We start from the raw sequence: 57,671 nt of genomic DNA, 5'->3' as shown, positions 1-57,671 counted from the left end.
GGCTGATGCCTTCATTGCGCAGGTTGGCCATCGTCTCGTGGACGAAGTTGACGTTGTTGGTCAACGCGCTTTCGTTGATCTCCAGGGTCACGAATTGCGCTGGCACGCCTGCGGTCTGCAGCATCGCCATCACTTCGTTGAAGAAGCCCGGGCGCAGCAGCTGCAGTGTGGAAACGTTCACCGCGATGCTGAAATCGTCGAAACCCTGGTCGCGCCATAGCCGCGCCTGGCGTACCGCGTTCTGCAGTACCCACTCGCCGATCTGCACGATCACGCCCAGGCGTTCGGCGGTGCGCATGAAGCGCTCCGGTACCAGCATGCCCAGCGTCGGCGACTGCCAGCGCAGCAGCGCCTCCATGCCCACGATGCGCCCGTCGCGTGCGCTCACCAGGGGTTGATAGCGCAGGCGCAGCTCGCCATGCGGAATGGCATCGACGATCTGCCGCGCGATGATGCTTTCGCTATGCGCATTGGTCGCCGAATTGCGCGTGTACAACCGCACCGTATTGCCGCCTTCGCGCGCGGCCTGGTAGCTGGCTTCCTCGGCGTAATCGAGCAAGGTGGACAGCGAGGTGGCATGTTCCGGGCACAGGCTGATGCCCACCTTGCCGGTCATGAACAGCGTGTACGGCAAAACCGACAGCGGTAGCTCCAATTGCTGGCGGATCTCTTCGGCGAAATCTTCCGGCAATGGCGTGTCCTCGCGGCGCACCGCCACGATGACCATCTCGTCGCTGCCATGGCGCCACAGCTTGCCGCGCGTGCCCAAAAATTCTTGCAGCCGTCGCGCAACCAGGGTCAGCGCCTGGTCGCCGACCTCGCCACTCATGTTTTCGTTGATCGAGGCGAAGTGGTCGATATCGACATGGAAGACCATCAGGGGCGCGCCGCCGGAAGCGGCCGCGTCCACCAAGTGCAACAGGTCGGGGTTACCCGCACCCAGCCGCGTCGGCTTGACGATTTCCAGTCCGGGCGGGATCACAGGGTTCCACATGACTCAGCGTCCACCATCTTCGTGGACGGACTCGCCGGCCGGGTGATAGGGCAGGCGCAACGTCACGCGCGTGCCTGCACCGGGAGCCGATTCTATCGCGAGCGCACCGCCGACGGTTTGCGCGCGCTCACGCATCACGATCAATCCAAGCCCGCGTGGACCTTCCGGCTCGAACCCATCACCATCGTCGCTGACTTCCAGGCTGAAGCTTTCGCTGTCGATCGAGCGCAGCCGCACGCGTACTTCACCGGCACAGGCATGCCGCAGCGCATTGGTAAGGCTTTCCTGCGCGATGCGGAAGCAGGCTTGCTCGATCTCGTTGCCCGGACGCACATCCAGCGGCTGGATATCCAGCTCCAGCCGCACCTGCGAGGCACGGAACAGCATCGACGCCTGCCAGCGCAGTGCCGCTTCCAGGCCCAGTGCGTCCAGTTGCGGCGGGCGCAACAGCATCGACAGATTGCGTAGCTTGGTCACCGTGGTGTCGGCCAGCGACACCACTTCCAGCAGGTCTTCGCGCCGCGCCTCAGGATCGGGCTCGTCCAGTGCCGCGTGCGCGGAGAGCTTCATCGCCGTGATCGCCTGGCCGATATCATCGTGCAGGTCACGCGAGATGGCGCGGCGTTCGTCTTCCTGCAACGAAAACAGCCGCTTGGCCATTGCCTGCAGTTCGGCGTTGCTCTCGGCCAGCGCATCGCGCATGCGTTCGGGTTCGCTCAGGTCGCGTACCACCAGCAACTTGCAGCTGCGCCCGCCATAGCGAATGTCGCCGGCCGACAGGCCGGCATAGAACGTGCTGCCATCGCGGCGGCGCATCGCGCGCGCACTGGACACCGGCTCGTTGCGGTCGCTGCCGGCGCGCAGGTAGTCGCGTACCAGGGGCAGATCGGTGTCGTTGACCAGCGTCTGCAGAGGTTCGCCCAGGATGGTCTCGCCCTGGAAGCCGAACTGGACCGAGCCGGCCGCATTGGCATACATCACGTGCTCGTCGGCCAGGATCAGCACCCCGTCCGGCAACACCCGCACCAGCTCGCGAAACTGCTCTTCGCGCTCGCGCAGCAGGCGCCGCGACTGTTCGCGCTCGCTCACGTCCTGCAAGGTGCCGTGCACGTGCCGCGCGCCGCTGGCGGTGGTCACGCTCTCGGCGCGCAGATGCACGGTGCGGGGTTGCGAATCGCCACCGGTCAGCGGCAACAGCACGTCGATCTGCACCTCGCCACCGGTGCACATATCTTCGATCATGCGTTCGATCCGCGCCTGGGTGGCGGTGTCGGAGGCGGTCAGCAGTTCTTCCAGCCGATGCTCGCGCCGGTGCATCGGCACGCTGCGCCCCAGCACGCGATAGACCGCCGGCGAATAGCGCCCGAGGCCGGTTTGCCGATCCAGCTGCCACGAGCCCAGCCGCGCGATGGATTGCGCTTCTTCCAGGCGCTGCACGGCCTCATCGCGCAGTTGCTGCGCCTGCCGTTCCTCGCTGCGGTCCAGGGTCACCACCAGGCGGGCCGGGCCACTGGCCAGATGCAGCTGGTTGCTGCGCACCTCCACATGGCGCGGCCCGCTGCGCGTCATCAGGTCTTCGTGCAATACGCAGGTGGCATCGCCCTTGGCGCGGATCTGCGCGATCACCTCTTCCAGCCGCGCGCCGTCGGCGTTGGGCCAGATCGCCTGCAGGGTCTGTTGCAGGAACTCGTCACGCTCCCAGCCGAAGAATTCCAGCGCTGCCGGGTTGGCATCGAGGATGCGCATGCTCGCCAGATCGTAGACGAACGCCGGGCTGGGCAGTGCCAGGAATTTGGCCTTCAACAAGGCCTCGGACTGCGCCAGTTGCGCATGTTCGTCCACGATCAGGGCCACGAAACGCCGCAGGACCACATGGATCACCACACTCGACAGCAGCAGGAAGCTGGCATCGGACCAGCGTTCCGGGGTTGCCGCGCCGGCCAGGCTCAGCAGCCGGTTGCCCAGCAACAGCCAGATCACGCCCACCAGCAGGTACAGCCCGGTGAGGGTCCACACACCATGGGTCAGGCGCCGGGCCAGACGCAGGCAGGAAACGGGAGGGGACGAGAACGCGGGCGCGGCGTCGGGTTGTTGCATGGGTCCGCAGACGACCTATGGAGCGGGCGATGGAACCATCTTAGCCGTAACTCGGTCCGGTTCGGTCATGCCGAAAACCGGTGCCTCAACTAATTCATCAAACGGCCGTTATCCATTGCGACCCCGAGCCAGGGGGCGATTCTTCGGAGTGTTCCAGAGTGGACTCAGGCGTCATTGCAAGCATGCTGCAACACCCGCTGACCTCGGCGGTGGTGTTGTTGGATGCGCATGGCCAGCCGCTGGCGGCCAACCGCGTTGCGCAGTCGATCGGGCTGCCGGCAACCCTTGGTGCCTATGCCGAAGTGCTGGAAAGCAGCCGCGCCCAGGTGGCGGACGGCGGCGGCATGGCCGCCTGCGTGTTGCCGGGCACCGGCGGCAGGCGACTGGAAGGCTGGCTGCGCGCGGTGTGCGACGAGCATGGCCAGGTCATGGCGTTCACGTTGAGCATTCCCGAACCGGTAGGCGCCGACGGCACCAGTCGCTGGGAAATGGGTCTGGACAGCGCCGATCACGGCCTGTGGGACTGGGATATCCCGGCCGACGTGGTGTACCGCTCCGAACGCTGGACGCGCATGCTCGGCTACAGCGAGCAGCCGCCGCCGAACAATCTCACTGCCTTGTCCGGGCTGATCCATCCCGACGATCACGCGAAAGTCAGCGCCGCGGTGCAGGCCCACCTGGAGGGGCGTGCCGAGACCTATGTGGCCGAATTCCGCCTGCGCCAGCACGACGGCCAATGGCGCTGGATTCTGGACCGTGGCCGGGTGGTCTCGCGCACCGCCGATGGCCGGCCGCTACGCATGGTCGGCACGCATACCGATGTGCACCACCAGAAACTGCTCGAACAGCAGCTGCGTGAGCAGCAGGCCCAGCTGGAAGAGGCCCAGCGCATTGCCAGCATGGGAAGCTGGAGCTGGGATGCGTTGAACGACCAGTTGTGGATCTCGCCGGATTTCCTGCAGCAGCTCGGCATGGCCGAACTGCGTCTGCACGGCGTCCGCGACCTGTTGCGCCTGCTTGCGCGCACTTCGCTTGCGCAATTGCGCAGCGCCTGGCGCAAGATCAAGCACGAAGGCCTACCCGTGCATTTCGAGCTGGAAGTCAACGGCCTGCCGGGCGTCAACCCGCATCATCTGCGGGTGTGGGCGCAGCCGGTGTTCGATGGCAACGCCAGCATGGTGCGCGTTCTTGGCCAACTACAGAATGTGACCGAACAACGCCAGACCGATGCCTTGATCCGCTGGCGTACCGAATTGCTCAACCGCGTCTCAGCACTGGGCAAGATCGGCGGTTGCGAGATCGAGGTCGACACCCGCCGCATGCAGTGGACCGAGGAGTGCTATCGCATCCACGGCCTGCGCAAGGAAAACATCACCCTGGAGCAGGCGCTTGCGCTCTACACCCAGGACTCGCGTGATGCCTTCGAATCGGCGCTGCTGCGCATTTCCGACGGCGGCCTGCCCGAACAACTGGAGCTGTGCTTCTACCGCAATTCCGGCCAGCGCGTCTGGGTGCAGGTCCTGATTGAACTGGACCGACGCGAAGGCCTGCCGCCGCGCTTCGTGGCCCTGTTCCGCGATGTCACCCGCGAGCGCGAGGCCAATGAACGCATCGAGCTGTTGGCACATTACGACCGCCTGACTGGCCTGCCGAACCGCTTCCTGCTGCGCGAGCAGGCCGAAAACGCCATCCGCGAAGCGCATGAGCGCGGCCAGGTGATGGCCATGCTGTTGATCGATCTGGATGGCTTCAAGAGCATCAACGATTCCTTCGGTCATGCGACCGGCGACAACCTGCTCAAGCTCGCCTCCGCGCGCCTGCACCAGCACCTGCGCAACAGTGACCTGTTCGGCCGCTTCAGCGACGATGAATTCATCGTGCTGCTGCGCGATCTGTCCGAGCCGGAAGATGCTGGCCACGTCGCGCGCAAGCTCATCAGCGCGCTGGGCGAACCGCTGCGCAAGGACCAAGTGACCCTCAAGCTCGGCGCCAGCATCGGTATCGCGCTGCAAGGGGAGGGCCTGTCGGACTTCGACAGCCTGCTGCGCGCCGCCGACGCGGCGATGTATGCCGCCAAGGAATCGGGCCGCAACACGTTCCATTACTACAGCCAGGACGTGCTAATGCGTGCACAGCGTCGCCTGGAGCTGGAGCATGCGCTGCAAGGCGCGCTGGAACGCGAAGAATTCACCTTGGTCTACCAACCGCTGGTCAATACCGTCGGCGATACCTCGCCAGCGATCGAGGCGTTGATGCGCTGGAATCGGCCGGGTCACGGGCCGTGCAGCCCGGCCGAGTTCATTCCCATCGCCGAGGAGTGCGGCGAGATCGTGCGCCTTGGCGAATGGGTCATTGGCGAGGCCTGTCGCCAGGCGGTGGTCTGGGACCGTGCCGGACTCAACTTCAGCCGCATTGCGGTCAACGTTTCGGCAGTGCAGCTGCGCGAGCGCGGCTTTGCCGAGCGCGTGCTGGAGATCTGCCGCGACAACGGCTGGTCGCCGTCGCGATTGGAGCTGGAGTTGACCGAATCGGCCTTGATTCGCGATTCGGATTCGCTGCGCCGTTGCTTCGAGTTGTTCGAACAGAACGGCGTGCTGCTGGCGGTGGACGACTTCGGTACTGGATTCTCGAATCTGCACTACCTCAACCGCTTTCCGGTGCAGCGCCTGAAGATCGACCGCAGCTTCGTGCAGGGCATGCTCGACGACGCCAACACGGCCGAAGTGACCCAGGCCATCGTGCACCTGGGCCATGCGCTGGGCATGCAGGTGGTGGCCGAGGGCGTGGAGACGGTGCAGGAAGATGCCTTGCTGCGCCAGCAGGGCTGCGACGAAATCCAGGGGTATTTCTACTCGCGCCCGTTGTCGCCACGCGACATGGCGCAGTGGCTGCGCGAGGCCGAAGCCGGCATGCGGCTGGGCGCGCGGTTGGTGATCGCCAACTGAGATGTTGGCCCGGCTGGCGCCGCCAGCCCGGCGCGGTGCACAGTCCTGCAGTGATGCCACCGCATTGGTGCCGTGCCATGGCAGCGGACCTTCTCACGTCGATTTGAACAAAAGCTCGCGCCTTCAGGGTAGCGAGCTGCGCGCTGTATTGGTCAGGAAAGGACGTGCACGCGCGTGAAGTTCCAGGCCAACGCCTTGTCGTGTGTCGCACTGCTGCAGGCGAGGGCGCTGTCGCAAGCACTGCCGGGAGAGATCTTCGTCACGGTCGCCAGGGCGCTCAATCGGAACAGGAACGCGTGCTCACCCTGCCTGGCAATGCGCCAAGGGCCGAGATGCACGGTGACGGGGTGACCAAGACCGGCGACACCCGCCGGAGCGAGCGACGTCCGGTCGGGCAGGGCGGTCGCAAGGGCGGGCGTGCACGCCATCAGCGATGCCGGGGTACGGTGGAAACCGGCCGCTCAAACGCCTGAGATCGGGCAGTTCGACAATCCGGCGGGGCACCTGCCGAGACGCGCTCCGCCGGTGTTGCATCAGCGCCCGGAGGCGCCGACTGCGGCGCCATCCAGGCCCAGATCCCAGGCCACGGTGGCGAACAGCAGCTCGTCTTCGCTGCAATCGCGGCGCGGATTGACCAGCGCCTTGACCTCTGCGCGGGCGGCAAGTTCCAGCCGCTCCAGCGCGGCCGGCAGGCGCACGCGCCGCACCACCGGCTTGGCCGCGTCGCCTTGCGCGATGCGCTCGGCGTACGTGGCAGCCAATGCGGCGGACTGCAGCGCATCGCTGGGGTCCGCATCGATGGTGGGGGCAAGTAGCGTCATGACGAAACACCAGGTCGGTACGGAACGACAAATCCCCGGCAGGCCGGGGAATGTCGGGATCAGACGTTGCGGGTCGGCATCGGTCTCAGAACAGCTCGACCGTGCCGGCACCCATGCCTTGCTGCGCCACCGGCTTGTGCGGCGGGCGTTCCCACTCCACGCGCATGTCGCGCAAGCGGTTGGACACCTTCTGCAGCGCGGCGACCAGGTCGCTGTCGTACACGCCGCCATTGCGATGCAGTAGTTCCTGCAGCGCCACTGCCTCGCGGTTGATCGCGGTGAGGCGATCGAGGTGGGTGTGGATGCCGCTCAGGGTCTGCGTGGCGATGTCTTCGAACTGCAGCGCACGCACCGCTTCGGCCACGCTGCCGTCGATGGAGCGGGCGCATTCGGAGATTTCGCGCATGCCATCGCCCAACGAGGCGTTGATCTGGGCGACGTTCTCCAGCATGGCGGCCGATTCATGGCGCGCCTCGCGGGAGCGGTCCATGTGGCGCGAGGCCAGCTGCGAGACCGTTTCACGCACCTTGGCGATCGATTCCTTGGAGCTGTGCGCCAGCTTGCGGATCTGCTCGTTGAAGGTGGTGGAGCGTTCGGACAGGTTGCGCACCTCGTCGGCGACCACCGCGAAGCCACGACCGGCTTCACCGGCGCGCGCGGCTTCGATGGCCGCGTTCAAGGCCAGCAGGTTGGTCTGGTCGGCGATCGACTTGACGTCTTCCAGCAACGCGAAGATGCCATCCAGATGCTGGGCCATCTCGTCGATGTGATGCACCGTGTTGGTGCTCTGGCCGCTCACCTGTTCCAGCGCTTCCACCAACTGCTCCATGCGGGAGCTGGCGTGCTGGGCGAAGCGGGCGACGTCGACGCCGGCACTGCCGTCGTCACCGGCACGGTCCACGATGCGGGCCAACGCCTGGCTCTGCTGGCGCGACTTGCGGTTCATCGCTTCGAAGCTGCCGCCCAGGCCGGACACCGCCTGGCGGATCAGTTCGCGGGCACGCTCGACTTCAGAGCGCGACCCGTCGACTTCGTTGCTGACGAACGTCCGCAGTTCGTTGAGCAACTGGTCCTGCTCGCGCAGGATGCGGGCCTGGTCCGGGTTGGGCCGGAACTGGGAATACGTCACCCAGGCAGCAAAACCCAACCAACTGAGGGTCATGGTCGCCAGGATCGCCCAGCGCACCGAGGCGGGCCAGTCGAATCCGACAGCGAAGGGGAACAGCAAGGTCAGAGCCAGAGGGGCGGCTAGACGGATGAGTGGACGTGAATACATGGGCGTTCTCGGCGGAGTCACGGTTGCTGTATCGGCACTCCCCCCGTTGTCTTTAGCGACGATCGCCAGATTGCCTCGCGCATCGCGCCGCCACTGGCGGACGCCAGCGCCCGTTGTGGGCGCTTTCATCCGGCATTTCGGCGCTGCTCAACGCAGTGCGCGATCCACCGCCTCGCTCATCGCGCGCTTGGCGAACAGAAAATCCCACAGGCTGCCGCCCATCTGCCGCCACAGCACCGCCGAGCGCACCGCCGCCAGCAACAGCGCGCGGATTTCCGCCACCACGCCGGCCTGGCCCAGGTAGTGCGGGTTGCCCTGCACCATGACCTTGGGGCGCAGGTGGCTGATGGTCTGCGCATACAGCCCGCCCAGCGCGCTCAACACCTCCGGATGCGCGCTGTCGTCCAGGCGCTGCGCCTGCTGCGCCGCCGCCGCGATCCCGCTGGAAACCGTGGCCACGGTGGCGGTGTCGCGCACGAAGCGGCGCTCCAGCTGCAGCACCGCCAGCGCCAGCCGTGGCAGCACATCGTCCTGGCCCTGGTTGCGAAAGTAGTTGTGCAGCAGGCGCAGGCCGGGCGCCAGGGCCGCCGTCGAGCCGTACACCGCCTCCGGCGAGGCCGCATCCACCCGGAACACGCTGTCGATGGCGGTGCGCACCGTGGCCGCCTCCGAATGCCCGGTTTCGGCGATCCGCCGCACCTGCTGCAGGGCCTGGGCAACGCCGGCCAGCGCCAGCACACGGTGATCCATGGAAACACTCATCAAGCCACACCCTCGGGGGAAGAAGAAGATCCTGCCAATTGACGCTCCAGCGGTGCATCGGTGGCGGCAATGACCGCGCCGCCGAGGCATTGCTCGCCGTCGTACAGCACCAGCGACTGCCCGGGCGTCACCGCCCGCTGCGGTCGCTCGAAGCGCACCTGCATGCTGCCATCGTCCTGCACGGCCACCGTGCACGGCTCGTCCGGCTGCCGGTAGCGCGTCTGCGCGGTGCAATTGAAGCGGCGCGCCGGCGGCGCACCGGCGACCCAGTGGGCCAGCTCGGACTGCAGCCAGCGCGACTGCAGCAGCGGACTGTCGCGGTCCTGGTCCACGTACAGCACGTTGCTGGCCACGTCCTTGCCCACCACGTACCACGGCGCGGCCGCGCGGCCGCGCACCCCACCGATGTTCAGGCCTTCGCGCTGGCCCAGGGTGAAATAGAACACGCCGGGGTGCTCGGCAATGCGCTGCCCCTGCGGGTCGCGGATCTCGCCGGTGCGGGCGGGCAGGTAGCGGCCCAGGAACTCGCGGAAGTCGCGTTCGCCGATGAAGCAGATCCCGGTGGAATCCTTCTTGGCATGGGTCGGCAGGCCCGCATCCTGGGCGATGCGGCGCAGCGTGCTTTTCTCCAGCTCGCCGACCGGGAACAGGGTGGCGGCCAGCTGGGTCTGCCCCAGCTGATGCAGGAAATAGCTCTGGTCCTTGCCCCGGTCGGCGCCGCGCAGCAGCTGCCAGCGCCCGCCACTGTGGGCAACCCGGGCGTAATGCCCGGTGGCGATGCGCTCGGCGCCCAGTGCCTGTGCGGCGTCCAGGAAGTGCTTGAACTTGACCTCGCGGTTGCACAGCACGTCCGGGTTCGGGGTGCGCCCGGCTGCGTATTCGGCCAGGAAGTGCTCGAACACGCCGCTCCAGTATTCGCCGGAAAAATCGCGAAAGTGGAAGGGGATGCCCAGCATCCCGCAGACCGCCACCGCGTCGCGGCGGTCGTCTTCGGCGCGGCAATCGCCGCTGCCGTCGTCGGCCCAGTTCTGCATGAACAGCCCGGCGATCGCCTCGCCCTGCTGCGCCAGTTGCCAGGCCGCCACCGACGAATCCACCCCGCCGGACACGCCCACCACGATGCGCGGCGTCCTCATGCGACGTGCCGCACCAGTGCCAACGGATGCCGCTGTCCGGCCAGGTAGTCGGCCACCACCTCCCACACCAGGGGGCTGCGCCAACGCTCGCTGGCGTCACGCAATTGGTCCGGCGTCATCCACAGTGCCCGCACCACGCCGGTATCCAGGCTGCGCTCGGGGTGGTGTGTCAGCGCATCGGCCACGAAGGCAAAGCGCAGGTAGCACTGGCCGGTCGGGGCCAGCCACTGGTAGCTGCCGATGAAATGGGTCGGCCGCACGTCCCAGCCGGTCTCTTCCAGGGTTTCGCGCACGGCGGCGTCGAGCAGGCTTTCATCCGGCTCCAGATGCCCGGCCGGCTGGTTCAGCAGCAGGCGGTCGCCGATGCGCTCTTCCACCTGCAGCAAGCGTCCGTCGCGCACCACCACGGTGGCCACGGTGACATCGGGGTGCCAGCGCGGCTGCGGGGCGCTCATCGCCGCCGCTCCTGGCGGGCGGACGGGTTGCCAGGCAAGCCGCCGGAGCCCAGCGCGCAAGAGTGGTCAATACGCCCACTGCGGGGGCCAGCCATGGCAGCGTTGCCCGCGTCGGTCGAGGGCGGCGGCGCCGGCGCAGCTGCGGTCAGGGAGTCGGTCATGGGGGCCAAGGGGGAAATTGGAGACAAATTGTGCGGGCCGCGGCGCAAATCGTCCAATGCGCGTGGCGTTGAACCGTATAATGGCCGGATGCCTCGCAAGACCTCACACGAACACGATCACGGCCTGACCGTTGAAGCCAGCAAGCCGGAGGTGGCGCCGCCGCCGCGTTACCAGGTGTTGCTGCTGAACGACGACTACACCCCGATGGACTTCGTGGTGACCGTCCTGCAGCAGTTTTTCAACCTGGACCTGGAAAGCGCCACCCAGGTCATGTTGCACGTCCACACCCGTGGGCGCGGCGTCTGCGGGGTCTACAGCCGCGAAGTCGCCGAGTCCAAGGTGGCGCAGGTCAACGAGTTTTCGCGGATGAACCAGCACCCGTTGCTGTGCACGATGGAACAGCGCTGAGACCGTTGCTGGATCATTCCAGCAGCGCAACAGTGTGACTGCAATCGCGTGCTAACGCTGTCTGAACATGCCTATTGGATAGGGTTGTGGAAAATCCCGACAAAAGCCGCATATTGTTGGCAACAGCCGTTCGGAGTGACCAATGTTCAGCAAAGACCTAGAGCAAACCATCGGCCAGTGCTACAAGCGAGCACGCGAGGCGCGTCATGAGTTCATGACCGTCGAGCATCTGCTGCTCTCGCTGCTGGACAATCCCTCCGCACAGGCCGTGCTCAAGGCCTGTGGGGCAGACCAGCTGCGCCTGCACAACGATCTGGAGCAGGCGATCGAGGCGGCGGTCTCGCGCCTGGCCGAAGACGACGGCCGCGATACCCAGCCGACGCTGGGCTTCCAGCGCGTGCTGCAGCGCGCCGTCTACCACGTGCAATCGTCCGGCAAGAAGGAAGTCACCGGCGCCAACGTACTGGTGGCCATCTTCGGCGAGAAGGACTCGCACGCGGTGTATTTCCTGAACCAGCAGGACATCACCCGGCTGGACATCGTCAACTATCTGTCCCACGGCATCGCCAAGCTGGGCGAAGACAGCGAGCAGCCCTCCGCGTCCGAGGGCGAGCCCAAGAGCGAGGGCGGGGAAGGCGAGGGCAAGGGCGACGCGCTGGCCGAGTACGCCACCAATCTCAACGAGCAGGCGCGCAACGGCAAGATCGACCCGCTGGTGGGCCGTGCCGATGAAATCGAGCGCACCATCCAGGTGCTGTGCCGCCGCCGCAAGAACAACCCGCTGTACGTGGGCGAGGCGGGCGTGGGCAAGACCGCGATCGCCGAGGGACTGGCCAAGCGCATCGTCGATAACGACGTGCCGGACGTGCTGGCCGATGCGGTGATCTTCTCGCTGGACCTGGGCGCGCTGGTAGCGGGCACCAAGTATCGCGGCGACTTCGAAAAGCGCCTGAAGGGCGTGCTGACCGCGCTGAAGAAGGTGCCCAATGCGGTGCTGTTCATCGACGAGATCCACACCATCATCGGGGCCGGCTCGGCGTCGGGCGGCACCATGGATGCCTCCAACCTCATCAAGCCGGCGCTGGCCTCGGGCGAGCTGCGTTGCATCGGCTCCACCACTTTCCAGGAATACCGCGGCATCTTCGAAAAGGACCGTGCCCTGGCGCGTCGCTTCCAGAAGATCGACATCGTCGAGCCCACCGTGGGCGAGACCTTCGAGATCCTGCAGGGCCTCAAGCCCAAGTACGAGGCGCACCATGGGGTGACCTACGCCGACGATGCGCTGCAGGCGGCAGTTGACTTGTCGGTCAAGCACATCGGCGACCGGCTGCTGCCGGACAAGGCGATCGATGTGATCGATGAGGCCGGTGCGCGCCAGCGCCTGTTGCCGGCAGGCAAGCGCAAGGAACTGATCGACATCGAGGAAATCGAGACCATCGTCGCCAAGATGGCGCGGATTCCGGCCAAGCAGGTCAGCGCGACCGACAAGGACGTGCTGCAGCATCTGGAGCGCAACCTCAAGATGGTGATCTTCGGGCAGAATCCGGCGATCGAGACACTGGCCGGCTCCATCAAGCTGGCACGCTCCGGCCTGGCCAACCCGGAAAAGCCGATCGGCAACTTCCTGTTTGCCGGCCCCACCGGTGTGGGCAAGACCGAGGTCACCAAGCAGCTGGCGCTGCAGCTCGGCATCGAGCTGGTGCGCTTCGACATGTCCGAGTACATGGAAGCGCATTCGATCAGCCGCCTGATCGGCGCGCCTCCGGGTTACGTCGGTTTCGACCAGGGCGGCCTGCTGACCGAGAAGATCGTCAAGACACCGCACTGCGTGCTGTTGCTGGACGAGGTGGAGAAGGCGCACCCGGACATCTTCAACATCCTGTTGCAGGTCATGGACCGCGGCATCCTCACCGATACCAACGGGCGCGAGGCCAACTTCAAGAACGTGATCCTGGTGATGACCACCAATGCCGGTGCCACCCAGGCATCGCGGCGGTCGATCGGCTTTACCAAGCAGGATCATTCCACCGATGCGATGGAGTCGATCCGCCGCGGGTTCACGCCGGAGTTCCGCAACCGTCTGGATGCCATCGTGCAGTTTCAGCCACTGGGGTTCGACCACATCCTGCGCGTGGTGGACAAGTTCATCATCGAGCTGGAAATGCTGTTGCAGGAAAAGCATGTCTCGCTGTCGGCCACCCCAACCGCGCGCGACTGGCTTGCCCAGCATGGCTTCGACCCGCTGATGGGCGCACGCCCGATGTCGCGCGTGATCCAGGAGAAGATCAAGCGCCCGCTGGCCGACGAGCTGCTATTCGGCAAGCTGGTGGAAGGTGGTCGCGTCAACATCGACGTCAAGGAAGGCGAGCTGCTAGTGGAGGCGCATCCGGAACCGGAGCGCTTGCTGCCTGCCACGGTCGACTGATCGCAAGTTCTGGTCAACGAAAAGCCGCTCCTCTGAGCGGCTTTTTTGTGCCTGCCTGACGCAGAGGTCTGCGGCTAGGGTCTGGAGGCGGACCTATCGCATTGCGTCTGGCTGTTTGTGCGGCGTCATGGCTGTTGTGACGACAAATGCCACCGCAAGGCAGTACGCTGCAAATTCCAGGCACGACAAAAAGCGGCCATGGGCCGCCTCGCGTCTCAGCACCAAAGCCGCTTACTTCATGCGGTAGGTGATACGGCCCTTGGTGAGGTCGTATGGCGTCATCTCGACCTTGACCCGGTCACCGGTCAGGATGCGGATGTAGTTCTTGCGCATGCGGCCGGAGATGTGGGCGATGATCTCGTGCCCGTTTTCCAGCTTGACCCGGAAGGTGGTGTTGGGAAGCGTCTCGCTGACGCTGCCTTCGAATTCAATGGAGTCGTCTTTCGACATGTAATCCTGTGCAATCACGGCTGGCCCGGCAGGGCCGTAAGGGACGGCATTTTACGCCCCATCTCCCGGTGGTGCAAATTTATGTTAAGCGAGCTTCATGCAGCTCACGCGCCAGCCGCTCGCCATAGCGCGCGGACCAACTGCCTGCCGGCTCCGGTTGCGCCACCTGCCGCTGCACGGAATGCAAAAAGTCTGCACGCGGCAGGCGTTCGGCTCCCAGGCTCAGCAGGTGGGGGTTTTCCACCTGCGCATCGAGCAGCGGCCATCCACGGGCGTGCAGGTCCGCAGCCAGGGCGGCCAGGGCCACCTTGGAGCCGCCACTGCGCGCACTGAACATGCTTTCGCCGAAGAACATTCGGCCGATCGCCACCCCGTAGATGCCGCCCACCAGGTGTGTCCCGTCGAATACTTCCAGCGAATGCGCATGGCCGAGGTGGTGCAGCTCGATGTAGGCCTGCTGCATGGGGCGCGTGATCCAGGTGCCGTCCTGGCCTGCGCGCGGAATCGCCGCGCAGGCTGCAATGACCTGCTCGAACGCGGTATCGGCGCGCACGGTCCAGGTGCTGGTGCGCAGCTGGCGCCTGAAGCGAGAGGAGAGGCGTACGCTCTCGGTCCAGAACACCATGCGCGGATTTGGGCTCCACCACAACAGCGGCTGGCCATCGGAGAACCAGGGGAATACGCCATGCGCATAGGCATTGAGCAACCGCGGCACCGACAGGTCGCCACCGATCGCCAGCAGGCCATCTGGCTCGCGCAATGCCTGCTCGGCAGGCGGAAACGGCGCGGCGGGATCGGCGGAAAGCAGGAAGGGAAGAGCGCGCGACATCTGACGAGTTTAGAGCCTTGCCCGTCCCTCACACGGGTGCATCGGCGCATTGTGCGCTGGAGTCGGCGCACCGGTGCAGTCGCGGAACGGGCTGTGCTCGGCCAGTTCGAGGGCCTGTTGGGCAACCGCCACGCGCTCGTCCGCGCACCATTGCGCCAGCGGCGCACGAAAGCTGGGGTCGGCGATCCAGTGGCGGCTGCGTACCAGGGTGGGCAGGAAGCCGCGCGCGATCTTGTGCTGGCCCTGGGCACCGGGCTCGAAGCGGGCCAGGCCTTCGCGCAGGCAGTATTCCAGGCCCTGGTAGTAGCAGGTTTCGAAGTGCAGGCCGGGCAGGGTGTCGCCGCCCCAGTAACGGCCGTATAAGGTGTCGTGGCCACGCAGGCAGAGCGCGCCGGCGATCGGGCGGCCGTCGAGGTCGGCCAGGAACATCACCAGCTGGCGCGGCATGGCCGTTGCCAGATGCTGCAAGAACTGCGGCGTGAGTGCGGGCGAATTGCCGTACTCGTTGAAGGTCTTGAGATAGAAGCCATACATCGCCGCCAGGTCGTCCTGGCTGGCCTCGTCGCCATGCACCACGCGCATGCGGATACCGGCGCGCTGCACCTTGGCCCGTTCCTGGCGGATGTTCTTGCGCCGCTTGTGGTCCATGGCGCCAAGGAACGCCTCGAAGTTGGTCCAGCCGGCGCGGTTGTGCCAGTGGTATTGCAGGTCGTTGCGTTCCAGCCAGTCGGTATCGAAGGCGGTGTCTTCGTCCACCGGGTGGAAATTCACATGCGCCGACGACAGGCCGCTGCGCTCCACCAGCTCGCGCATGGCCGCCAGCAGGTGCGGCCGCCACGTTGGGGCGCCCAGCAGGCGTGGGCCGGTCACCGGCGAGTAGGGCACCCCGCACAGCCACTTGGGGAAATACTCCTGCCCGTAGCGCGCGTACGCATGCGCCCAGGCATGGTCGAACACGAATTCGCCGTGCGAGTTGTGTTTCAGATATCCCGGCGCGGCGGCGACCAGGCTGTCGCCTTCCCACAGGGTCAGATGCAGCGGGTTCCAGCCCCAGTCCGGACGCAGGCAGCCTTCCTGCTCCAGTCCCTGCAGAAACGCATAGCCGATGAAGGGATGCGTGCCATCGTGCAGCGCATCCCAGGCGCCAGCCGGCAATTCGTCCAGCCGACGGCACCAGCGCGCGGTAACGCTCATCCGCGCTGCCTGCTGGGCAGGCCGGTCGCAGGGCGCGACCGGCGGTTGGCAATCACCTCAGACGCCCTTGTCGAGATAACGCTCGGCATCCAGCGCCGCCATGCAGCCGAAGCCAGCCGAGGTGATCGCCTGGCGGTAGTGCTGGTCGGCCACGTCGCCGGCGGCGAATACGCCGGCCACCGAGGTTTCGGTCGCCGCGCCGTTCAGGCCGGAGCGAATCTCCAGGTAGCCGTTGTTCATCGCCAGCTGGCCGTCGAACAACTGGGTGTTGGGGTGGTGGCCAATGGCGACGAAGAAGCCGTGCGCAGCGATGTCGCGGGTGCTGCCGTCGAGGGTGGACTTGACCCGCACGCCGGTCACGCCGGCATCGTTGCCCAGCACTTCGTCCACTGCGTGGTGCCAGACGGTTTCGATCTTGCCGGCGGCCACCTTGGCGAACAGCTTGTCCTGCATGATCTTTTCCGCGCGCAAAGTGTCGCGGCGGTGCACCAGGTAGACCTTGCGGGCAATGTTGGACAGGTAGAGTGCTTCTTCGACCGCGGTGTTGCCGCCGCCGACCACCACCACGTCCTGGTCCTTGTAGAAGAACCCGTCGCAGGTGGCGCAGGCGGACACGCCGCGGCCCTTGAAGGCTTCCTCGGTGGGAATGCCCAGGTACTTGGCGGTGGCGCCGGTGGCGATGATGAGCGCGTCGCAGGTGTACTCGGCACTATCGCCGATCAGCCGGAACGGGCGCTGCGACAGGTCGGCGGTGTGGATGTGGTCGAAGATCACCTCGGTGTCGAAGCGCTCGGCGTGCGCCTGCATGCGGTTCATCAGGTCCGGGCCCATCAGGCCGTGGGGGTCGCCGGGCCAGTTGTCCACCTCGGTGGTGGTCATCAGCTGGCCGCCCTGCTGCAGCCCGGTGATGACCACCGGCTTGAGGTTGGCGCGGGCGGCGTAGACCGCGGCGGTCCAGCCGGCCGGGCCGGAGCCCAGGATCAGCAGGCGGGAATGCTTGGCGGGGCTGGCAGAAGAGGCGCTCATGTATACTCGCGATCTAGGAAATGGCAGGGCTGGCGCGCAGATTCGCGCTCCCGTGGCGGCATAGAGTGGCGGTCCACACCCGGTGAATCAAGGCGGCGCGATGGAACTGCTTGAACCGCAGATGGCATGGCCCACCCACGTTGCAGGTCCGACGCCGCCTTGTGCGGCGTTTTTCGTTGACGGCTGCATGCCGTGGCAGCCGGCGGTCGCCTGACTGCTGTCACTGCGGCCGCAGTCGTTTATTATCAACCACTAACAGCATTTTTCTAAGGTCTGGCTACAGGTGGCAAAGCAGGTTCCCGAACGCAGCAAGCCCGCAGAAGGCAAGACGTCGTCGCGCAAGACGGCGGCCGCCGACACTCCGCGCCGACAGAAGCTCTGGCGCGATCTGGCATTGATCGCGGTGGCGCCGCTGCTGCTGTACCTGCTGGCCAGCCTGTTCACCTATTCGGCCACCGATCCCGGCTGGTCGCGCACCGGCAACCTGGTCGCGCCGATTCACAACATGGGCGGCCGGTTTGGTGCCATGGCGGCGGACGTGTTGCTGTATTTGCTCGGTTACGTGGCCTTTCTGTTGCCAGTGATCTTGGGAGCGGTGGCCTGGATTGCCCTGATCGGCGAGCGCGAGGAGCAGAGTCAGAGCGACCTTGGACCCTCGCTGCGGTTGGTTGGGATGGTCGGCTTCCTGATCTCTTCGACCGGCTTCCTGCATCTGCGTCTTTATCATGGAGAAGTCGCCGAGGCTGGCGGTATTCTTGGGGAGCAAGTGAGCGGCTCGCTCAGCGCCGGCTTCGGCGCGCTGGGCGCCAACCTGTTCGTGGTGGTGCTGCTGCTGGTGTCGATCACCCTGGCCACTGGCTTGTCGTGGTTCGCGGTGATGGAGCGCATCGGCAAGTGGGTGCTGGCGCTGGGGCCGCTGATGCAGCGCAAGACCCACCAGGCCAGCGAGTGGCAGCAGACCCGGGTGATGCGCGAGGAGCGCGAGGAAGTGCGCAAGGTCGATGCGGTCAAGCAGGCCAAGCGCGAGCCGGTCAAGATCGAGCCGCCGCCGGCACCGGTGGTGGAAAAGAGCGAACGCGCCAAGCGCGATACGCAGATCCCGATGTTCCAGGGCGTGAGTACCGATGGCTCGGACCTGCCGCCGCTGGCGTTGCTGGACGACCCCAAGCCGCAGGCCAAGGGCTATTCGGAAGAAACGCTGGAAACACTGTCGCGGCAGATCGAGTTCAAGCTCAAGGATTTCCGCATCGAGGCGCAGGTGGTTGGCGCCTATCCGGGGCCGGTCATCACACGCTTCGAGATCGAGCCGGCGCCGGGCATCAAGGTCAGCCAGATCAGCTCGCTGGACAAGGACATCGCGCGCGGGCTGTCGGTGAAGTCGGTGCGCGTGGTGGACGTGATTCCGGGCAAGTCGGTGATCGGGCTGGAGATCCCCAATGTCACCCGCGAGATGATCTTCCTGTCCGAGCTGCTGCGCTCCAAGGAATACGACAAGTCGGCCAGCCCGTTGACGCTGGCGCTGGGCAAGGACATCGCCGGCCGCCCGACCGTGGCCGACCTGGCGCGCATGCCACATCTGCTGGTGGCCGGTACCACCGGCTCGGGCAAGTCGGTGGCGGTCAATGCGATGGTGCTGAGCCTGTTGTTCAAGGCCTCGCACAAGGAGCTGCGCATGCTGATGATCGACCCGAAGATGCTCGAACTGAGCGTCTACCAAGGCATCCCGCATCTGCTGGCACCGGTGGTCACCGACATGAAGGAGGCCGCCAACGGTCTGCGTTGGTGCGTGGCCGAAATGGAACGCCGCTACAAGCTGATGAGCGCGGTGGGCGTGCGCAACCTGGCCGGTTTCAACAAGAAGATCAAGGACGCCATCGACGCCGGCCAGCCGATGATGGACCCGTTGTTCAAGCCGAACCCGGAGCTGGGCGAAGCACCGCGGCCGCTGGAGACGCTGCCGTTCATCGTGATCTTCATCGACGAATTCGCCGACATGATGATGATCGTCGGCAAGAAGGTCGAAGAGCTCATCGCTCGTCTGGCGCAGAAGGCGCGTGCGGCCGGCATCCACCTGATCCTGGCCACGCAGCGGCCGTCGGTGGATGTCATCACCGGCCTCATCAAGGCCAATATTCCAACCCGCGTGGCGTTCCAGGTCAGTTCCAAGATCGACTCGCGCACCATCCTGGACCAGTCCGGCGCCGAGGCGTTGTTGGGTAACGGCGACATGCTGTATCTGCCGCCGGGCACCGCACTGCCGGACCGCGTGCACGGCGCCTTCGTCAGCGACGAGGAAGTGCATCGGGTGGTCGAGCACCTCAAGGCCAGCGGGCCGGTGTCCTATGTCGAAGGCGTGCTGGACGAAGTGCAGACCATGGGCGATGGCACCGTGGTCGGTGCCACCGGCCTGCCGGAAAGCAGTGGCGGTGGTGGCGACGAGTCGGACCCGTTGTATGACGAGGCGCTGCGCATCGTCACCGAGACCCGGCGCGCCTCCATCTCCGGCGTGCAGCGGCGCTTGAAGATCGGCTACAACCGCGCCGCGCGCCTGATCGAGGCGATGGAAGCGGCCGGCGTGGTCAGCCCGCCCGAGCACAACGGCGACCGCAGCGTGCTGGCACCGCCGCCCCCGAAGTAAGCGCGGCGGCCATCACCGCCGTGCAGGGCGCCGGGTGCGGGGATTTGCGGGTTTCTGGTGACCACGCGCCGCCCTTGGATTCGGTAGCGTTGAACGTACCGAAGCATCGCATCGCGTTGTCCGGCGACAGGCGACAGGCGCAGCCAGCGTCGGATCCAGCTCACCTTGCTGGAGTGTCGGCAGGAGGGCATGCGCAGTGATGCGGCAGAGTGGGAAGCCCATGTCTGTCATTGCCGGGCACAACGGCTACCCTGTGCGCCAAGCGCCACTTTGGCCTGTCGTGATCGAGACCCATGCTGCATCGTCCCTTGTTGTTGCTCGTGCTGTTGTTCTCCGCGCCGCTGCTGGCCCAGCCACAGCCCCGACAGCAGGCGGCGCCTGTCCCGGGGGCGGCACGCACCCAGGCCGACACCAACTTCAGCTTCGTGCGCTATCGCGCCGACTACGAAGTACGCGCCGATGCCAGTAGCGTGGAGACCGACGAATACGAGATTCTGCTCAAGACCAAGTCGGCGGTGGAGCAGTTCAGCCAGGTGCGCCTGAGTTACAGCGAGAAGATGGAAACGCTCGAGGTGCTTCAGGCCTATACCGTCACCGCCGAAGGCCTGCGCCAGGAGGTGGCCAGCGACAAGATCTACACCCAGGAAAGCTATTCCAGCGCCTCGGCGGCGATATATGCCGACCGCAAGGTCAAGGTGGTGGTGTTCCCGAACCTGGCGCCCGGCGCACGTATCGTCTACCGGGTGCGGCGGGCGCAGAATACCCCCTATTTCCCCGGCTATTTCAGCCTGTGGGAGACCTTCAGCGTGTTTGCGCAATACGACGATGCGGTGGTGACCCTGGTGGCGCCGAAATCGTTGCCGATGCATCTGTCGGTGCGTGGGCTACAGGGCGGGACCAAGCCGGTGGTGCGTGGCGATCAGGCGCGCTGGGAGTGGCGTTACCAGCGCACCGTGCCGATGAAGAACCAGAACTGGAGCGCGGCAACCTGGGAGTTCAGCCCCACCTTGATGGCCAGCACCTTCGACAGCTGGTCGCAGATGGGCCTGGCCTATCACGTCAAGGGCGCGCGCGCGGCGGCGGTGACGCCGGCAATCCAGGCGCTGGCCGACCAGGTCACCAAGGGCATCGACGCCCCGCGTGCGCAGGCCGCGGCCTTGTACGCATGGGTGGCGCGCAATATCCGCTACGTGGCGGTGTACCTGGGCAATGGCGGGCTGGAGCCCAACAGTGCCGACAGCATCCTGGCCAACCACTATGGCGACTGCAAGGACCACACGGTGATCCTGGAAGCGTTGCTGGCGGCCAAGGGCATCGCCAGTACGCCGGTCCTGATCGGTGCGGAGGGCGGGTCGACATTGCCGGCGATCCCGGTGCTGGGGCGTTTCAATCACGCCATCACCTATCTGCCGGCCTTCGATCTCTACGTCGATTCCACCAACCCGTATGCGCGCTTCGGCCAGCTGCCGGCCGGCGACCTGGGCGCACCGGTGGTGCATACGCGCGACGGCAAGCTCACCCACACGCCGCCGAACGACCGCAAGGTCAATCGCTATGTTGCGCGGACCGACTATCGCTTCACCCCGCAGGGTGGCCTGCAGGGGCTGACCACGCTGGATAGCGGGCAAACCGGTGAGGTGGGGTTGCGCGCGATGTTCGTGCAGCTCAATGCGCAGAACCGCAACCGCATCGAGGAATCGATCATTGCCCAGTCCGGCTTCGTCGGCATCGGCGATCTGCTGATCCAGGGCGATCCACTGGATCTGGAGACGCCGTTCAATTATCGCTACACCTTCCAGGCCAGCGACGCGGTGGATTTTTCCGTGGTCGGTGGCATGACCCTGCCGGAGATGCCTGGCGCCGAATCCACCCGTGACATCTACACGACCACCTCGGCCGAAGACAATCTGACGCCGTTCTATTGCAACGACAGCGTGCGCGAGGAAACCTACGTGGTGACCTTGCCCGACACCGTGCCCATCATTGCCATCCCGCGCAGCAGCCGGTTCCGCAACAAGGCAGGCGACTACGCGGTGGAATGGACGCGGCAGGGGCAGACCGTCACCGCCGTGCACCGGTTGCAACGCGCTGCCGTGCGTGGGCCGCAGGCCTTGTGCCAGCCACAGGATTACCGCGCGTTTCGCGAGCTCTACCAGCAGGTGCGCCGGGGCTTTCGCGGCCAGATCGTCTACGGCGATCTGAGCAAGGTGCAGACGGCGCAGTGAGCGCGCAGCGCGGGCACGCGCCTCACATGAACGCATCCGCGCGATAGCGCTCGCCCATTCATCTGTGAAGCTTCAGAATTGACGCAGTTCCTTCTGGAAGACCGCGATGCATCGCCAGCTCCGTTATGCCGTCCTTGCCACCGCCCTGTTCGCCGGTACCGCCTTTGCCGGTGCGCGACAGGAGCTGGAGACGTTCACGCGTGGCCTGAAGGGCTTGGACGGGCAGTTCAGCCAGCAGGTCAGCGATGCCAACGGTCGGGTCAAGGAACGCTCCAGCGGGCGGGTGGCGTTGTCGGCGCCACGCCAGTTTCGCTGGGAATATGCCAAGCCCTACAAGCAGTTGATCGTGGCCGATGGCAAGAAGGTCTGGGTGTTCGACCCCGACCTGGAGCAGGTGACCGTGCGTGCACAGGGCAGCGAAGAGCAGAACAGCCCGCTGGTCGCCCTGATCGACCCGGCGCGCCTGGACAAGCAGTACGACGTCAGCGAAGAAGCGGCGCCGCGCGACGGCCTGCAGTGGCTGTCGCTGACGCCCAAGGTCGACACCGAGGCGAGCTTCCAGATGGCCTCGCTGGGGTTCGGTAAGGACGGCCTGGCGAAGATGGAAGTGGTGGACGCGGTGGGGCAGCACACCGCCATCAGTTTCAGCGGCTGGAAGCGCAATCCTGCATTTGCTGCAGACACCTTCCGGTACACGCCGGCCAAGGGCGTGGACGTGGTGGGCGACGCGCATTAGATGCGTCTGCGGACGCACGGCATAAATGCATGGTGCAGCTCGGCTGTGCCTGCCGGGGTGGGGGGCGCAGCGTTCGCCGTGACGTGACGGAAACCCCGCCATTCGGGGGTGACGCCGGCAGCGCTACGGGACTGGCTCGTACGGGATCCATTGACCAACCGTACGACTCGCCTCGGCCGCTTGGTTAACCTGGCGTTTGATGAAGAAGTCGATGCCACGCTCGCGCTGGCGTTTTCCCTTTTCGCGCAGAATGAGAATGGTCGGTTCCCAGATGCCTGGGTGGCTGATCAGATCATCGAAGGCGCGATCAGCCTCCATCGCTTGAGCTTCGCAGCCGGCGCCCCGTAATAGCTGGGCCTGCGCGCGCAATGCGTCCAGGCGCGGCGCAGCATCGGCCTGTAATACCCAGTCTACGACCAGCGAAGCGAACTTGTTGTCTTGCATGTGGATGCGGACCCGTTCGACGAAGTCCTCTAACTGGCGCTCGGCCACCATGTAGAGCCGCTGGTCATCGACCTTGCCTTGCAGTTTGGAGATTCCGTAGTGGGTCCATAACTGCCAGTTGCGTTTCACCTCGCGTTTGAATGACGTGAAGTTGAAGAATTCTAAGCCACGATCTGTGCGCACAGGATCGATTTCGTTATTGAACATCCACAAGGTGGAGAACGTATTGCTGCCACCCGAACGCAGCTCTCTGCTATAGCCGAAATCGAGCGTAGCCATGGACAGCCGCGCCACTGGTGTGGACGGCACATTGCCAGTGCTCGGGTGCGTCCACTGCTGAGCAACGAGACTTGCCGTTCCGCGCCCTGCGATTTCTACCCTGGATTGTGCGCTTGAATCCTTCAGCACCATCGTCATGTAGCCTTCGATCGGCGTCTGCGAACGGGAGGTTTCCCGCCGTGCCTTTAGCCCGAGCGAAGCCCCCAGGGTGGCGCGACGCGGTTGGCCATCCATTTTTCCCACGCGCACGCCCGCAGCGATGGTGACGCTGGATTCGGTGGCCGAAGAGTTGCGCTCGGCATGGCCGATCAAGCCAACGGTGATGCTGGGATGGTGCGCCAGTAGCTCCGCCAGAAAATCCTGCCTGGTCAACTGGCCTGTATCGCCGCCGGCTTGTTCTGCGAGCTCCAGCAGATGTTCGAACATGGCGAGGAATTGCGCGCGCTGCTCCAGCTCCTGACCCTTGCCCCGTCGTGGTACCCGGATCTGCACGCCATGTTCGATGCCCGATTCATTTTTGATGCGCCAATCGGCTGCTCCCGTAATACCCACCGGTGCGCGTTCGGTGCCCGGCAGCAGCACGCCCGCGCTAATGCCCGTACTGGCGTTGAACTGCCGCGCCTTCTGTCGTCCGATCTGCAGCGACAGCCCGGTCCGTCCCATGTAAATCTCCACCGAGCGATCGGAACTGATCTGACAGCCTGCGGATAATTTCAGTCCCAGGCCGCTGGGGATGATCGCAAGCGCGGCCGACAGCGGCGTCGTATTGAGTCCTATCACTCGTTGCTCGGTGAGACGCAGCTTGTCGCGCCATTCCAGCCGTTCCATCAGGTTGCGCAGGCATTCGAACAGCGCGCGTGGCGACCTGACGCGGGACGTGTCGCCCTCATGAAGAAAACGACTGGCATTACCAACGGCCTGATGAAAGTGGTTGCGCGCGACCGACGCCAGTTCTTCATCCAGGGGCGCTGCACCGATCGGCATGTCGGTCGGCTGTACGGCGTGGTGGAGCAAGCCGCGTTGGATCAGCCGCAGCGTTTCAGGCAGACGCATGCGGCCGGTACGTAATGCAACCCAGGCGGACGCGATCGCCGGATGGCACTCCGCCGGTTGCCGATCGTTGGTTTCGCTCACGGAGGCAGCCGCCGAGCGCTGAAGATCCTGAGCGCGCCGTTCAATCTTGGCCAGTACCTTGGCAGTGAAGGTCAGTTCGGTCGCATTCTGCTCGTGTGGGAGCCAGTGCGCGTACTCCGAAAGCGCTTGCATCGCCAGCTCTTCCTGCGACGGCATTCGCCCGCACGCCATTTGGATCTGGCGGCGCGCGACGAGCCAGCTGGTAAGGTGGCCGGCCGCCTCGCGAAAAGCGTCGTTGGCCCGCCGCACAGCTGTCGGAAGCGCTTCGGAGGCGCCGACCTTCATTCCCAGCTCGAGTGCGTTGAAGGGATTGAGGGCGCGATTGCCCCGCCTTCCGCTGTCTGTTACCGCCCATTGCGCAAACATCTGCAGGCATGCGTTAACGCGGGCATAGGGTGAACCTGCCCGAGTGGTTTCGTAGCCGTTGCGGAACGCATGAAATGCGCCGCGCTGGGCATCCGTTGCAGACTGCAGGCCCTGCAGCGGCGAGGCGCCATGCAGGGCATGGCGCGCTCCCATTTGCGCATCGCCCAGCCAGGTGCGTTCAGTCTGTTCTGCGTCTGGCATCAGTGCAAGCCGATGGCTGGCACGCAGATGGACCTGCGCCGCCTCCAAACACTCCCTGGAGGGGGGCGTGGGTTCTTCGTGCAGCATGTGCGAAAGAACCTGCATGCCGCGCGGAACGCCGGCCAACAGGCCGACGCAGGCGGTGACGGTATCCATCGGCGGGACCACCTCGGTAGCGATGGAGACCTCTGGTGGCGGAATCAGCTCACGCAACTGCACGACGCCCAAGCGTTGCAGCACGTTGACCGCTACCGTGGCATCGCCCTCGCTGGCGATCGATAAGGCCTGCAGGGCGATGTGCAACGCGTCGACCGGCTGCAAGGCGTCGGTCCCGAACGCAGCGCTGCGGCCTTGCAGGCCGCCAGCCCAGGTGCGTAGCGCCTGTCGACTCACGGGGGTGATCGTTTCCTTGCGAAAGCCGGGTAGGACGTGGAGCAATGCCTCCATGGTGTCGGCGACGAGATCGGCAGCTTTGGGCCGAACCTCATCAACCGGCGGCTGCGCGGCTGCATGTTCCACCATACGCCGCATTTCGCCGTTCGCTGCTTCCAGCACGCTGATCGTTTGCTCCTGCTGCCACAACTCCTTTGTGTTGATCCGCGACGAATGCTGCGCCTGCTTCAGTTTTGCGTCGACCTGGGCGAGGTGCTCCTGTAGGCGCCGCGCATTCCGCTGGCAGCGCTCGGCATGCGTGCGTTGCAGGGTCAGCATGTTCTCGTTGCGCCCCAGTCGTGTGCGCAGTACCTCCAATTCTCGGTTTCGCTCTGCAGCAAGGTGCGACGCAAGCGTGCCAGACACCGGCTCATTGGCCGCGCTGCTTGCTTGATATGACTGCAACGCATCGCGCGCTTGTGCATACGCGCTCCGTAACTGATCGATCTCCGCATTAGTAACCGCAAGTGCTTGTTCTGCTTGTTCTGCCTGTGCGAGGCCGCGGCCGAAAAAAACCGCTTTGGCCAGTGCATCGCCGCGCGCGCGCGCATCCTTCAGTGCGTTTTCGAGCCGAGTGCGGACGCGCTGCAGCTGTGAGGAATCTACGCTCTGATGCGCGTTGGCCAAGGATGGCGCCGCGCGCGCTGCGACAGCGCGCGACTGCTGATCGTCTGGTAGTGCGTTCAATGCGGCGCGCGCGGAGAGAATTTCCGACTCGAGATCTTGTACCGTCGCCGATACTGCATCAGTTTGCACTTTGCATCCATGCAGCCGTTGCAGCAGTTCGGCGCGTGCGCGCGTCAGTACGCTGATGCTGTCGTTAAGATTGGCGGCGCGTCGGGCTCTCAAGGCCAACTGCGCATGTGCGGCTTGTAGCGTTTGTTCATGCGCGTACTTCAATTCGTCTTGGCGACGCCGGGAGATCCGTGCGGCCAAATCGCGGTTGGATTGCTCCAGGCGGGATATCAGCGCCTCATTGAGATCCTTGGCGGCATTTGAAAGCAACGGGGCTGCTTGCGGATCAACGGTGGCATTGGTGCTGCGTTCCGATGGATCGGCTGGTCTGTTCCTCTCGCACTGCACCGAGGAATAGCGCAGCAGGGCCGTATGTGGTTCTGGCGCACCACTACTGAGGCCCAATAGCTCTGCGGCCTTCCTGAAGGGCCGCAGAAGAGCGTGTTTGCGCTTGGGAGCGGCTTTCAACCCGCAGTCGAAGACAGTTGCCTGCTTCGCTTGCTCAAGTAGCGTTGCGGACCAACCCAGCGGATCTTCCTGTGCCTGGATCAGTTCCGCCTCGAACGCGCATGGATCGGGGGTAGCCAATTTGTTGTGCGTCTGCCGCTTCGCTGAAGGTTTGGATGGATGCGAGATGGTTTCGGCCATCCCTGGAAGGCAAGCGGCGATGGCAGAGGGACGAAGCGGAATGCGGGGCATGGTGGAATCCGTATGCTGAACATGCCGCTTGCGCTGGCGTAGCTCGCCGCCGATGGGGGGGCAGCCAAGCTGTTGCATGCGGTCATTTGTTACTGATTAAGAGTATTGCGCTGCGCGTTCGAGGCATCGTAGCTGCGCGAAGTGGTCGATTGGAAAGAGAACATCAGCGTTTCCGCCAGGCATGGTCGAAAACTGCGTTGTGGAACGTCCACTTGACGAAGGCGATATAGTGAAGGAGTGAGCAAACACAAACGCCCCCACTCGATCACGCCCGTTCTGCCATATCCCGGCCTCAACGCGATGGCGCCGTTAGCAGAGCGCATGCGCCCGCGCACGCTGGACGAGATGGTGGGGCAAAAACGCCTGTTGACACCCGACAGTGCGCTGCGTCGCGCGGTGGAATCCGGTCGCGTGCATTCGATGATCCTGTGGGGTCCGCCCGGGTGCGGCAAGACCACGCTCGCTTTGCTGCTGGCGCACTACGCGGATGCCGAATTCAAGGCGATTTCCGCAGTGTTGTCGGGGCTGCCCGATGTGCGCCAGGTGCTGGCCGAGGCCGCGCAGCGGTTCGCCAGCGGCCGGCGCACGGTATTGTTCGTCGATGAGGTGCATCGCTTCAACAAGGCGCAGCAGGATGCCTTCCTGCCGCATATCGAGCGCGGCACCATCCTGTTCGTCGGCGCGACCACCGAGAACCCTTCGTTCGAATTGAACTCCGCGTTGCTGTCGCGCTGCCGCGTGCACGTGCTGGAATCGGTGTGGCCGCAGGAGATCGTCGAAGCATTGCAGCGCGCCTTGCACGATCCGCAGCGCGGATTGGGGCAGGAGCGCATCCAGGTCTCGGACGCGTCCTTGCTGGAGATTGCCAGCGCCGCCGACGGCGATGTGCGCCGCGCCTTGACGCTGCTGGAGATTGCCGCCGAGCTTGCCGCAGGCGAGGGTGGCGAGATCACGCCGCAAACGCTGTTGCAGGTACTGGCCGACCGCACCCGCCGTTTCGACAAGAACGGCGAGCAGTTTTACGACCAGATCTCGGCTTTGCACAAATCGGTGCGCAGCTCCAACCCGGATGCGGCACTGTACTGGCTCACGCGCATGCTCGACGGCGGCTGCGACCCGGCCTATCTGGCGCGGCGGCTGACTCGCATGGCGATCGAGGATATCGGCCTGGCCGATCCGCGCGCGCAGAGCATGGCGCTGGAAGCCTGGGACATCTACGAGCGTCTGGGTAGTCCGGAAGGCGAGCTGGCTTTTGCGCAATTGGTGCTGTACCTGGCCAGCACGGCCAAGTCCAATGCCGGCTATGCCGCCTTCAACCAGGCCAAGGCCGACATGCGCGCCACCGGTACCCAGGAAGTTCCTCTGCACTTGCGCAACGCGCCGACCAAGCTGATGAAGACGCTCGGCTATGGGCAGGACTATCAATACGACCATGACGCCGAAGGCGGCATCGCGCTGGACCAGACCGGCTTTCCGGACGCAATGGGCGAGCAGGTCTACTACCACCCGGTGCCGCGCGGGCTGGAGATCAAGCTCAAGGAAAAGCTCGACCGCCTGCGCGCGGCGCGTGCACAAGCGCGAGCTGACAAGGCCGGCAAGCCCCCGGCATAATCACTGCTGCAGGAGATGGCATTCCTCCTTGAACCGCACGCGTTCTGCGCGCTGATGATGCCTGCCCACCCTCGCCGGGGCGGCAGGTCCGTGCCCGGCATCGTTTTTTGACTGAGGATTGATGATGCCGCTCACGCACGCGACTTCTTCTTCGATGACACTGCCGGCCAACGAGTGCGGGGGGGGCTTATGAATGCCCCGGTGTGGTGGCAGCAATTGTTGCTGGCGATGACCGGCGGTGCGCTCGGCTCCGGTTTGCGCTTTGCGATCGGCGCATCGCTGCTGCAGCGCTTCGGCGCCGGGTTTCCGTGGGGAACCTTGACCGTGAACCTGGCCGGCTCGTTCGTCGCTGGCGTGCTGCTGGTATGGCTGGAGGCGCGCGGCCCGTCGAGCTGGCCGCTGCGGGCGCTGCTGATCGTCGGCGTGATCGGCGGGCTGACCACGTTCTCGTCGTTGATGATGGAATGCCTGGTCTTTGCGCGCAGCGATCGCACCACGATGATCGGCGTCTATCTGGCGGTGACGCTGGTGGCCGGGCTGGCCTTGGTGTTTGCTGGTGCGCGCGTCGGGCAATGGCTGGTTGCGCGCTAAGCTGCGGCCTGTGGTGTCGTTGCAACGGTAGCGCGAGGCGGGCTGTTCGTCAGCGCACTGCAGAACGAGCGAAGGCGTGCTCGTGCACGCCTTCGTCGATTACCTGATCGGGTAAGACGGCTGATCTGACACGGCGTGGCTTACAGCGCCTCGATGATGCCCGCCGCGCCCATGCCGGTACCGATGCACATGGTGACCATGCCGTACTTCTGCTGGCGGCGGCGCAGGCCGTGCACCAGGGTGGCGGCACGGATCGCGCCGGTGGCGCCCAGCGGGTGGCCCAGTGCAATCGCGCCGCCCAGCGGATTGACCTTGGACGGATCCAGCTCGCTATCGCGGATCACCGCCAACGCCTGTGCGGCGAAAGCTTCGTTGAGCTCGATCCAGTCGAGCTGGTCCTTGGTCAGCCCGGCCTGCTTGAGCGCCTTGGGAATCGCGGCGATCGGGCCGATACCCATCACTTCCGGGCGCACACCCGCGACCGAGAAGCTGACGAAGCGCGCAAGCGGGGTGAGGCCGTAATCCTTGATCGCCTGCTCGGAGGCCAGCAGCACGGCACCGGCGCCATCGCTCATCTGCGAGGAGTTGCCGGCGGTGACGCTGCCGCCGAACTGCCCGTTGCGGAACACCGGGCGCAGCTTGGCCAGGCCTTCCAGCGAGCTGTCCGGGCGCGGGCCTTCGTCGGTATCGACCAGGCGCTGGCGCAGGGCGATGACATTGCCGGCCAGGTCAGGCTGGTGCGAATGGATCTCATATGGGGTGATCTCGTCGCGGAACTCGCCGGCGGCGATCGCGGCGATGGCCTTCTGGTGCGAGGCCAGCGCAAACGCATCCTGGTCCTCGCGCGAGACCTTCCACTCTTCGGCCACCTTCTCGGCGGTGATGCCCATGCCATAGGCAATGGCCACGTGGTCGTCGGCGAAGACGCTCGGTGACATCGCGACCTTGTTGCCCATCATCGGCACCATCGACATCGACTCGGTACCGCCGGCCAGCATCAGGTCGGCATTGCCCAGGCGGATCTGGTCGGCCGCCATCGCGATGGCCTGGATGCCGGACGAACAGAACCGGTTGATGGTCTGACCGGCCACGGTATTGGGCAGGCCGGCCAGCAGCACGCCGATACGCGCCACGTTCATCCCTTGCTCGCCCTCGGGCATGGCGCAACCTATGATGGCGTCGTCAATGCGCGACAGATCGATCCCCGGCGCCTGCGCCACCACTGCACGCAGCACGTGCGCCAGCATATCGTCGGGACGGGTATTGCGGAACACGCCCTTGGGCGCCTTGCCGACCGGGGTACGGGTGGCGGCGACGATGTAGGCTTCTTGAATCTGCTTGCTCATTTGGCTATCTCCGATAGCCGGGAATCGAGAATCGGGAATCGGGAATCGCAAGTGCGGATTCGCCTGAGTTCGCCATCTTCATTACCCGGCAGATAATTGGGAGAAGCGGGGAGTCGGTTGGGGGTTTACCCATTCCCGATTCCCCACTCCCGATTCTCAGTTCCTCAACGGCTTGCCGGTCTTCAACATGTGCCCAATCCGCGCCTGGGTTTTTTCCTGCTGGGCCAGTTCGACGAAGTGTTTGCGCTCCAGCTTGAGTAGCCATTCTTCGTCCACCAGCGCGCCGCGATCGACTTCGCCGCCGCAGACCACCGTGGCGATGCGGGTGGCGATCTCGTAGTCGTATTCGCTGATGAAGCGGCCTTCCAGCATGTTGACCAGCAACATCTTGAAGGTGGCGATACCCACATCGCCGGCCACCTGGATGCGGCGTGCCGGCAGCGGGGCGCGGTAGCCACCTTCAGCAAGCGCACGCGCTTCGGCCTTGGCGATGTGCAGTGCCTCATAGCTGTTGAAGACGATCTTGTCGGTGGCGCGCAGCAGGCCCAGCTCCTGCGCATTGACCGCTGAGTTGGAGACCTTGGCCATTGCCACGGTTTCGAAGGTCTTCTTCAGCTCGGCGAACACATCGCCGCCTGGACCCGCCGCCACCGAGGCGCGCACCGCAAGCTCTTTCAGGCCGCCACCGGCCGGCAGCAGGCCGACGCCGGCTTCCACCAGGCCGATATAGCTCTCCAGTGAGGCCACGGTCTTGGCACTGTGCATCTGGAATTCGCAACCGCCGCCCAGTGCCAAGCCGCGCACCGCCGAAATCACCGGCACCTGCGAATACTTGATGCGTTGGCTGGTGGCCTGGAAATTGGCGACCAGGGCTTCGAACGCGTCCACCTTGCCGGCCTGCAGCAGGCCCAGCGCGCCAGCCAGATCGGCACCGGCGGAGAAGGGTTCCTTCTGCTGCCAGATCACCAGGCCGGCAAAATCCTTCTCCGCGCGGCCCACCACTTCCTGAAGGCCATTGAGCACGTGGTCGGAGACGGTGTTCATCTTGGTCTTGAAGCTGACCACGGCGACATCGTCGCCGTCGTGCCACATGCGCACGCCGTCGTTTTCGAACACGGTCTCGCCCGGCGAGAACTTCTCGCCCAGCAGCGGGTCCGGGAAACGCTGGCGCTTGTACACCGGCAACGCGGAGCGCGGTAGCTTGGCGTCGCGTGCCGGACTGTACGAGCCTTCCGCGCCATGCACGCCATCGCGACCATCGAATACCCAGTTCGGCAACGGCGCGCTGCTCATGCTCTTGCCGTTGGAGATATCTTCGGCAATCCACTGCGCCACCTGCTTCCAGCCGGCGGCCTGCCAGGTTTCGAACGGGCCGAGCGACCAGCCGTAGCCCCAGCGGATGGCCAGGTCCACATCGCGCGCGGTTTCGGCGATATCGGCCAGGTGATAGGCGCTGTAGTGGAACAGGTCGCGGAAGGTGGCCCACAGGAACTGCGTCTGCGGGTGCTGGCTTTCACGCAGCTTGGCGAACTTTTCGGCCGGGTTCTTGATCTTGAGGATCTCGACCACTTCCGGTGCGGCGCTACGATCGGCAGCCCTGTAGTCCTGTTTCTCCAGGTCCAGCACCACGATGTCCTTGCCGACCTTGCGGAAGATACCGGCGCCAACCTTCTGGCCCAGCGCACCCTTGGCGATCAGCGCGTCCAGCCACTTCGGTGAGGTGAAGTATTGGTGCCACGGATCGTCCGGCAGGGTGTCGCCCATGGTCTTGATGACGTGCGCCATGGTGTCCAGGCCAACCACGTCCGAGGTGCGGTAGGTCGCCGACTTCGGGCGGCCGACCAAGGGGCCGGTCAGGCCATCCACTTCGTCGAAGCCCAGGCCGAATTCCTGCGTGTGGTGGATGGTGGACAGGATCGAGAACACGCCGATGCGGTTGCCGATGAAGTTCGGGGTGTCCTTCGCATACACCACGCCCTTGCCCAGGGTAGTGACCAGGAACGCTTCCAGCCCTTCCAGCACGGCCTTGTCGGTGCCCTTGGCCGGGATCAGCTCGGCCAGGTGCATGTAGCGCGGCGGGTTGAAGAAGTGGACGCCGCAGAAACGGTGGCGCAGCTGCTCGGGCAGCACGTCGGACAGCTTGTTGATGCCCAAGCCGGAAGTGTTGGAGGCCAGCACCGCCTGCTCGGAGACAAACGGCGCGATCTTCTTGTACAAGTCCTGCTTCCAGTCCATCCGCTCGGCGATCGCTTCGATGATGAGATCGCAGTCGCGCAACTGCTCCAGGCCGCTCTCATAATTGGCCGGGGTGATCGCTTCGGCCAACGCCTTGCTGGCGAGCGGGGCAGGGCTGAGCTTGCCGAGGTTGGCAATGGCCTTGAGCACGATGCCGTCGGCCGGACCATCCTTGGCGGGCAGGTCGAACAGCACGGTATCGACACCGGCATTGGTGAGGTGGGCGGCGATCTGCGCGCCCATGACGCCGGCACCGAGCACGGCGGCGCGACGAACTAGCAACGGATTGGACATGGCAATAGCCTCTTGGTGGAACGTTTACGGTGTGGAATGAGCGCGGAAACCGGGTTCCGCGAAACGGATGAGTTCGCGCGCCGCGCGGGCGCGGTGGTCGGCCTCGCTGACGCCGGCCGGGCGCTTGATGAGGCCGAAGTCGGCCATCGCATAGGTGAGCGCACCGGCCAGGAAGTCCAGGCGCCAGTACAGTTCCTCCTTGCTCAGCCCCGGCACGCAGGCGGCGATGGCCTTGCCGAATTCACGCAGCACGTGCCCGTAGTGGTCGGACAGGAACTTGCGCAGGTTGTCGTTCTTTTCGGCGTAGGCGCGCGCGATCACGCGCACGAAGGCGCCGCCGTTCTGGCGGTCCTGCGCCATCGCCAGCGCAGGCTCTACGAACGCCGCCAGGACCGCGGTGAGTTCGCCGGGCTGTGACTTCTTCGCCGCTTCCAGCTGCTGCAGTCGTGCGCTGGTCATCTCGTCCATGCGCCGGCGGAACACCTCGTTGACCAGGTTTTCCTTGGAGCCGAAGTGGTAGTTGACCGCAGCGATGTTGACGTCGGCCTGGGTGGTGAGCTGGCGCAACGAGGTACCGGCGAATCCATGCTGGGCAAACAGCTCCTCGGCCGCGCCGAGAATGCGGTCCTTGGTGGAGAAGTGGGCTGGCTTGGGCATGCGTCGGGTCAGGCTCAATCAAACGATTGTTTGATTCTAGGGCCAGCAGTGCGCCCGGTCATGCGGCGCTGCAGCACGATTCAGTGGGCGGTATGCAAACAAATAGCCAACGAGATAGAATTGACCATCGCAAAGAAGCCTAAGCCCGCGTTTTGACGCGGGTTTTTTTCATGATAACCTCGGGCCTTCAGTGGCCCGCCCAACGGAGAATTCCCATGGCGCTGGAGCGCACCCTGTCCATCATCAAGCCCGACGCCGTCGCCAAGAACGTCATCGGCGAAATCTACAGCCGCTTCGAAAAGGCCGGCCTGAAGGTCGTGGCCGCCAAGTACAAGCAGCTGTCGCGCCGTGAAGCCGAAGGCTTCTACGCCGTGCACCGCGAGCGTCCGTTCTTCAACGCGCTGGTCGAGTTCATGATTTCCGGCCCCGTGATGATCCAGGCGCTGGAAGGCGAGAACGCCGTTGCCGCGCACCGCGACCTGCTGGGTGCCACCAACCCGAAGGACGCTGCGCCGGGCACCATCCGCGCCGACTTCGCCGATTCGATCGATGCCAATGCCGCCCACGGCTCGGACTCGGTCGAGAACGCTGCCAATGAGGTGGCGTATTTCTTTGCCGCTACCGAAGTGGTCTCGCGCTGAGGCCGAGAGAGTCGAATCGTGAATGAGGTCGTGATCCCCTCCGTGCTGCAGGACGCTCCCGTCCCCGCAGCACCGGTGCGCAAGCAGAACCTGCTCGACCTCGATCGCGAGGGACTGGAGCGCTTCTTCGCCGACACGCTCGGCGAAGCGCGCTACCGTGCCCACCAAGTGATGAAGTGGATCCACCACCGCTACGTCGCCGATTTCGACCAGATGACCGACCTCGGCAAGGCATTGCGTGCGAAGCTGCACCAGCATGCCGAGGTGCTGGTCCCGAATGTGGTCTTCGACAAGCCCTCCACCGACGGTACCCACAAGTGGCTGCTGGCCATGGGCACCGACGGCAAGAATGCGATCGAGACGGTCTACATCCCCGACAAGGGCCGCGGCACGCTATGCGTGTCCTCCCAGGTTGGTTGCGGCCTGAACTGCACGTTCTGTTCGACCGCCACCCAGGGCTTCAACCGCAACCTGACCACTGCCGAGATCATCGGGCAGGTGTGGGTGGCGGCGCGCCATCTGGGCAACGTGCCGCACGGCAGTGCTGCCAAAGGCTGGCGCCGCCTCACCAACGTGGTGATGATGGGCATGGGCGAGCCGCTGATGAATTTCGACAACGTCGTGCGCGCGATGAGCGTGATGCGCGACGATCTGGGCTACGGCTTGGCCAGCAAGCGGGTGACGCTGTCCACTTCTGGCCTGGTACCGATGATCGACCGGTTGTCCACCGAAAGCGATGTCTCGCTGGCGGTGTCGCTGCATGCGGCCAACGACACCCTGCGCGAGAGCCTGGTGCCGCTGAACAAGAAGTACCCGATCGCGGAGTTGATGGAGTCCTGCGCCCGCTACCTGCGCGGCAGCAAGAAGCGCGATTCGGTGACCTTCGAATACACCTTGATGAAAGGCATCAACGACCAGCCGGAACATGCGCGGCAGCTGGCCCGGTTGATGCGTCAGTTCGACAATGCGGTGCAATCCAAGGATGCCGGCAAGGTCAACCTGATTCCGTTCAACCCGTTCCCCGGCACGCGCTATGAGCGCTCCGGCGAGACGGAGATTCGCGCATTCCAGAAGATCCTGCTCGACGCACAGGTGCTGACGATGGTGCGCCGTACCCGCGGCGACGACATCGACGCAGCCTGCGGGCAGCTCAAGGGCCAGGTCATGGACCGCACCCGTCGCCAGGCGGAGTTCCGCCGCACATTGGAAGGGCAGGCCGATCGAGATGCGGCAGCGTGAATTCGCGTTAATGGCGGCCGTGGCGATCGCGTTGTGCGCGGTTGGCTGCGGTTGGCGCAATCCCAAGGCCGGTGTGGCCGAAAGCGTTGAAGAAGTGGCGCCGGTGTATTCGTTCCGCGATGGCAAGGCCACCAAGAGCCGCCTCGCGGTGCAGGAGAAGCTGGGCCTTGCCAACAATCGGCTGCAGACCGGCGATTACGCTGGCGCCGAGGAACAGGTTCGGGCCGCGTTGAAGAAAGATCCGCAGTCGGTGGATGCCCTTGGCATGCTGGCCCTGATCCAGGGGGGCAGGGGCGATATGGCCGGCGCTGGCGCTTCCTACCGTCGCGCTGCCGAACTGGCTCCCCAGCGCGGTGACATTCTCAACAACTACGGCGCCTGGTTGTGTGCCAACGGCTCACCTGGCGAGTCGCTTGCCTGGTTCGATCGTGCCTTGGCCGACAGAGCGTACGCCTCGCCAGCGTCGGCACTGGGAAATGCCGGCGGTTGCGCACTAAAGGCAGGTCAATCCGAACGTGCGCTGGGCGATCTGCGCAAGGCATTGGACATCGATCCGAACAACCCCTACGCGCTCGAGTCGATGGCGCGGCTGGAAACGGGTCGGCGCAACTTTTTCGAGGCACGCGCGTTTGTCGAACGGAGGCTTGCGGCTGCACCGGCAACGGCATCCGTGTTACAACTCGCCATTCAGATTGAGCAAGGGCTGGGCGACAAGGTAGCTGCCAGCCGTTACCAACAGCGGTTGGTCAAGGAATTTCCTGACGCAGCGACCGCTCACCCCGGGGCCAATGCATTGTGATCAGTGATTCCAATCCGAACCCTTTCGAGCAGGAAAAGGGCTGCGGACAGCATCTGCGCGAGGCGCGCGAAGCGTCAGGTCTGAGCCTGGACGAGGTGGCCGGCAAGTTGCGCATGCCGGCGCATGTGGTGCGTTCGCTGGAGCAGGAAGACTGGCAGCGTCTGGGCGCGCCGGTCTTCGTGCGTGGTCAGTTACGCAGCTATGCGCGTCTGCTGCGGGTCGATCTGGAGCCGTTGTTGCAGCAGGCCACCATTGCCCCGGTCGAACCGGTCAAGCTGGTCAGCCATACCCATACGCCACGCGCGCGTCGCATTGTCGAAAGCACGGCGCGCAAGGCGATGTATGTCGTCATTACCGGCGTGTTTGCGGTGCCGGTCTGGTATGCGACCCGCTCGCACCTGGATGGCAAGGCGCCGAGCACCGTGTCGCTGGACAGCATGCCGGTGGCCGCCAACACCCGGGGCACGGCCTCCGCAGCACAGCCGGCCACTGTGCCGCGCGAGCGGGCTGCGCCCTACATCGCCTCGATGACGCCCGTGCCAAGCGCCACCCCGGCAGCCGAGCAGGCGCCAAGCGCAGCACAGGCTGGCAGCCTTTCGCTGAGTTTCAGTGGCGATAGTTGGGTGCAGATCCTGGCGCCGGATGGCAGTGCGGTCGAGAAAGCATTGATCCATGCCGGCGAGCGCCGCAACTATGCGCCGGGCCAGGTGGGCCGCATCGTGCTGGGCAACGCCTCGGCGGTAGAGGTTCAGCAAGGCGGCAGTATCGTCGATGTGAAACCGTTCCAGCGCGCGAACGTGGCACGTTTTGCGGTATCCTCCGATGGCTCCGTGGTGCCTGCTTCCGAGTGAAGCGGACTGCGGTTTTTCATTTTTCCCTTTTGATGTTCCGCGCCTCCGGGATGACGGAGCGAGAGTACGCATGGCGATCGACGATCTGCTGGACGAACACGAACAAGGCGAACGGGTTCGGTCCTGGTTGAGAAAGAATGGTGCGGGCCTGGTGGGCGGCGTCCTGCTCGGCCTGGCACTGATCCTGGGTTGGCAGTGGTGGCAGAAGCGTGCCAACACCGAACTGGTGGAGGCCAATGCCCGTTACGAGGCAGTGGTGAAGTCGATCCAGGCCAAGAACCTGGACAAGGCCGCCAAGGACATCGTGGCGCTGGACGACGGCAAGGGCGGCATCTATGCCGAGCTGGCGGCGCTGCGTCTGGCCAAGGCCCAGGTGGATGCCGGCAAGAATGCCGAAGCGATCAAGACCTTGCGCGATGTGCCGGCCGAAGGCGCGCTCAAGCAGGTCGTGCAGCAGCGCCTGGCGCGCGTGCTGATCGAAAGTGGCAAGCCGGACGAAGCGATCAAGCTGCTGGCCGATGCGCAGGACCATGCCAGCCTGGAGATTCGCGGCGATGCGCTGGTTGCGCAGGGCAAGCCCACAGATGCGCGTGCCCTGTATACCCGGGCATTGACCACGGTGGACGTGGCCTCGCCGCAGCGCCGGCTGTTGGAAACCAAGCTGATGGATGTGGGCGGCAAGGTGCCCGATCCGGCGGAGCAGATTTGATGAAGCAGGTCGATATGTACAAGCGCGTGGCGTTGCTTGCCCTGATGGGCGTGTCGTTGGCTGGCTGCAGCACCGTCAAGGGCTGGTTCGCGGGCAAGGATGCGGCGGCCAAGAAGGCGCAGGAACCGGCGGAATTGGTGGATTTCGAGTCATCGGTCAAGGTCGACAAGCTGTGGTCCACTGGCGTGGGCAAGGGCGAAGGGCACATCGGCGTGCGTCAGCGACCGGCCGTGGCCGACGGCAAGGTGTATGCCGCAGCGATCACCGGCGGCGTGCAGGCGCTGGACCTGCAGACCGGCAAGCGCGTATGGGAATACAAGCCCAAGAAGGAAGAGCGTAACGACCGCAAGTTCAAGCAGCGCCTGTCCGGTGGTCCCGGGGTGGGCGAGGGGCTGGTGGTGATCGGTAGCCTGTCTGGCGATGTGATTGCCCTGAATCAGGCCGACGGCACTGAAAAGTGGCGCGGCAAGGTGCCCAATGAGGTGATCGCCGCACCGGCGATCGCGCAGAATCTGGTGCTGGTGCGCAGCAACGACGGCCGCGTGACTGCATTCGATGCCGCCACCGGCGAACGTCGCTGGTTCCATGCCGAGGAAGGCCCCACCCTGTCGGTGCGCGGCAATGCGCCGATCGTCATCGGCCCGGGCGTGGTATTCGTCGGCAACGATAGCGGCACCTTGAGCGCGCTGGCCCTGCAGGATGGCCGCCCGTTGTGGGAGCAGGCCATTGGCGTGCCGGAAGGTCGCACCGAGCTGGAGCGCATGGCCGACGTGGATGGTGCGCCGGTGCTCGATGGCACCACGCTGTATGCCACCAGCTTCAAGAACGAAACCCTGGCGCTGGAAGGCCCGAGCGGCCGTCCGCTGTGGACGCGCGATCATGGCGGCGCCGGTGGTGTTGGTGTGTCGTCGGCCGTGGTGGTGGTCTCCGACAACGCCGGCTCGGTATGGGGCCTGGACAAGACCACCGGTGCGGCGATGTGGTCGCAGGCGGCCTTGGCGCGCCGCTCGCTCACCGGTGTGGCCATCCAGGGCGACTATGCCGTGGTCGGTGACTACAAGGGCTATCTGCACTGGCTGAAGCTCAGCGATGGCGCACTGGCCGCGCGCGCTCGCGCTGGACGCGACACGCTGCTGGCGCAGCCACAGGTCGTTGATGGCATTCTGCTGGTACAAAATACCGACGGCGATCTCAGCGCCTTCCGGTTGGCACAATAAGGACCTTGCGATGCTGCCCCTGGTCGCCCTGGTTGGACGGCCCAATGTCGGCAAGTCCACCATCTTCAATGCGCTGACGCGCACCCGCGACGCGTTGGTCCACGACCAGCCCGGCGTCACCCGCGACCGCAATTACGGTGTCTGCCGCCTCGACGAGCAGCAACCGTTCATCGTCGTCGATACCGGCGGTATCGCCGGCGAGGAAGAAGGCCTGGCCGGTGCCACCGCGCGTCAGGCGCGTGCCGCCGCCGGCGAAGCGGATCTGGTGTTGTTCATGGTCGATGGCCGCGAAGGTGCGTCCTCCCTCGACGACGAGATCCTGGCCTGGCTGCGCAAGCTGGCCCGCCCGACCGTGCTGGTCATCAACAAGATCGACGGCACCGACGAAGAGACCGTGCGCTCGGAGTTTGCGCGCTACGGCTTCTCCGACGTGGTGGCGCTGTCTGCCGCGCATCGGCAGGGCATCGACGAGCTGCTCGAAGAAGTCGGTGCACGGCTGCCGGAGGAAGGCTCCGGCGAGTTGCTGGACAACGACCCGGCGCGCGTGCGCATCGCCTTCGTGGGTCGGCCGAACGTGGGCAAGTCCACCTTGGTCAACCGGTTGCTGGGCGAGGAGCGCATGATCGCCTCCGATGTACCGGGTACCACCCGCGATTCGATCGCGGTGGACCTGGAGCGCGACAATCGCCAATACCGCCTGATCGATACCGCCGGCCTGCGCCGTCGCGGCAAGGTGGAAGAGGCGGTGGAGAAGTTCAGCGCGTTCAAGACGTTGCAGGCGATCGAGCAATGCCAGGTGGCAGTGCTGATGCTCGATGCCACCGAAGGCGTGACCGATCAGGACGCGACCATTCTTGGCGCGATCCTGGATGCCGGCCGTGCGCTGGTAGTGGCGATCAACAAGTGGGACGGGCAAAGCGACTACCAGCGGGCGCAGGCCGAAGACCTGCTCTCGCGCAAGCTGGGCTTCGTGAACTGGGCCGAGGCGGTGCGGATCTCCGCGTTGCATGGTTCGGGCATGCGCGAACTGTTCCAGGCGATTCACCGCGCACACGCCTCGGCAACGCACGAGTTCAGCACCAGCGAAGTGAACCAGGCGCTGGAAATCGCCTACGAGACCAATCCGCCGCCGAGCATCCGCGGCCACGTCTCCAAGCTGCGCTACGTGCATCCGGGCGGTGCGAACCCACCAACCTTCATCGTGCATGGCACGCGGCTGAAGGTGTTGCCGGAGTCGTACAAGCGCTATCTGGAAAACTTTTTCCGCAAGCGTTTCAAGCTGGTCGGCACGCCGGTGCGTTTCATTTTCCGCGAAGGTGCCAATCCGTACGAAGGCAAGAAGAACCCGCTGACCGACCGCCAGGTGGCGCGCAAGCGGCGCCTGATGCGGCACGTCAAGGGCAAGTAAGTCCGCCACCACGCCGCGCATGCGTGGCGTGGTGGCGACGACGCAAGCGGCCGCGCACGGGCTGCTGCGTGTTGCAGCACTGTCTTCTGAAGTGGCACTGCGCACCGGCCTTTCGCAGGGCGCTGGTATCCTTCGCGGCATGAACGAGTATCCCAGCCGTATTGCCTACGCGCAGGCGCTGCAGATCCTGCATGCCGTGGCGGGCGCCCATCGTCCACCGGACGAAACCATTCCCAACGCACGCGCCGATGGGCGTATCAGCGCCGGCGATCTGATTGCGCCGCTGGCGCTGCCTCCGTTCGCCAATAGTGCGATGGACGGCTTTGCGCTGCGGCATGCCGATCTGGTGGACGCGCAAACCCGCCTGCAGCTGGTCGGCGAACAGTTTGCCGGCCAACGTTGGGACGGCACGCTGGGTCCGGGGCAATGCCTGCGCATCACCACCGGCGCGCCGCTGCCGGCCGGTGCCGACACCGTGGTGCCCAAGGAAGACACCGAAGAGCGCGATGGGATCGTGGTCATCCTCGCTGCGCCAGGCGCGGGTGCCTCCGTGCGCCTGGCTGGCAGCGATGTGCGTGCCGGCGACCTGGTGATCCAGGCCGGGCAGGTACTGACCCCGGCGCGCATCGGGCTGGCGGCAGCGCTTGGCGTCTCGCGGTTGGCGGTGGCGCCGCGGCCCACCATTGCGGTGCTGGCCACCGGCGACGAACTGGTGGAGCCGGGCATACCGCTGGGCCCCGGGCAGATCTACAACAGCAACCGCGACATGCTGATGGCGCAGCTGCGGGCGCTGGGCTATGCGCCTACCGCCTGGCCCACCCTGCCGGACGATCCGCAACGCATCCGCAGCATGCTGGAAGATGCGGCGGCGGCCTTCGATGTGGTCATCACCTGTGGCGGCGTCTCTGCCGGCGAAAAGGATTATCTGCCGCGGTTGATCGGGGAACTGGGCCGGATCCACTTCTGGCGCGTGCGCATGCGCCCGGGGATGCCGGCGGTGCTGGGGCAGATCGGGCGTTGCCTGGTGTTGGGATTGCCAGGCAATCCGGTGTCGGTACTGGCGACGCTGATCGCCTACGGCGTGCCGCTGCTGGATGGCCTGCAGGGTCGCAGCGAGCCGCGAGCGCTGTGGCATGCCGCGCTGGCCAGCCCCTGGGAGAAGCGCCACGAGCGGCGGGAATTCCTGCGCGGGCGGCTGGAATGCGGCGCGGATGGGCGCTTGAGCGCGTTGCCGCATCGCGGCGATGCCTCGCACCTGCTGCGCGGTGCCGCCGACAGCAATGCGTTGATCGTGCTGCCGGAGCAGGCGCGTCGTTTCGAGGCCGGTGAAATCGTGCGGGTGATTCCCTATGCCCTGTGAGCGTGTGCAAGGCGGCCATGTGCCCGCTGCAGTGGGTCAACGACGATGCCGGGTGACGTGCTGACCTGCGCTGGCGCACCGCGGCGGCGCCATGGCCGGGTTCAATCGATCGCGCTACCGCAAAATGCCGCGTAATCCGGGTAGCCGGCAAAGCGTGCGTCGGGCGCGCAGACCGGGCAGTGCGGATCCGGCCGCAGGCGGATCTCGCGAAAGCGCATCGCCAGTGCATCGAAGCTGAGCAGGCGCCCGGCCAGGCTGTCGCCAATGCCGAGCAGCAACTTCACCGCTTCGGTCGCCTGCAGCAGGCCGATCACCCCAGGCAGGACGCCAAGCACGCCGGCCTCGGCGCAATTGGGTGCGAACTCGGGCGGTGGCGGCTCGGGGAACAGGCAGCGGTAGCAGGGCGCTTGCCCACGCTGGCGGCCGGCGTCGAACACGCTGAGCTGGCCTTCGAACTGTTGCACCGCCCCGTACACCAGCGGCTTGCCGAGGCGGACGCAGGCGTCGTTGAGCAGATAGCGGGCGGGGAAGTTGTCGGCGCCGTCGACCACCACATCCACGTCCTGCAGCAACCGTTCCACAGTGTCGCTGGTGACGCGGCAGCGCACCGGCTCGACCTGCACGCGCGGGTTGAGCGCGCCCAGCCGCTGCGCGGCCGACGCGACCTTGGCGCTGCCAACGCTGTCTTCGGTGTGCAGGATCTGGCGCTGCAGGTTGCTGCGGTCCACCACGTCGTCGTCGGCGATCCGCAAGTGACCCACACCGGCGGCGGCCAGATAGAACGCGGCCGGCGAGCCGAGGCCGCCGGCGCCGATCAGCAGCACGCGTGCGCGCGCCAGGCGCTGCTGGCCGTCGAGGCCGACGTGCGGCAGCCGGAGATGCCGCGAATAACGCTCCAGGAAGTCCTGCTCGTCCGGCGGCAGGCTGGGCCGCACCGTGGGCAGCCCGTCGCGCACCCATGCGGCGGTGCCGCCCAGCACGGATTGCACCCGCGCATAGCCATACGCACGCAGCTGGGCGGCGGTGCGCGCGGAACGCTGGCCGCTCTGGCAGATCAGGAGGACCTCGCGCCCGGTATCGGGCAGGTGCTGGGCGGGGAACTGTTCCAGTTCGGCCTGTGCGATGGCCAGCGCGCCTTCTGCCTGGCCGCCGACGCGCTCGTGCGGGTGGCGGATGTCGATCAGCAACGCGCCGTGCAAGGCGCGGGCGCGGGCGTCGGCGGGAACGAGATCGTGGTTGCTCATGCGGCTATTGTCGCGCAAAGCCCGTACAGGGGCGCGACCGGCCAGTGCAGGCGGTATGCCATCACCGCGGCGTTGCCTGCGCTGCAAGCGCGGGGCAGGTATTCGAGCAGCGTCCGGCGTCGTGGCGGAGTCGCAAGCGGCTACTGCGACCGGTGCGATACCTGCTGCGCGGACGGCCGGGTATTCTAGTCGGGTATTCATCGAACCCGGCTATCGCCTTGCTCACGATCAGCTATGCCGAGGCGCTTGCGTGCCTGCAACAGCAGGTAATGCCGCTTGCGAGCGAATCGGTGGACAGCGCCGATGCGCAAGGCCGTGTGCTGGCGCAGGATTTGTTGAGCCCGGACGCGTTGCCGCCCTTCGACAACAGTGCGATGGATGGGGTGGCGCTGGCCACGGCAGGGCAGGGCGCTGCGGCGGGCAGCGAGCATTGCATCGCTGCGACCCTGGCTGCAGGCGAGGATCCTGCGCATGCAGCCGGCGACGCTTGGGAGATCATGACCGGAGCCGGTTTGCCGGCAGGCGCCGATGCGGTGGTTCCGATCGAGCAGATCGATGTGCTGGCGGCGCAGCAGGACGGGCGTCCCGGGCGGATCCGCCTGCGGGCGGACGTGCGTGTCGGCCAGCATATCCGTCGGCGTGGCGAGGACGTGGCCGTCAACGATCGGGTGATCGCGGCCGGCACCGTGTTGCGTGGTGCGCATGCACTGCTGCTGGCGGGGCTGGGCTGCGCGCGGGTGGACGTGATGCGGCAACCCCCGGTGGCCTTGATCGCCACCGGCCGCGAGCTGGTCGGCGACCCCGCCCAGCCGTTGCAGCCGGGGCAGATCCGCGACGGCACCAGTGCCTATCTGCTCAGCCAGCTGCGTGCGGCCGGTGCGCGTCCGGTCTGGCAGGGGCGGGTGGGCGATGAGGTGGCAGCATTCGATCTGGCCCTGGCACAGGCGCGTGCATCTGGCGCGCAACTGATCCTCAGCACTGGCGCGGTGTCGCGCGGGCGCTACGATTTCATTCCCGATGCGCTGGCCCGGCATGGCGCGCAGCTGCTGTTCCACAAGGTGGCGGTGCGGCCGGGCAAGCCGGTGCTGCTGGCGCGCCTGCCCGACGGCGTGCTGTACGTCGGCCTGCCGGGCAACCCGATGGCGAGCGCTGCGGGGCTGCGATTCTTCGTCGAGCCGGCCTTGCGTGGGCTGCTCGGCCTGCCGCCGGAGCATGGCCTGCCGGTGGTCTTGCGCACGCCGCTGCAGGCACGCCCCATCTGGCGACAACACCTGCGCGCACGCCTGTTGTGCGATGGCGCGGGTGTGTTGTCGGTGCAGGTGCTGCCACAGCAGGAATCGTTCCGCGTGGTGCCCTTGTTGCAGGCCAACGCCTGGGCGGTGCTGGAACCGCAGCCGGAAGGTGCTGCCCCCAGCACGCGGGTGCAGGTCTACGGCGTGGGGCATCTGCAGCCAGCCGCGCCAGCGTTCGAACCATGAGACCTCCGCCGCCGGCGCCTGGCTGGACCGGCCTGGTGTTGGCGGGCGGGCGCTCATCGCGGATGGGACGCGACAAGGCCCTGCTGCCCTGGCGCGGGCGGCCATTGCTTGCGCACATGCAGGCACTACTACACAGCGCAGGCGCGCAGGAGGTGCTGGTCAGTGGCGATCGTCCTGGACATCCCGGTATCGTCGATACACAGCCGGACCTGGGACCGCTCGGTGGCCTGGCGAGCGTGATCGCGCAGCTGAGCGATGCGACCACGCTGGTGGTGGTACCGGTGGATATGCCGCTGTTGTCGATGCCGCTGCTGGAGCGGTTGCTGGCTGCCGCGCCGCAGCGCTGCGTCACCTTCGACGCGCAGATGCTGCCGATGCGGCTGTGCATCGATGCGTGCGTGCGCGAGTCCTTGGCGGCGCTGATGGCAGGGGTGGCTTCAGGCCGCTCGCTGCGCGCCTTGCAACAATTGCTGCAGTGTCATCGCGTGGCTGTCACCGCCAGCGAACGCGCCGCGTTCGTCAATTGCAATACGCCCGAGCAGTGGAGCCAGCTCATCCATGAAAATCCAGATTGAAGGCCAGCAGGTGCGGTTCCGTATCGACGAGGACGAACTGGCGAGGCTGCTGGCCGGGCAGAGCGTGGATAATCTGAGCCGGCTGCCCAGCGGGCAGGGGGCGCGCCTGGTACGCCACAGTGTGAGCCTGACCGGTGGTCACGCGGCCTGTAATTGCGCCACCGACCACTGGCAGTTGCTGGTGCCGCGCGACGCGCTGGAAGAGCATGTGCGTCGCTTGCCGAGCCGCGAGGGATTGCATTTCAGCTTCGACGCGGGCGCCGGGCATGCGGAGCACATGGCGCTGCAGGTGACCTTCGACATCGATGTGCGCGACAGTGCGCGCAAGCGACTGCCGAAGGAGTGACGTGTTGGAGCAAGTATGTCGCTGCCCTGCACGCTGCCTGCCATTGACGCTTGCATGCCAGCTGCAGACTGCTTTCTGCTGCGTCCTGAAAGGCGCGCAGTGCTCCGCAGCCGTGGTCACCTGAGCGATTACGCAGCAGGCCGCTTGCGCCGCTCCTGGTAGATGCCCGGCACGCGTTCGCAGACCAGCCCCTGTGCCCGCAACGCGGATTCTATCGGCGCGGCAGCAACGTCGTCGTAGCCGGTGCCGCTGCGCAGCGCGACCACGTGCAGCCCGTCGCCGGCCAGTTGCAGCAGCAGGGCCAGCTGCGCTTCGGCAGCGTGCGGCATGCTGCGACGGGAGGCGTCGCGGCGCGCCAGTTCGAGCACTGCATCGGGAATGTCGTCGCCGGCCACCAGCACGTCGGCCAGGTTCATCGCACGCAGCGCCTTCAAGGTGAGCAGGCCTGGATCGCCTGGTCCGGTACCCACCAGCTGCACGCTGCCGCGCGCCGGCACCGTGCCGGCGTCGTCCAACGCCGCAGTGAATGCGGCTTCGGCCGCTGCCTCGTCGCCGGACTGCAGCAGCAGAGGCACCTGGCCGTCGATGACGCGATCGAACCAGCGCCGGCGCCGGTTCATGTCCGGGAACTGGCTGCGGATGCGCTCGCGATGCTGCGCAAACAGGCCGGCGAAGCGGCCGACTGATGCATCCAGCTCGCGCTCCAGCCGCTCGCGCAGGCGCCGTGCCAGCATCGGGGCGGCGCCTGCGGACGAAATGGCGATCACCAGCGGGTCGCGGTCCACGATCGCCGGCACCTGATAGGTGGATAACTCGGCATCGTCCACCACGTTGACCAGGCGCTGGCGTGCGCCTGCGGCGGCGGCCACGCGTTGGTTCAAGTCGGTGTCGTCGGTGGCCGCAACCACCAGCCATACCGTATCGATCCAGGCAGGATCGAATGCGCCCCCCAGTTGCTCGAAGCGACCGGCCTGCATCAGCTCCGCAAGCTCGGGCGAGAGCGCATGCGCGTACAGGCGGATCTGCGCACCGGCCTTGAGCAGCGCCAGCACCTTGCGCGTGGCGACCTCGCCGCCACCGATCACCAGCACGGCGCGCCCCTGCAGATTGGCGAACAACGGAAACAACGGCATCGGCTCACTCCCGGAAAGATGACTCGCACCAACGGCATGTTGCATGGCACCATCGGAGTACGTCCACACGCCTCGCTGCCGCCAATGCGTGTTTTGCTGGTCAACGATACCGAAAAGCCGATCGGCCAATTGCGCCAGGCACTCACCCGCGCCGGCTACACGGTGCTCGATGACGTGGCTTCGGTCGGTGCCTTGCTGCATGCGGTGCAGAGCCAGCAGCCGGATGTGGTGGTGATCGACGTGGATTCGCCCTCGCGCGACACCCTGGAGCAGTTGTCGATGCTGCACACGCATGCGCCGCGACCGGTGGTGATGTTTTCCGGCGATGGCGACGATGCACTGATCCATGCCGCGGTCGGTGCGGGTGTTACCGCGTATGTGGTCGATGGCCTGGCGCCGGCGCGGTTGGCGCCGATCGTGCAGGTGGCGCTGGCGCGGTTTGCGCACGAAAGCAGCATGCGCAAGCGCCTGGACGACGTGCAGCAAGCCTTGCAGGACCGCAAGCAGATCGACCGCGCCAAGGGTCTGCTGATGGAAAAACGCGGCCTCAGCGAGGCCGATGCCTATGCCGCGCTGCGCCAGCAGGCAATGAAGCAGGGCGTCAAGCTGGCCGAAGTGGCGCGTCGCATCGTGGCGATGGCCGAATTGCTGGGATGAACCGATGAGTCGAGCCGACCTTCCCGTACTGCGCGTGGCCTATATGCCGCTGATCGATTGCGCGCCGCTGGTGGCTGCGCAGCGGCTGGGGCTGGACCATGCGCATGGCCTGCACCTGGATCTGCAACGGCAGGCCTCGTGGGCGGGCGTGCGCGATCGACTGCTGGCGGGCGAGGTGGAGGCCGCCCACGCGCTGGCCAGCCTGGTGTACGCCATCGACCTGGGCATTGCCGGGCCGCAATGCGCGATGGCCTTGCTGATGACGCTCAACCACAACGGTCAGGCGATCACCCTGGCGCCTGCCTTGGCGCAGGCGCTGGCCGACGGCCAGGCGTTGCCGCAGGCACTGGCCGGCCTGGGGCGACGCGCGGTCTTTGCGCAGACCTTTCCCACCGGTACGCATGCGTTGTGGCTGTATTACTGGCTGGCCGCCGGCGGGGTGGACCCGATGCGTGCTGTCGATGTGCTCAGCATCCCGCCGCCGCAGATGCCCGACGCGCTGGGCAGCGGGCTGGTGGATGGCTATTGCTCCGGCGAGCCGTGGGCGGCCGTGGCACAGGCGCAAGGCGTGGGGACACGGGTCATCCGCAGCGGTGAGCTGTGGCCCGGCCATCCGGAAAAGGTGCTGGCGTGCCGGCGCGAATTTGCCGCCCTGCAGCCAGAGCTGACGCAGCAGCTGACGGCCTGCGTGCTGGAGGCCTGCCGCTGGCTGGATACCGGGCCAGACCACCGCGCACAGTGTGCGCAGTGGCTGGCCGAACCGCAGCATATCGGGGTGTCGGCAGCGCATCTTGCTGCGTGCCTGGATGCCGACGCCGATGCACCGCATGTCGATGCGACGTCGCTGGCCTTTCATCGCGACGGTGCGGTGAACATGCCGTGGCTGTCCGATGGCGAATGGTTCCTGAGCCAGTTCCAGCGGTGGGGGTGGCATGCCATCCAGCACGACGATATTGCGCGGTTACGCGATATCCATCGCCTGGACAACTACCGTCGTGCTGCGGCGCGCGTGGGTGTGGCAGTGCCGGACAGCGATCACCGCAGCAATCGGTTGTTCAACACGCTTTGAGGCGGCTGGTTGCGCCTTCTCGCAGTATTCAAGCCGAAAAACGCGTCTGGCGCTTGTTGGTTGAATTGTGCATTACGTGCTTCAGCATTGATCTGAGACGTGGCTGCAAGGCCCTTGCCCGCCCACCATCGCGGGACACGCCGCAAGTACGTCCATGTAGGCTCTTATGCGGCATCCATGCCGCATAAGGTCCCGCGACGGTGAGCGGGCAAGGACCGGTCGAGATGGTCGGTGTGCATGGGGCGAGCGATCCAGTGGCTGCTCCGGCTTGGTGCCGCGCACTGACCGGCACGCGGCGACACTTCGAAAACCCACCGCACAGGTTTGGTGCATCACTGCACGAAAGCCGGGAACGAGGCACTGGCACCAGCACCGCTGCATCCCGTAATGGGCAGACGTCTCACAATCAAATCAACCATTTTTCAACGACTTGTCTGGTCATGATGCCCGGGTGAACAAGTTGGCACGGTGATTGCGTAGCACTGACGTGCAGGTGCAACGGCGTGCCTGCAACAACCCGTACACGGTGCGGCGGTTCAACGACGATCCGCACGCATCCAGGACAACGGCGTCCTTCCGGTTTACCGGAGGGCGCCGTTTTTTTTTGACCATCGCATTCGAAGAGGTCCCTATGCAGCGCTCGTTCTGGCGATCCGGGCACACGCCCACGTTGTTCGCTTCCTTCCTGTATTTCGACCTGAGTTTCATGGTGTGGTATCTGCTCGGTCCGTTGCAGGTGCCGATTGCGCAATCGCTGGGCCTGGATACACAGCAGCGCGCCCTGATGGTGGCGGTGCCGATTCTGTGCGGGGCGGTGTTGCGCCTGGTGCTGGGCATGTTCGCCGATCGCATCGGCGCCAAGCGCGCCGGCATGGTCGCGCAGCTCGCGGTGATCGCTGCACTGTTCGGCGCCTGGCAACTGGGCGTGCACAGCATGGGGCAGGCGCTGCTGCTGGGTGTGCTGCTCGGTATCGCCGGTGCTTCATTTGCGGTGGCGTTGCCGCTGGCATCGCGCTGGTATCCACCCGAGCATCAGGGCACCGCGATGGGGATTGCCGGTGCAGGCAATTCCGGCACGGTGCTGGCGGCGTTGTTCGCCCCGATGCTTGCTGCCGCCTTCGGCTATCAAAACGTGTTCGGGCTGGCCTGCATCCCGTTGGTGCTCACGCTGATGGTGTTTGCGTCGATTGCCAAGGAGGCACCGACACCGGTCGCACGCAAGCAGTGGTCCGATTATGGTCGCGTGCTGGTGGGCAACCGCGACGCGTGGCGCTTCATGTTGTTCTACGCGATCACCTTCGGTGGCTTTTCCGGCTTTGCCAGTGCCTTGCCGGGGTACTTCCACGATCAGTTCGATTTCGACGCGCGTACTGCGGGCTGGGCCACTGCGGCCTGCGTGCTGGCCGGTTCGGTGATGCGCCCGTTGGGCGGCGTGATCGCCGACCGCGTGGGCGGCACGCGTGCCTTGCTGGCGGTGTATCTGCTGGTCGCTACGCTGGTAGGCATTGCCGGGTTCGGTGCCGGCGGCGCGACGATCACGCTGGCGTTGTTCGTGCTGACGTTGTTGTGCCTGGGCGCCGGCAATGGTGCGGTGTTCCAGCTGGTGCCGCAGCGCTTCGGCCAGGATATCGGGGTAATGACCGGCTTGATCGGCATGGCCGGCGGCATCGGCGGTTTTGTGCTTGCGGCCGGGTTGGGCGTGCTCAAGCAGCACACCGGCAGCTATGCGTTGGGCATGTGGTTGTTCGCGGCGTTCGCGCTTGGCGGCTGGGGATTGCTGGCGGGCGTCAAGACCCAGTGGCGCAGCGAATGGTCCACCGCCGGCGCGGCGCGCGTCTGACATGTCGACAGGAATTCAGGCAATGAAGCAACCCAGACTCGTCGTCATCGGCAATGGCATGGCCGGCATCCGCACCGTGGAGGAACTGCTCAAGCTGATGCCGGGCATGTACCACATCACCGTGTTCGGCGCCGAGCCGCATCCCAACTACAACCGCATCCTGCTGTCGCCGGTGCTGGCCGGCGAGCAGGAGTTCGACGACATCGTGTTGAACCCGTTGCAGTGGTATCGCGACAACGGCATCCATCTGCATTTGAACACCGAAGTCACCCGTATCGATCGCGTGCGCCGCCGGGTGATTGCCGCCGACGGCACCGAGGCCGAGTACGACCGCCTGCTGATCGCCACCGGCTCGGTGCCGTTCGTGCTGCCGATCCCGGGCAATGCGCTGAAGGGCGTGATCGGATATCGCGATATCCAGGACACCCGCACCATGATCGACACTGCGCGCAGCAAGCAGCATGCGGTGGTGATCGGCGGCGGCCTGCTTGGCCTGGAAGCGGCCAATGGCTTGAAGGTGCGCGGCATGGACGTGACCGTGGTGCACCTGGCCGGCTGGCTGCTGGAACGCCAGCTCGACCCGGTGGCCGGCAACCTGCTGCAACAGGCACTGCGCGCACGTGGCCTGGAATTTCGCTTGAACACCGCCACCAGCGCGCTGCTCGGCAATGCGCAGGGCGAAGTGATCGGGGCCAGATTCGCCGATGGCAGCGAAATCCCGGCCGATCTGGTGGTGATGGCCGCCGGCATCCGCCCCAACACGCGCCTTGCCGAAGAAGCCGGCATCCACTGCTCGCGCGGCATCGTGGTCAACGACAGCCTGCAGAGCTTCGACCCACGCGTGTATGCGGTGGGCGAATGCGCAAACCATCGTGGTATCGCCTACGGCTTGGTGGCGCCGTTGTTCGAGCAGGCCAAGGTGTGCGCGAACCATCTGGCGCAATTCGGCATTGGTATCTATCGCGGCTCGGTGGCGGCGACCAAGCTCAAGGTCACCGGCATCGATCTATTTTCGGCCGGCGATTTCATGGGGGGCGATGGCTGCGAGGAGATCGTGTTGTCCGATCCGGCCGGCGGTGTCTACAAGAAACTGGTGATCCGCGACGACGTGCTGGTGGGCGCCTGCCTGTATGGCGACACCAGCGATGGCGGCTGGTATTTCAAGCTGCTCAAGGACGGCACGCCGATCCAGGCGCAACGCGATCAGTTGATCTTCGGCGAAAGCGCACTGGGCGATGCCGGCACCGGCGGCCAGGACCGCGCCAGCGCAATGGCCGACAGCGATGAAGTCTGTGGCTGCAACGGCGTGTGCAAGGGCACGATTGTCAAGGCGATCAGCGAACAGGGCCTGTTCACCGTCGATGAAGTGAAGAAGCACACCAAGGCAGCGAGTTCCTGCGGCTCGTGCACGGGGTTGGTGGAACAGATCCTGATGAACTGCCTGGGCTCCAATTTCCAGGAAACCCCAAAAACCAAGGCCGTCTGCGCGTGTACCGACCTGAGTCACGGCGAGGTGCGCCGCGCCATCCGCGAGCACAAGCTGCTCACCCATGCGCAGGCCTACGCCTTCATGGAATGGCGCACGCCCAACGGTTGCGCGACCTGCCGGCCGGCGATCAACTACTACATGCTGTCGACGTGGCCGCATGAGGCCATCGATGATCCGCAATCGCGTTTCATCAACGAGCGCGCACACGCCAACATCCAGAAAGACGGCACCTTCTCGGTGATTCCGCAGATGAAGGGCGGGGTGACCAATGCTGGCGAGCTGCGCCGCATTGCCGATGTGGCCGACAAGTACGCGGTGCCGATGGTCAAGGTCACCGGTGGCCAGCGCATCGATCTGCTCGGGGTCAAGAAAGAAGATCTGGTGGATGTGTGGCGCGATCTGGGCATGCCGTCGGGCCATGCCTACGGCAAGTCGATCCGCACGGTGAAGACCTGCGTGGGCAGCGAGTTCTGCCGCTTCGGCACGCAGAACAGCACGCAAATGGGTATCGACCTGGAGACCATGCTGGCCAATATGTGGAGCCCGCACAAGGTGAAGCTGGCGGTGTCCGGCTGCCCGCGCAATTGCGCCGAATCCGGCATCAAGGACGTGGGCATCATCGCGGTGGACTCGGGCTGGGAGCTGCACGTGGGCGGCAACGGCGGCATCAAGACCGAGGTGGCGCGTTTCCTGGTCAAGGTGAGTACCGCCGAGGAAGTGCGCGAGTACACCGGCGCATTTTTGCAGCTGTACCGCGAGCAGGCCTATTACCTGGACCGCACGGTGCACTACATCGCACGCGTGGGCCTGGATTACATCCGTGCGCAGGTGGTGGACGACGCGGCAAACCGGCGAGCGCTGTACGAGCGCCTGCTGTTTTCGCTGGAAGGCCTGGTCGACCCGTGGAAGGCACGCATCGCCGGCGAGCGTCGCCAGGAATATCAACCGCTGCGGATCGCGGCGCCTGCGGCAACGGTGGAGGAATGAGCATGCCCAATCACGCGTGGGTGCATGTGTGTGCCTTGCAGGAGTTGCCGGCGCTGGGTGCGCGCGTGCTGGAGGTCGACGGCCTGCCGCCGATCGCCATCTTCCGCGCCGCTAGCGATCAGGTATTTGCGCTGCGCGATCGTTGCCCGCACAAGGGTGGCCCTTTATCGCAAGGGATCGTGGCCGGCGACACGGTGACCTGCCCATTGCATGGCTGGGCGATCGGCCTGCAGAGCGGGCAGGCCTGTGTACCGGACGTGGGCTGCGCCCCGCAGTATCCGGTGAAGGTGGAGGCCGGTGCGGTGTGGATCGTGTTGCAGCCGGTCCCCGAGCCCCAGGCCGTTGCCGAGCCGGCCGCATGAGCGAGGGCCTGCCGCCGCCGGCATCGGAGACCGCTGCGCACGCGTCTGCGGCATCGCCGATGCACCGCATCACGCGCTCGACCTGTTGCTACTGCGGTGTCGGCTGCGGCGTGTTGATCCACAGTGAGCACGATGCTGCCGGCGAGCGCATCGTGGGCATCGAAGGCGACCCGCAGCACCCGGCCAATCATGGCCGTCTGTGCAGCAAGGGGCTGGCGTTGCCGCAAACCACCACCAGCACGCAGGGGCGCGTGCTGGCCCCCGAGTTGCGTCGGCACCGGCAGGCGCAGCGTGCGCCGGTGAGCTGGGATCAGGCCTTGCAGCATGTCACCAGCAAACTGGCGGCCATCATCCAGGCGCATGGCCCGGATGCGGTGGCGTTCTATCTGTCCGGGCAGTTGCTCACCGAGGACTATTACGTCTTCAACAAGCTGGCCAAGGGTCTGATCGGCACCAATAACATCGACACCAATTCGCGGCTGTGCATGTCCAGCGCCGTCACCGGCTACAAGCTTGCGCTGGGCGCAGACGGCCCGCCCACCTGTTATGAAGACCTGGAGCTGGCGCAGACGGTGCTGTTTGCCGGCAGCAACATGGCTTACGCGCACCCGGTGCTGTTTCGCCGGCTGGAAGCTGCGCGTGCACGCAACCCGGAGATTCGCTGGATCGTGATCGATCCGCGCCGTACCGACACCGCGGCCATGGCCGACCTGCACCTGGCGATCGAACCGGGGACCGACGTTGCGCTCTTCAACGGCATGTTGCATCACCTGATCTGGGAGGGTCTGGTGGATGCGCGTTTCGTTGCGGGCCATACCCAGGAGTTCGATGCCCTCAAGCGGATGCTGCGCGAATACACCCCGCGCATGAGCGCCGAGATCTGCGGGATCTCGCATGAGGACTTGGTGCAGGCGGCCGAGTGGTTCGGGCGCAGCCCGGCGGCGCTGTCGCTGTATTGCATGGGCTTGAACCAGTCGGCGCACGGCACCGACAAGAACCTGGCATTGATCAATCTGCACCTGGCCACCGCGCAGATCGGCAAACCCGGTGCAGGCCCGTTTTCGTTGACCGGCCAGCCCAATGCGATGGGCGGGCGCGAGGTGGGCGGCATGGCGACGATGCTGGCGGCGCACCGCGAGATCGGCAATGCCGCGCATCGCGCGGAGGTGGAAGCGCTGTGGGGCGTGCCGGCCGGGCGCATCAGCCCCACGCCGGGCACGCCGGCCGTGGAATTGTTTGAACGCCTACGTGCCGGCACGCTGAAGGCGGTGTGGATCGTGTGCACCAATCCCGTGCACTCGATGCCGGAGGTGGCCGGCATTCGCGCGGCGCTGGAGCAGGCCGAGCTGGTGATCGTGCAGGAGGCGTTTTCCGGCACCGACACCGTGCCGTATGCCGATGTGCTGCTGCCTGCCGCCAGCTGGGGCGAAAAGGACGGCACCGTGACCAACTCCGAGCGCCGCATCACCCGCGTGCGCAAGGCGGTGGATCCACCGGGCCAGTCGCGTGCGGATTGGTGGATCGCCAACGCGGTGGCACGCCGGCTGGAGGCCAAGTTGCAACCCGGCGCCGCGGCCGGGCTGTTCGCCTTCGACACCACCGCGCAGGTCTTCGACGAACACCGCGCGTTGACGGTGGGCCGCGACCTGGACATCGGCGGGCTGGATTACGCAGTGCTGGATACCGGTCCGCAGCAATGGCCGTTTCCAGCCGGCAGCACGCAGGGGCAGGCGCGGCGTTATACCGATGGCGTCTTCGCCACTGACAATGGGCGTGCGCGCTTCCATGCCACCCCGTATCGCAAGGTGGCCGAGGCGACCTCGGCGCGCTTCCCGATGCGGCTGCTGACCGGTCGCCTGCGCGACCAGTGGCATGGCATGTCGCGCACCGGGCGGGTGGCGGCTGCGTTTGCGCACAGTCCCGAACCGTCTTTGCGCATGCATCCGGACGATGCGGCGCGGCGCGGCTTGTTGGCCGGCGAACTGGTGCAGGTGGCCAGCAAGCGTGGTGCGCTGGTGCTGCCGCTGGAACTGTCCGACGAGCTGCGCTCGGGCACCGTGTTCGCGGCGATGCACTGGAGCGGGCAGACCCTTTCCAGCGGCGGCATCAACGAAGTGAGTACGCCGGCAGTGGATGCGCGCTCGCAGCAGCCCGAGCTCAAGCACGCGGCGGTGCGGGTGGAAAAGGCGGTGTTCGGCTGGCATCTGCTGGCCGCGCGGCGCGGCGATGCACTGGCGCTGCAACAGGCGCTGCAGCCGCTGCTGCGCGACTGCGGCTATGCCAGCCTGCGCCTGCATGCCGAACCCTTGCCGGAGGCCGCCGGTGAGTGGGCGGTGCTGCATGCCGCCTGTGAGCGTGCGCCCGAGGCTGGCTGGATCGATCGCCTGGTCGCCGCCTTGCAGCTGCCCGCCGGCGCCGATGTTCTGGAATACCGCGATCTGCGCCGTGGGCTGATGCGCCGCGTCGGCTGGCGAACGCAGCACGGGCTCAGTCATATCGACGGCCTGTTGCTCACTGCCGCGCAGCCCAGCGAGGCCAATCAGGCGCTGCTGAGCACCGCGTTGGCAGGCAAGCCGTGGCGCTGCGCGCGGCTGGCGGTGTTCGCACAGACGCCTGCTGTGCCCAGCGATCCGATCGTCTGCACCTGCATGAATGTCGCGGCGTCGGCGATCCATGCGGCCATCGACGACGGCGCCGATGTGGCACAGCTCAAACAACGCCTGGGCTGCGGCACCGTCTGCGGCTCCTGCGTTCCGCAACTGACCCGGCTGTGCCGCCAACCGCGGCTGGCCTGATGCGCTTCACCCCTCCACACACTGCGAGATCTCTCATGTCCGTCATCCCTTCCTGCGCGCGTGATGTGGTGTTGTTGTCTGCCGGTCCCGGCGATCTGGAACTGCTGACCATCAAGGCGGTCAAGGCGCTGGCAGTGGCGCAGGTGCTGTTGCTCGACGACCTGGCCAACCCACAGATCGTGGAACTGGCACCGCAGGCGCGCGTGATCCGCGTCGGCAAGCGCGGCGGTTGCCGCTCCACGCCGCAAGAATTCATTTGTCGGCTGATGCGGCGCTACGCGCTGCAGGGTCTGCGCGTGGTGCGCGTCAAGGGTGGCGATGCCTTGTTGTTCGGGCGGGCTGGCGAAGAGATCGGCTTCCTGCGTCGCGCCGGTGTCGGTGTGCAGGTGATTAACGGCGTCAGCGCCGCGTTCGCCGCCGCCGCCGCGCTGCAAGTCTCGTTGACCCATCGCGAGTATTGCCACGGCATCACCTTCGTCACGGCGCATACGCACGACCACGGCGAGCCGAACTGGGGGGCACTGGCCGCCAGCGGCACCACGCTGGGCATCTACATGGGCCTGCGGCGCACGGAGGCGCTGGCCGCGGCGCTGCTGGCGCATCTGCCGGCCAGTACGCCAGCCGCCATTGTGCAGGCGGCCACGCGCCCCGACCAGCAACGTCGGCTCACCACGCTGGGCGAACTGGGTGCCACCGCAGCGGCACTGCTGCCGGGCTTGCCGACTCTGCTGCTGGTAGGCGAGGCGCTCGGCGAAGCGGCGCTGGCCTGCGATGATCGCGCGCCCACCTTGCTGCAACAGGCAATGGGCTGAACCGCCACGGCGCTTCCAATCGCCTGCGGCCCCAGACCACCGGTGGTGGCGCCCTCGGCAGGGCTGTCGTCGGGGGGAGTGGGCAGCTGCAACGCGGTTACTCCAGGTCTGTCGACAGACGCCCGTGGTGCTTCAGCGCGGGCGCAGTCGTCCCGCGCTCCATCCAGAATGTCCAGGGCAAAAAAAGACACCGGTGACATAGCCGCCGAGTGCACGACTCATCCATCCGTGTGCCGATCTGCCCGTAGCTTCAGGCCAGAGATGACGCCGGTTCGGCATGCGTCATGGGCGTCTCGCCGGGGCACCGTTTCGCGCCAGCGCAACGGTGTGTTGGCCGCCCTCAGCCCCGCCAGGCTTGGTGGCGCTCGCTACGTGCGCGGCGAGGCAGCCACGCGACCGCGGTCAGGTGTGCAAGATTTGCACTGCCAGCGCAGCGGTTTTTTCCTGCATTTGCCCAGTTTCCACCGCCCAGCCTGGTTTTCCGGGTTGGCACGATTGTTGCGGTACACCGATTACCCAATGACGTACCGATGGATCAGAGGAGGCACAGTGGAAGACGGACAGAACAACACCCGTAGCCGGCGTGGTTTTGCAGCATTGGACCCGGAGAAGCGCCGCATCCTGGCCAGCAGCGGCGGCAAGGCTGCGCATGCCAGCGGCAACGCGCACGAGTTCACCAGCGACGAGGCACGCGAAGCGGGCCGCAAGGGCGGCCAGGCCGTCAGTCGCGACCGCGACCACATGTCGCGCATCGGCAGCAAAGGCGGGCGCTCCAAGCAGGCCAAGCCGCAGGAAGAATCCGCATGATCGAGGACCGGCACGCTCCTGGGCGTGCCGGTCCTCCTTAAGCCGGGGTGTCTGCTCGGCATGCGCGCACGCCACCTTGGGCGCGCATGGCCAGTTTGGGAAGTAGGCGTGCAGACAGGCGCCGCAAGGACAGCAATCGATTGCATTCATCGGCCGTGTGCCCCCCATGTCACGATAGTTGTCCGCTCCCCTGAATCCTCAGATGGAGACCGCGATGGCCCGCTACAGCCCCGAACTCAAAGACCAGATC

General features: G+C 65.8%; 44 protein-coding genes, 1 pseudogene and 1 riboswitch (1 of these 46 running past the window's edge). Of the genes and pseudogenes, 27 read left to right on the top strand and 18 right to left on the bottom strand.

Translation table 11 applies throughout. The features are described 5' to 3' along the window. Positions 1–994, bottom strand: the 5' portion of a protein-coding gene (locus XcuCFBP2542_RS11530) for an EAL domain-containing protein (protein WP_104603701.1). 728 nt of this gene lie to the left of the window's left edge; only the first 994 of its 1,722 coding nucleotides appear in the window; it begins with the start codon at positions 992–994; the stop codon falls past the left edge of the window. Positions 995–997: 3 nt separating this feature from the next. Next, entirely contained in the window at positions 998–3,091 is a 2,094-nt protein-coding gene (locus XcuCFBP2542_RS11525; RefSeq protein ID WP_104603700.1) for a sensor histidine kinase, read from the bottom strand. Positions 3,092–3,249: 158 nt separating this feature from the next. Between XcuCFBP2542_RS11525 and XcuCFBP2542_RS11520 the strand changes: the two genes are divergently transcribed. Then, entirely contained in the window at positions 3,250–6,036 is a 2,787-nt protein-coding gene (locus XcuCFBP2542_RS11520; RefSeq protein WP_208800365.1) for a sensor domain-containing protein, read from the top strand. A 152-nt stretch (positions 6,037–6,188) separates the two neighbouring features. Here XcuCFBP2542_RS11520 and XcuCFBP2542_RS11515 read toward each other — a convergent pair whose 3' ends face one another. The 6 genes from XcuCFBP2542_RS11515 to XcuCFBP2542_RS11490 form a co-directional block, all read right to left on the bottom strand. Beyond that, a complete protein-coding gene (locus XcuCFBP2542_RS11515; protein WP_104603699.1) occupies positions 6,189–6,464 on the bottom strand; it encodes a hypothetical protein in 276 nt (91 codons plus the stop codon). Positions 6,465–6,569: 105 nt separating this feature from the next. Beyond that, positions 6,570–6,857 (bottom strand): hypothetical protein, encoded by a 288-nt coding sequence (locus XcuCFBP2542_RS11510; RefSeq protein WP_104603698.1) that lies wholly within the window; start codon positions 6,855–6,857, stop codon positions 6,570–6,572. Between the two features lie 85 nt (positions 6,858–6,942). Next, positions 6,943–8,133 (bottom strand): methyl-accepting chemotaxis protein, encoded by a 1,191-nt coding sequence (locus XcuCFBP2542_RS11505; RefSeq protein ID WP_104603697.1) that lies wholly within the window; start codon positions 8,131–8,133, stop codon positions 6,943–6,945. 147 nt (positions 8,134–8,280) lie between these two features. Then, positions 8,281–8,895 (bottom strand): high frequency lysogenization protein HflD, encoded by a 615-nt coding sequence (gene hflD / locus XcuCFBP2542_RS11500; protein ID WP_104603696.1) that lies wholly within the window; start codon positions 8,893–8,895, stop codon positions 8,281–8,283. Then, complete coding sequence (mnmA, locus tag XcuCFBP2542_RS11495; RefSeq protein ID WP_104603695.1) at positions 8,895–10,031, bottom strand: tRNA 2-thiouridine(34) synthase MnmA; 1,137 nt, start codon at positions 10,029–10,031, stop codon at positions 8,895–8,897. Before mnmA ends, hflD begins: the two co-directional genes overlap by 1 nt. Next, complete coding sequence (locus XcuCFBP2542_RS11490; RefSeq protein ID WP_104603694.1) at positions 10,028–10,486, bottom strand: NUDIX hydrolase; 459 nt, start codon at positions 10,484–10,486, stop codon at positions 10,028–10,030. Before XcuCFBP2542_RS11490 ends, mnmA begins: the two co-directional genes overlap by 4 nt. A gap of 249 nt (positions 10,487–10,735) precedes the next feature. Between XcuCFBP2542_RS11490 and clpS the strand changes: the two genes are divergently transcribed. Together clpS and clpA are read left to right on the top strand one after the other, a co-directional pair. Beyond that, positions 10,736–11,056 carry an ATP-dependent Clp protease adapter ClpS gene (gene clpS / locus XcuCFBP2542_RS11485; RefSeq protein WP_104603693.1) on the top strand — a complete coding sequence of 107 codons (321 nt, stop codon included), beginning with the start codon at positions 10,736–10,738 and terminating at the stop codon, positions 11,054–11,056. 142 nt (positions 11,057–11,198) lie between these two features. After that, entirely contained in the window at positions 11,199–13,481 is a 2,283-nt protein-coding gene (gene clpA, locus XcuCFBP2542_RS11480; RefSeq protein WP_104603692.1) for an ATP-dependent Clp protease ATP-binding subunit ClpA, read from the top strand. Positions 13,482–13,712: 231 nt separating this feature from the next. Here the strand turns inward: clpA and infA are convergent, their stop codons facing one another. The 4 genes and pseudogenes from infA to trxB all read right to left on the bottom strand — a co-directional run bounded on the left by infA (position 13,713) and on the right by trxB (position 16,980). Next, a complete protein-coding gene (infA, locus tag XcuCFBP2542_RS11475) occupies positions 13,713–13,931 on the bottom strand; it encodes a translation initiation factor IF-1 (RefSeq protein ID WP_002813418.1) in 219 nt (72 codons plus the stop codon). A gap of 79 nt (positions 13,932–14,010) precedes the next feature. Further along, a complete protein-coding gene (gene aat / locus XcuCFBP2542_RS11470) occupies positions 14,011–14,760 on the bottom strand; it encodes a leucyl/phenylalanyl-tRNA--protein transferase (protein ID WP_104603691.1) in 750 nt (249 codons plus the stop codon). 81 nt (positions 14,761–14,841) lie between these two features. Beyond that, a pseudogene (locus XcuCFBP2542_RS11465) lies at positions 14,842–15,954 on the bottom strand (GNAT family N-acetyltransferase); the annotation flags it as partial. 57 nt (positions 15,955–16,011) lie between these two features. Continuing rightward, positions 16,012–16,980, bottom strand: coding sequence for a thioredoxin-disulfide reductase (gene trxB, locus XcuCFBP2542_RS11460; RefSeq protein ID WP_104603689.1), 969 nt, complete (start codon positions 16,978–16,980; stop codon positions 16,012–16,014). Between the two features lie 283 nt (positions 16,981–17,263). On the opposite strand from trxB, the gene XcuCFBP2542_RS11455 reads away from it, so the two are divergent. The 3 genes from XcuCFBP2542_RS11455 to lolA all read left to right on the top strand — a co-directional run bounded on the left by XcuCFBP2542_RS11455 (position 17,264) and on the right by lolA (position 22,579). Then, on the top strand, positions 17,264–19,618 hold the full coding sequence (locus XcuCFBP2542_RS11455; protein ID WP_104603688.1) for a DNA translocase FtsK: 2,355 nt from the start codon (positions 17,264–17,266) through the stop codon (positions 19,616–19,618). A gap of 293 nt (positions 19,619–19,911) precedes the next feature. Further along, complete coding sequence (locus XcuCFBP2542_RS11450) at positions 19,912–21,843, top strand: DUF3857 domain-containing transglutaminase family protein (RefSeq protein ID WP_104603687.1); 1,932 nt, start codon at positions 19,912–19,914, stop codon at positions 21,841–21,843. A 106-nt stretch (positions 21,844–21,949) separates the two neighbouring features. Beyond that, positions 21,950–22,579, top strand: coding sequence for an outer membrane lipoprotein periplasmic chaperone LolA (gene lolA, locus XcuCFBP2542_RS11445; RefSeq protein WP_104603686.1), 630 nt, complete (start codon positions 21,950–21,952; stop codon positions 22,577–22,579). 123 nt (positions 22,580–22,702) lie between these two features. On the opposite strand, the gene xopZ is transcribed toward lolA, so the two are convergent. After that, entirely contained in the window at positions 22,703–26,869 is a 4,167-nt protein-coding gene (gene xopZ / locus XcuCFBP2542_RS11440) for a XopZ family type III secretion system effector (protein ID WP_104603685.1), read from the bottom strand. 237 nt (positions 26,870–27,106) lie between these two features. Between xopZ and XcuCFBP2542_RS11435 the strand changes: the two genes are divergently transcribed. Beyond that, entirely contained in the window at positions 27,107–28,480 is a 1,374-nt protein-coding gene (locus XcuCFBP2542_RS11435) for a replication-associated recombination protein A (protein WP_104603684.1), read from the top strand. Between the two features lie 2 nt (positions 28,481–28,482). Further along, positions 28,483–28,551: riboswitch (Fluoride riboswitch) on the top strand. Positions 28,552–28,669: 118 nt separating this feature from the next. Further along, complete coding sequence (crcB, locus tag XcuCFBP2542_RS11430) at positions 28,670–29,071, top strand: fluoride efflux transporter CrcB (protein ID WP_104603683.1); 402 nt, start codon at positions 28,670–28,672, stop codon at positions 29,069–29,071. A 140-nt stretch (positions 29,072–29,211) separates the two neighbouring features. Here crcB and XcuCFBP2542_RS11425 read toward each other — a convergent pair whose 3' ends face one another. The 3 genes from XcuCFBP2542_RS11425 to XcuCFBP2542_RS11415 form a co-directional block, all read right to left on the bottom strand. Further along, positions 29,212–30,417 carry an acetyl-CoA C-acyltransferase gene (locus XcuCFBP2542_RS11425; RefSeq protein ID WP_104603682.1) on the bottom strand — a complete coding sequence of 402 codons (1,206 nt, stop codon included), beginning with the start codon at positions 30,415–30,417 and terminating at the stop codon, positions 29,212–29,214. A 156-nt stretch (positions 30,418–30,573) separates the two neighbouring features. Next, positions 30,574–32,946 (bottom strand): 3-hydroxyacyl-CoA dehydrogenase/enoyl-CoA hydratase family protein, encoded by a 2,373-nt coding sequence (locus tag XcuCFBP2542_RS11420; protein ID WP_104603681.1) that lies wholly within the window; start codon positions 32,944–32,946, stop codon positions 30,574–30,576. A 24-nt stretch (positions 32,947–32,970) separates the two neighbouring features. Then, positions 32,971–33,603, bottom strand: coding sequence for a TetR/AcrR family transcriptional regulator (locus XcuCFBP2542_RS11415; protein ID WP_104603680.1), 633 nt, complete (start codon positions 33,601–33,603; stop codon positions 32,971–32,973). A gap of 215 nt (positions 33,604–33,818) precedes the next feature. On the opposite strand from XcuCFBP2542_RS11415, the gene ndk reads away from it, so the two are divergent. The 8 genes from ndk to XcuCFBP2542_RS11375 all read left to right on the top strand — a co-directional run bounded on the left by ndk (position 33,819) and on the right by XcuCFBP2542_RS11375 (position 41,827). Further along, on the top strand, positions 33,819–34,244 hold the full coding sequence (ndk, locus tag XcuCFBP2542_RS11410) for a nucleoside-diphosphate kinase (protein WP_002812972.1): 426 nt from the start codon (positions 33,819–33,821) through the stop codon (positions 34,242–34,244). 18 nt (positions 34,245–34,262) lie between these two features. Next, positions 34,263–35,483 (top strand): dual-specificity RNA methyltransferase RlmN, encoded by a 1,221-nt coding sequence (gene rlmN / locus XcuCFBP2542_RS11405; RefSeq protein ID WP_104603679.1) that lies wholly within the window; start codon positions 34,263–34,265, stop codon positions 35,481–35,483. Between the two features lie 10 nt (positions 35,484–35,493). Continuing rightward, the gene (gene pilW / locus XcuCFBP2542_RS11400; RefSeq protein WP_104603678.1) at positions 35,494–36,282 is read left to right on the top strand and encodes a type IV pilus biogenesis/stability protein PilW; all 789 of its coding nucleotides are present in this window, start codon (positions 35,494–35,496) and stop codon (positions 36,280–36,282) included. Further along, complete coding sequence (locus XcuCFBP2542_RS11395; RefSeq protein WP_104603677.1) at positions 36,279–37,133, top strand: RodZ domain-containing protein; 855 nt, start codon at positions 36,279–36,281, stop codon at positions 37,131–37,133. The genes pilW and XcuCFBP2542_RS11395 overlap by 4 nt, the downstream gene beginning before the upstream one ends. A gap of 70 nt (positions 37,134–37,203) precedes the next feature. After that, entirely contained in the window at positions 37,204–37,842 is a 639-nt protein-coding gene (locus XcuCFBP2542_RS11390; protein WP_104603676.1) for a YfgM family protein, read from the top strand. Further along, entirely contained in the window at positions 37,842–39,059 is a 1,218-nt protein-coding gene (gene bamB, locus XcuCFBP2542_RS11385; RefSeq protein WP_167526908.1) for an outer membrane protein assembly factor BamB, read from the top strand. Before XcuCFBP2542_RS11390 ends, bamB begins: the two co-directional genes overlap by 1 nt. Positions 39,060–39,069: 10 nt before the next feature. After that, positions 39,070–40,467 (top strand): ribosome biogenesis GTPase Der, encoded by a 1,398-nt coding sequence (gene der, locus XcuCFBP2542_RS11380; protein WP_104603674.1) that lies wholly within the window; start codon positions 39,070–39,072, stop codon positions 40,465–40,467. A 139-nt stretch (positions 40,468–40,606) separates the two neighbouring features. Then, a complete protein-coding gene (locus XcuCFBP2542_RS11375; RefSeq protein ID WP_104603736.1) occupies positions 40,607–41,827 on the top strand; it encodes a molybdopterin molybdotransferase MoeA in 1,221 nt (406 codons plus the stop codon). 101 nt (positions 41,828–41,928) lie between these two features. Here the strand turns inward: XcuCFBP2542_RS11375 and moeB are convergent, their stop codons facing one another. Further along, the gene (moeB, locus tag XcuCFBP2542_RS11370) at positions 41,929–43,116 is read right to left on the bottom strand and encodes a molybdopterin-synthase adenylyltransferase MoeB (RefSeq protein ID WP_425478032.1); all 1,188 of its coding nucleotides are present in this window, start codon (positions 43,114–43,116) and stop codon (positions 41,929–41,931) included. 173 nt (positions 43,117–43,289) lie between these two features. On the opposite strand from moeB, the gene XcuCFBP2542_RS11365 reads away from it, so the two are divergent. From XcuCFBP2542_RS11365 to XcuCFBP2542_RS11355, 3 genes are read left to right on the top strand one after another with little or no spacing between them, the layout of a single operon-like run. Then, positions 43,290–44,549, top strand: coding sequence for a molybdopterin molybdotransferase MoeA (locus XcuCFBP2542_RS11365; RefSeq protein ID WP_276329813.1), 1,260 nt, complete (start codon positions 43,290–43,292; stop codon positions 44,547–44,549). Further along, positions 44,546–45,124, top strand: a complete 579-nt coding sequence (gene mobA / locus XcuCFBP2542_RS11360) for a molybdenum cofactor guanylyltransferase (RefSeq protein WP_104603672.1) — start codon at positions 44,546–44,548, stop codon at positions 45,122–45,124. Before XcuCFBP2542_RS11365 ends, mobA begins: the two co-directional genes overlap by 4 nt. Beyond that, entirely contained in the window at positions 45,108–45,470 is a 363-nt protein-coding gene (locus XcuCFBP2542_RS11355; RefSeq protein WP_104603671.1) for a hypothetical protein, read from the top strand. The genes mobA and XcuCFBP2542_RS11355 overlap by 17 nt, the downstream gene beginning before the upstream one ends. A gap of 128 nt (positions 45,471–45,598) precedes the next feature. Here the strand turns inward: XcuCFBP2542_RS11355 and XcuCFBP2542_RS11350 are convergent, their stop codons facing one another. Further along, on the bottom strand, positions 45,599–46,603 hold the full coding sequence (locus XcuCFBP2542_RS11350) for an NAD(P)-dependent oxidoreductase (RefSeq protein ID WP_104603670.1): 1,005 nt from the start codon (positions 46,601–46,603) through the stop codon (positions 45,599–45,601). A gap of 84 nt (positions 46,604–46,687) precedes the next feature. Between XcuCFBP2542_RS11350 and XcuCFBP2542_RS11345 the strand changes: the two genes are divergently transcribed. The 8 genes from XcuCFBP2542_RS11345 (at position 46,688) to XcuCFBP2542_RS11310 (ending at position 57,421) form a co-directional block, all read left to right on the top strand. Continuing rightward, a complete protein-coding gene (locus tag XcuCFBP2542_RS11345; RefSeq protein ID WP_064510879.1) occupies positions 46,688–47,260 on the top strand; it encodes an ANTAR domain-containing response regulator in 573 nt (190 codons plus the stop codon). 4 nt (positions 47,261–47,264) lie between these two features. Then, the gene (locus tag XcuCFBP2542_RS11340) at positions 47,265–48,329 is read left to right on the top strand and encodes a CmpA/NrtA family ABC transporter substrate-binding protein (protein WP_104603669.1); all 1,065 of its coding nucleotides are present in this window, start codon (positions 47,265–47,267) and stop codon (positions 48,327–48,329) included. Positions 48,330–48,999: 670 nt separating this feature from the next. Then, a complete protein-coding gene (locus XcuCFBP2542_RS11335; protein ID WP_211293003.1) occupies positions 49,000–50,169 on the top strand; it encodes a nitrate/nitrite transporter in 1,170 nt (389 codons plus the stop codon). 58 nt (positions 50,170–50,227) lie between these two features. Continuing rightward, positions 50,228–52,645 (top strand): nitrite reductase large subunit NirB, encoded by a 2,418-nt coding sequence (nirB, locus tag XcuCFBP2542_RS11330; protein ID WP_249027643.1) that lies wholly within the window; start codon positions 50,228–50,230, stop codon positions 52,643–52,645. Continuing rightward, entirely contained in the window at positions 52,642–53,007 is a 366-nt protein-coding gene (gene nirD / locus XcuCFBP2542_RS11325; RefSeq protein ID WP_211293000.1) for a nitrite reductase small subunit NirD, read from the top strand. Before nirB ends, nirD begins: the two co-directional genes overlap by 4 nt. Then, the gene (locus XcuCFBP2542_RS11320; RefSeq protein ID WP_211292999.1) at positions 53,004–55,802 is read left to right on the top strand and encodes a nitrate reductase; all 2,799 of its coding nucleotides are present in this window, start codon (positions 53,004–53,006) and stop codon (positions 55,800–55,802) included. Before nirD ends, XcuCFBP2542_RS11320 begins: the two co-directional genes overlap by 4 nt. A gap of 65 nt (positions 55,803–55,867) precedes the next feature. Then, positions 55,868–56,614, top strand: coding sequence for a uroporphyrinogen-III C-methyltransferase (gene cobA, locus XcuCFBP2542_RS11315; RefSeq protein WP_211293002.1), 747 nt, complete (start codon positions 55,868–55,870; stop codon positions 56,612–56,614). A 549-nt stretch (positions 56,615–57,163) separates the two neighbouring features. Beyond that, positions 57,164–57,421 (top strand): KGG domain-containing protein, encoded by a 258-nt coding sequence (locus XcuCFBP2542_RS11310; protein ID WP_104603666.1) that lies wholly within the window; start codon positions 57,164–57,166, stop codon positions 57,419–57,421. Positions 57,422–57,671 lie beyond the last annotated feature (250 nt).

The sequence above is a fragment of the Xanthomonas cucurbitae genome, from assembly GCF_002939885.1.
GTDB classification, from domain to species: Bacteria; Pseudomonadota; Gammaproteobacteria; order Xanthomonadales; family Xanthomonadaceae; genus Xanthomonas; species Xanthomonas cucurbitae.
This window is presented reverse-complemented; position numbering and strand designations above follow the sequence as displayed.

Excerpts from the sequence above, each read along its gene's own strand:
- XcuCFBP2542_RS11510 (WP_104603698.1), bottom strand. The coding sequence starts at position 6,857 with ATGACGCTACTTGCCCCCACCATCGATGCGGACCCCAGCGATGCGCTG.
- der (WP_104603674.1), top strand. The coding sequence starts at position 39,070 with ATGCTGCCCCTGGTCGCCCTGGTTGGACGGCCCAATGTCGGCAAGTCC.
- XcuCFBP2542_RS11390 (WP_104603676.1), top strand. The coding sequence starts at position 37,204 with ATGGCGATCGACGATCTGCTGGACGAACACGAACAAGGCGAACGGGTT.
- clpS (WP_104603693.1), top strand. The coding sequence starts at position 10,736 with ATGCCTCGCAAGACCTCACACGAACACGATCACGGCCTGACCGTTGAA.
- hflD (WP_104603696.1), bottom strand. The coding sequence starts at position 8,895 with ATGAGTGTTTCCATGGATCACCGTGTGCTGGCGCTGGCCGGCGTTGCC.
- xopZ (WP_104603685.1), bottom strand. The coding sequence starts at position 26,869 with ATGCCCCGCATTCCGCTTCGTCCCTCTGCCATCGCCGCTTGCCTTCCA.
- pilW (WP_104603678.1), top strand. The coding sequence starts at position 35,494 with ATGGCGGCCGTGGCGATCGCGTTGTGCGCGGTTGGCTGCGGTTGGCGC.
- XcuCFBP2542_RS11375 (WP_104603736.1), top strand. The coding sequence starts at position 40,607 with ATGAACGAGTATCCCAGCCGTATTGCCTACGCGCAGGCGCTGCAGATC.
- XcuCFBP2542_RS11425 (WP_104603682.1), bottom strand. The coding sequence starts at position 30,417 with ATGAGCAAGCAGATTCAAGAAGCCTACATCGTCGCCGCCACCCGTACC.
- bamB (WP_167526908.1), top strand. The coding sequence starts at position 37,842 with ATGAAGCAGGTCGATATGTACAAGCGCGTGGCGTTGCTTGCCCTGATG.
- mobA (WP_104603672.1), top strand. The coding sequence starts at position 44,546 with ATGAGACCTCCGCCGCCGGCGCCTGGCTGGACCGGCCTGGTGTTGGCG.
- XcuCFBP2542_RS11355 (WP_104603671.1), top strand. The coding sequence starts at position 45,108 with ATGAAAATCCAGATTGAAGGCCAGCAGGTGCGGTTCCGTATCGACGAG.
- XcuCFBP2542_RS11340 (WP_104603669.1), top strand. The coding sequence starts at position 47,265 with ATGAGTCGAGCCGACCTTCCCGTACTGCGCGTGGCCTATATGCCGCTG.
- XcuCFBP2542_RS11515 (WP_104603699.1), bottom strand. The coding sequence starts at position 6,464 with ATGGCGTGCACGCCCGCCCTTGCGACCGCCCTGCCCGACCGGACGTCG.
- lolA (WP_104603686.1), top strand. The coding sequence starts at position 21,950 with ATGCATCGCCAGCTCCGTTATGCCGTCCTTGCCACCGCCCTGTTCGCC.
- ndk (WP_002812972.1), top strand. The coding sequence starts at position 33,819 with ATGGCGCTGGAGCGCACCCTGTCCATCATCAAGCCCGACGCCGTCGCC.
- XcuCFBP2542_RS11345 (WP_064510879.1), top strand. The coding sequence starts at position 46,688 with ATGCGTGTTTTGCTGGTCAACGATACCGAAAAGCCGATCGGCCAATTG.
- aat (WP_104603691.1), bottom strand. The coding sequence starts at position 14,760 with ATGTCGCGCGCTCTTCCCTTCCTGCTTTCCGCCGATCCCGCCGCGCCG.
- infA (WP_002813418.1), bottom strand. The coding sequence starts at position 13,931 with ATGTCGAAAGACGACTCCATTGAATTCGAAGGCAGCGTCAGCGAGACG.
- XcuCFBP2542_RS11415 (WP_104603680.1), bottom strand. The coding sequence starts at position 33,603 with ATGCCCAAGCCAGCCCACTTCTCCACCAAGGACCGCATTCTCGGCGCG.
- clpA (WP_104603692.1), top strand. The coding sequence starts at position 11,199 with ATGTTCAGCAAAGACCTAGAGCAAACCATCGGCCAGTGCTACAAGCGA.
- XcuCFBP2542_RS11450 (WP_104603687.1), top strand. The coding sequence starts at position 19,912 with ATGCTGCATCGTCCCTTGTTGTTGCTCGTGCTGTTGTTCTCCGCGCCG.
- XcuCFBP2542_RS11350 (WP_104603670.1), bottom strand. The coding sequence starts at position 46,603 with ATGCCGTTGTTTCCGTTGTTCGCCAATCTGCAGGGGCGCGCCGTGCTG.
- crcB (WP_104603683.1), top strand. The coding sequence starts at position 28,670 with ATGAATGCCCCGGTGTGGTGGCAGCAATTGTTGCTGGCGATGACCGGC.
- mnmA (WP_104603695.1), bottom strand. The coding sequence starts at position 10,031 with ATGAGGACGCCGCGCATCGTGGTGGGCGTGTCCGGCGGGGTGGATTCG.
- nirD (WP_211293000.1), top strand. The coding sequence starts at position 52,642 with ATGAGCATGCCCAATCACGCGTGGGTGCATGTGTGTGCCTTGCAGGAG.
- XcuCFBP2542_RS11420 (WP_104603681.1), bottom strand. The coding sequence starts at position 32,946 with ATGTCCAATCCGTTGCTAGTTCGTCGCGCCGCCGTGCTCGGTGCCGGC.
- trxB (WP_104603689.1), bottom strand. The coding sequence starts at position 16,980 with ATGAGCGCCTCTTCTGCCAGCCCCGCCAAGCATTCCCGCCTGCTGATC.
- XcuCFBP2542_RS11525 (WP_104603700.1), bottom strand. The coding sequence starts at position 3,091 with ATGCAACAACCCGACGCCGCGCCCGCGTTCTCGTCCCCTCCCGTTTCC.
- nirB (WP_249027643.1), top strand. The coding sequence starts at position 50,228 with ATGGCCGGCATCCGCACCGTGGAGGAACTGCTCAAGCTGATGCCGGGC.
- XcuCFBP2542_RS11490 (WP_104603694.1), bottom strand. The coding sequence starts at position 10,486 with ATGAGCGCCCCGCAGCCGCGCTGGCACCCCGATGTCACCGTGGCCACC.
- XcuCFBP2542_RS11320 (WP_211292999.1), top strand. The coding sequence starts at position 53,004 with ATGAGCGAGGGCCTGCCGCCGCCGGCATCGGAGACCGCTGCGCACGCG.
- XcuCFBP2542_RS11505 (WP_104603697.1), bottom strand. The coding sequence starts at position 8,133 with ATGTATTCACGTCCACTCATCCGTCTAGCCGCCCCTCTGGCTCTGACC.